The 48,442-nt window shown below is 70.3% G+C and carries 42 protein-coding genes, 1 rRNA gene, 2 pseudogenes and 1 riboswitch; of the genes and pseudogenes, 32 read left to right on the top strand and 13 right to left on the bottom strand.

Going from position 1 to position 48,442, the window contains the following annotated elements; all coding sequences use genetic code 11:
- The 11 genes from rrf to ACZ5VD_RS42330 all read left to right on the top strand — a co-directional run.
- Window positions 1-95: ribosomal RNA gene (rrf, locus tag ACZ5VD_RS42380) — 5S ribosomal RNA — on the top strand; the annotation flags it as partial.
- A 109-nt stretch (window positions 96-204) separates the two neighbouring features.
- The gene (locus ACZ5VD_RS42375) at window positions 205-813 is read left to right on the top strand and encodes a CDP-alcohol phosphatidyltransferase family protein (RefSeq protein ID WP_468549990.1); all 609 of its coding nucleotides are present in this window, start codon (window positions 205-207) and stop codon (window positions 811-813) included.
- A 115-nt stretch (window positions 814-928) separates the two neighbouring features.
- Window positions 929-3,424 (top strand): sugar phosphate nucleotidyltransferase, encoded by a 2,496-nt coding sequence (locus ACZ5VD_RS42370; RefSeq protein ID WP_468549989.1) that lies wholly within the window; start codon window positions 929-931, stop codon window positions 3,422-3,424.
- A gap of 98 nt (window positions 3,425-3,522) precedes the next feature.
- Window positions 3,523-4,428 (top strand): DUF881 domain-containing protein, encoded by a 906-nt coding sequence (locus ACZ5VD_RS42365; protein ID WP_468549988.1) that lies wholly within the window; start codon window positions 3,523-3,525, stop codon window positions 4,426-4,428.
- Window positions 4,425-4,757 carry a small basic family protein gene (locus ACZ5VD_RS42360; protein WP_003988855.1) on the top strand — a complete coding sequence of 111 codons (333 nt, stop codon included), beginning with the start codon at window positions 4,425-4,427 and terminating at the stop codon, window positions 4,755-4,757. The genes ACZ5VD_RS42365 and ACZ5VD_RS42360 overlap by 4 nt, the downstream gene beginning before the upstream one ends.
- A 5-nt stretch (window positions 4,758-4,762) precedes the next feature.
- Window positions 4,763-5,599 (top strand): DUF881 domain-containing protein, encoded by an 837-nt coding sequence (locus tag ACZ5VD_RS42355; protein WP_468549987.1) that lies wholly within the window; start codon window positions 4,763-4,765, stop codon window positions 5,597-5,599.
- Between the two features lie 61 nt (window positions 5,600-5,660).
- Window positions 5,661-6,566 (top strand): FHA domain-containing protein, encoded by a 906-nt coding sequence (locus ACZ5VD_RS42350; RefSeq protein WP_468549986.1) that lies wholly within the window; start codon window positions 5,661-5,663, stop codon window positions 6,564-6,566.
- A 43-nt stretch (window positions 6,567-6,609) separates the two neighbouring features.
- Window positions 6,610-7,347, top strand: a complete 738-nt coding sequence (gene ftsR, locus ACZ5VD_RS42345; protein ID WP_468685804.1) for a transcriptional regulator FtsR — start codon at window positions 6,610-6,612, stop codon at window positions 7,345-7,347.
- Window positions 7,348-7,432: 85 nt separating this feature from the next.
- Entirely contained in the window at window positions 7,433-7,906 is a 474-nt protein-coding gene (locus tag ACZ5VD_RS42340) for a bifunctional nuclease family protein (protein ID WP_004002801.1), read from the top strand.
- A gap of 260 nt (window positions 7,907-8,166) precedes the next feature.
- Complete coding sequence (locus tag ACZ5VD_RS42335; RefSeq protein WP_468685803.1) at window positions 8,167-8,811, top strand: MerR family transcriptional regulator; 645 nt, start codon at window positions 8,167-8,169, stop codon at window positions 8,809-8,811.
- A gap of 58 nt (window positions 8,812-8,869) precedes the next feature.
- The gene (locus ACZ5VD_RS42330) at window positions 8,870-10,285 is read left to right on the top strand and encodes a DNA polymerase IV (protein WP_468685801.1); all 1,416 of its coding nucleotides are present in this window, start codon (window positions 8,870-8,872) and stop codon (window positions 10,283-10,285) included.
- Between the two features lie 64 nt (window positions 10,286-10,349).
- Here the strand turns inward: ACZ5VD_RS42330 and ACZ5VD_RS42325 are convergent, their stop codons facing one another.
- Window positions 10,350-10,721, bottom strand: a complete 372-nt coding sequence (locus ACZ5VD_RS42325; RefSeq protein ID WP_468549982.1) for a PRC-barrel domain-containing protein — start codon at window positions 10,719-10,721, stop codon at window positions 10,350-10,352.
- Between the two features lie 113 nt (window positions 10,722-10,834).
- Window positions 10,835-10,932, top strand: a riboswitch (glycine riboswitch).
- A gap of 176 nt (window positions 10,933-11,108) precedes the next feature.
- On the opposite strand from ACZ5VD_RS42325, the gene gcvP reads away from it, so the two are divergent.
- Window positions 11,109-13,994 carry an aminomethyl-transferring glycine dehydrogenase gene (gcvP, locus tag ACZ5VD_RS42320; protein WP_468549981.1) on the top strand — a complete coding sequence of 962 codons (2,886 nt, stop codon included), beginning with the start codon at window positions 11,109-11,111 and terminating at the stop codon, window positions 13,992-13,994.
- 84 nt (window positions 13,995-14,078) lie between these two features.
- Here gcvP and ACZ5VD_RS42315 read toward each other — a convergent pair whose 3' ends face one another.
- The 5 genes from ACZ5VD_RS42315 to ACZ5VD_RS42295 all read right to left on the bottom strand — a co-directional run bounded on the left by ACZ5VD_RS42315 (window position 14,079) and on the right by ACZ5VD_RS42295 (window position 17,870).
- Complete coding sequence (locus ACZ5VD_RS42315; protein WP_468685800.1) at window positions 14,079-14,498, bottom strand: TOBE domain-containing protein; 420 nt, start codon at window positions 14,496-14,498, stop codon at window positions 14,079-14,081.
- A gap of 59 nt (window positions 14,499-14,557) precedes the next feature.
- Window positions 14,558-15,631: an ABC transporter ATP-binding protein gene (locus ACZ5VD_RS42310; RefSeq protein WP_468549979.1), complete on the bottom strand. Its 1,074-nt coding sequence runs from the start codon at window positions 15,629-15,631 to the stop codon at window positions 14,558-14,560.
- Window positions 15,628-16,488, bottom strand: a complete 861-nt coding sequence (modB, locus tag ACZ5VD_RS42305) for a molybdate ABC transporter permease subunit (protein ID WP_468549978.1) — start codon at window positions 16,486-16,488, stop codon at window positions 15,628-15,630. Before modB ends, ACZ5VD_RS42310 begins: the two co-directional genes overlap by 4 nt.
- Entirely contained in the window at window positions 16,485-17,300 is an 816-nt protein-coding gene (gene modA / locus ACZ5VD_RS42300) for a molybdate ABC transporter substrate-binding protein (protein WP_468549977.1), read from the bottom strand. The genes modB and modA overlap by 4 nt, the downstream gene beginning before the upstream one ends.
- A 174-nt stretch (window positions 17,301-17,474) precedes the next feature.
- Window positions 17,475-17,870 (bottom strand): TOBE domain-containing protein, encoded by a 396-nt coding sequence (locus ACZ5VD_RS42295; protein WP_468549976.1) that lies wholly within the window; start codon window positions 17,868-17,870, stop codon window positions 17,475-17,477.
- 122 nt (window positions 17,871-17,992) lie between these two features.
- On the opposite strand from ACZ5VD_RS42295, the gene ACZ5VD_RS42290 reads away from it, so the two are divergent.
- A complete protein-coding gene (locus tag ACZ5VD_RS42290) occupies window positions 17,993-18,586 on the top strand; it encodes a DUF1707 SHOCT-like domain-containing protein (RefSeq protein ID WP_468549975.1) in 594 nt (197 codons plus the stop codon).
- Between the two features lie 36 nt (window positions 18,587-18,622).
- Here ACZ5VD_RS42290 and ACZ5VD_RS42285 read toward each other — a convergent pair whose 3' ends face one another.
- Window positions 18,623-20,575, bottom strand: a complete 1,953-nt coding sequence (locus tag ACZ5VD_RS42285) for an APC family permease (RefSeq protein WP_468685798.1) — start codon at window positions 20,573-20,575, stop codon at window positions 18,623-18,625.
- 456 nt (window positions 20,576-21,031) lie between these two features.
- On the opposite strand from ACZ5VD_RS42285, the gene ACZ5VD_RS42280 reads away from it, so the two are divergent.
- From ACZ5VD_RS42280 to ACZ5VD_RS42215, 14 genes and pseudogenes are all read left to right on the top strand, one after another.
- Window positions 21,032-22,873 (top strand): APC family permease, encoded by a 1,842-nt coding sequence (locus ACZ5VD_RS42280; protein ID WP_468685796.1) that lies wholly within the window; start codon window positions 21,032-21,034, stop codon window positions 22,871-22,873.
- Window positions 22,874-22,986: 113 nt separating this feature from the next.
- Entirely contained in the window at window positions 22,987-23,193 is a 207-nt protein-coding gene (locus ACZ5VD_RS42275; RefSeq protein ID WP_468685794.1) for a hypothetical protein, read from the top strand.
- Window positions 23,190-23,279, top strand: coding sequence for a K(+)-transporting ATPase subunit F (gene kdpF / locus ACZ5VD_RS42270; protein WP_009326374.1), 90 nt, complete (start codon window positions 23,190-23,192; stop codon window positions 23,277-23,279). The genes ACZ5VD_RS42275 and kdpF overlap by 4 nt, the downstream gene beginning before the upstream one ends.
- A gap of 7 nt (window positions 23,280-23,286) precedes the next feature.
- Window positions 23,287-24,966 (top strand): potassium-transporting ATPase subunit KdpA, encoded by a 1,680-nt coding sequence (gene kdpA, locus ACZ5VD_RS42265; RefSeq protein ID WP_468549971.1) that lies wholly within the window; start codon window positions 23,287-23,289, stop codon window positions 24,964-24,966.
- Window positions 24,967-25,055: 89 nt separating this feature from the next.
- Window positions 25,056-27,158 carry a potassium-transporting ATPase subunit KdpB gene (kdpB, locus tag ACZ5VD_RS42260; RefSeq protein WP_468685793.1) on the top strand — a complete coding sequence of 701 codons (2,103 nt, stop codon included), beginning with the start codon at window positions 25,056-25,058 and terminating at the stop codon, window positions 27,156-27,158.
- A gap of 6 nt (window positions 27,159-27,164) precedes the next feature.
- Window positions 27,165-27,833, top strand: a complete 669-nt coding sequence (locus ACZ5VD_RS42255) for a potassium-transporting ATPase subunit C (RefSeq protein ID WP_468685791.1) — start codon at window positions 27,165-27,167, stop codon at window positions 27,831-27,833.
- 2 nt (window positions 27,834-27,835) lie between these two features.
- Window positions 27,836-27,997: pseudogene (locus ACZ5VD_RS42250) on the top strand (DNA-binding response regulator); the annotation flags it as partial.
- Window positions 27,998-28,052: 55 nt separating this feature from the next.
- Window positions 28,053-28,379, top strand: a pseudogene (locus tag ACZ5VD_RS42245) (sensor histidine kinase); the annotation flags it as partial.
- Between the two features lie 72 nt (window positions 28,380-28,451).
- The gene (locus tag ACZ5VD_RS42240) at window positions 28,452-29,135 is read left to right on the top strand and encodes a family 43 glycosylhydrolase (RefSeq protein ID WP_468685789.1); all 684 of its coding nucleotides are present in this window, start codon (window positions 28,452-28,454) and stop codon (window positions 29,133-29,135) included.
- Between the two features lie 90 nt (window positions 29,136-29,225).
- Window positions 29,226-29,588, top strand: a complete 363-nt coding sequence (locus tag ACZ5VD_RS42235) for a hypothetical protein (protein WP_468685788.1) — start codon at window positions 29,226-29,228, stop codon at window positions 29,586-29,588.
- 542 nt (window positions 29,589-30,130) lie between these two features.
- On the top strand, window positions 30,131-31,423 hold the full coding sequence (locus tag ACZ5VD_RS42230; protein ID WP_468685787.1) for an extracellular solute-binding protein: 1,293 nt from the start codon (window positions 30,131-30,133) through the stop codon (window positions 31,421-31,423).
- A gap of 6 nt (window positions 31,424-31,429) precedes the next feature.
- Window positions 31,430-32,428 (top strand): carbohydrate ABC transporter permease, encoded by a 999-nt coding sequence (locus ACZ5VD_RS42225; RefSeq protein ID WP_468549965.1) that lies wholly within the window; start codon window positions 31,430-31,432, stop codon window positions 32,426-32,428.
- A 122-nt stretch (window positions 32,429-32,550) separates the two neighbouring features.
- Entirely contained in the window at window positions 32,551-33,315 is a 765-nt protein-coding gene (locus ACZ5VD_RS42220; RefSeq protein WP_468550009.1) for a carbohydrate ABC transporter permease, read from the top strand.
- Between the two features lie 55 nt (window positions 33,316-33,370).
- A complete protein-coding gene (locus ACZ5VD_RS42215; RefSeq protein ID WP_468549964.1) occupies window positions 33,371-34,438 on the top strand; it encodes an endo-1,4-beta-xylanase in 1,068 nt (355 codons plus the stop codon).
- Between the two features lie 64 nt (window positions 34,439-34,502).
- Here ACZ5VD_RS42215 and ACZ5VD_RS42210 read toward each other — a convergent pair whose 3' ends face one another.
- From ACZ5VD_RS42210 to ACZ5VD_RS42200, 3 genes are all read right to left on the bottom strand, one after another.
- Window positions 34,503-35,585: a LacI family DNA-binding transcriptional regulator gene (locus ACZ5VD_RS42210; RefSeq protein WP_468549963.1), complete on the bottom strand. Its 1,083-nt coding sequence runs from the start codon at window positions 35,583-35,585 to the stop codon at window positions 34,503-34,505.
- Between the two features lie 245 nt (window positions 35,586-35,830).
- Window positions 35,831-36,037 carry a DUF5999 family protein gene (locus tag ACZ5VD_RS42205; protein ID WP_468549957.1) on the bottom strand — a complete coding sequence of 69 codons (207 nt, stop codon included), beginning with the start codon at window positions 36,035-36,037 and terminating at the stop codon, window positions 35,831-35,833.
- Window positions 36,038-36,452: 415 nt separating this feature from the next.
- The gene (locus tag ACZ5VD_RS42200; protein WP_468685786.1) at window positions 36,453-37,037 is read right to left on the bottom strand and encodes a hypothetical protein; all 585 of its coding nucleotides are present in this window, start codon (window positions 37,035-37,037) and stop codon (window positions 36,453-36,455) included.
- Window positions 37,038-37,589: 552 nt separating this feature from the next.
- Between ACZ5VD_RS42200 and ACZ5VD_RS42195 the strand changes: the two genes are divergently transcribed.
- Window positions 37,590-39,107, top strand: a complete 1,518-nt coding sequence (locus ACZ5VD_RS42195) for a glutamate-cysteine ligase family protein (protein WP_468685785.1) — start codon at window positions 37,590-37,592, stop codon at window positions 39,105-39,107.
- Between the two features lie 15 nt (window positions 39,108-39,122).
- On the opposite strand, the gene ACZ5VD_RS42190 is transcribed toward ACZ5VD_RS42195, so the two are convergent.
- Entirely contained in the window at window positions 39,123-40,889 is a 1,767-nt protein-coding gene (locus tag ACZ5VD_RS42190; RefSeq protein ID WP_468685783.1) for a substrate-binding and VWA domain-containing protein, read from the bottom strand.
- 116 nt (window positions 40,890-41,005) lie between these two features.
- On the opposite strand from ACZ5VD_RS42190, the gene ACZ5VD_RS42185 reads away from it, so the two are divergent.
- On the top strand, window positions 41,006-41,806 hold the full coding sequence (locus ACZ5VD_RS42185) for a CPBP family intramembrane glutamic endopeptidase (protein ID WP_468549953.1): 801 nt from the start codon (window positions 41,006-41,008) through the stop codon (window positions 41,804-41,806).
- 91 nt (window positions 41,807-41,897) lie between these two features.
- Here the strand turns inward: ACZ5VD_RS42185 and ACZ5VD_RS42180 are convergent, their stop codons facing one another.
- Window positions 41,898-42,710 (bottom strand): PhzF family phenazine biosynthesis protein, encoded by an 813-nt coding sequence (locus ACZ5VD_RS42180; protein ID WP_468685782.1) that lies wholly within the window; start codon window positions 42,708-42,710, stop codon window positions 41,898-41,900.
- Window positions 42,711-42,796: 86 nt separating this feature from the next.
- A complete protein-coding gene (locus ACZ5VD_RS42175) occupies window positions 42,797-43,576 on the bottom strand; it encodes an SDR family NAD(P)-dependent oxidoreductase (RefSeq protein WP_468549951.1) in 780 nt (259 codons plus the stop codon).
- Between the two features lie 225 nt (window positions 43,577-43,801).
- Here ACZ5VD_RS42175 and ACZ5VD_RS42170 point away from each other — a divergent pair, with 225 nt between their 5' ends.
- The 3 genes from ACZ5VD_RS42170 to ACZ5VD_RS42160 are packed head-to-tail and all read left to right on the top strand — an operon-like array spanning window position 43,802 to window position 48,104.
- Window positions 43,802-46,060 carry an MMPL family transporter gene (locus ACZ5VD_RS42170; RefSeq protein ID WP_468685780.1) on the top strand — a complete coding sequence of 753 codons (2,259 nt, stop codon included), beginning with the start codon at window positions 43,802-43,804 and terminating at the stop codon, window positions 46,058-46,060.
- Window positions 46,057-47,415, top strand: coding sequence for a sensor histidine kinase (locus tag ACZ5VD_RS42165; RefSeq protein ID WP_468685778.1), 1,359 nt, complete (start codon window positions 46,057-46,059; stop codon window positions 47,413-47,415). The genes ACZ5VD_RS42170 and ACZ5VD_RS42165 overlap by 4 nt, the downstream gene beginning before the upstream one ends.
- Entirely contained in the window at window positions 47,412-48,104 is a 693-nt protein-coding gene (locus ACZ5VD_RS42160; RefSeq protein WP_468549948.1) for a response regulator transcription factor, read from the top strand. The genes ACZ5VD_RS42165 and ACZ5VD_RS42160 overlap by 4 nt, the downstream gene beginning before the upstream one ends.
- Window positions 48,105-48,442: the final 338 nt, after the last annotated feature.

Here is a 48,442-nt window from a genome sequence, read left to right as displayed (position 1 = left end):
AAACGCCCGGTTACATTCCGAACCCGGAAGCTAAGCCTTACAGCGCCGATGGTACTGCAGGGGGGACCCTGTGGGAGAGTAGGACGCCGCCGAACTCCTTTTAGAGCTCTGGCTCTTGGGCACGCAGCCCAAGAGCCAGAGCTTTTTTGCGTTGAGGTAGGGTCAGGGAGCATCGTTGGCTCGTTTTGCACAGGAGGCTCTCGGGTGGAGGTCCAGGAGACCCGCGTCCAGACGGAACGGGTCCTCACCATCCCCAACATCCTCAGCATGGCGCGGCTCGCCGGAGTCCCGCTCTTCCTGTGGCTGATCCTCAGGCCTGAGTTCGGTGGCCCCGAGAGTGACGGGTGGGCGCTGCTGGTACTGCTCCTGAGCGGAATCAGCGACTACCTGGACGGCAAGCTCGCACGGCGTTGGAACCAGATCAGCAGCCTCGGCCGGCTCCTGGACCCGGCGGCCGACCGCCTCTACATTCTTTCGACATTGCTCGGCCTCACCTGGCGCGAGATTCTGCCGATCTGGTTGACCGCTGCACTTCTGGCGCGCGAGCTGGTTCTGCTGGTGATGGTGGGCATCCTCAGACGCCACGGCTATCCGCCCCCCCAGGTGAACTTCCTGGGCAAGGCCGCGACCTTCAACCTGATGTACGCCTTCCCCCTGCTGCTGCTCAGTGACGGAAGTGGATGGATCGCGTCACTCGCTGCTATTTTCGGATGGGCGTTCGCAGGATGGGGTACAACGCTGTATTGGTGGGCAGGAGTCCTCTATGTGGTACAAGTCCGCCGCCTGGTTCGTGCGGACCCCAAGGCCGACTGAACTCGCCGATTGCAGCGGTCGTATCGGCCCGATGGCCCGCGGAGAAGAAGTGCGGGACAATCTGGACGGGTGAAGTCGGCTAGACCGTCGTCTCTTAGAGGAGGACGCTTCCGACATGAAGGCCGTCGTGATGGCCGGAGGCGAAGGCACACGCCTTCGTCCCATGACCTCAAGCATGCCCAAGCCGCTCCTGCCGGTGGCCAACCGGCCGATCATGGAGCACGTTCTGAGGCTGCTCAAAAGGCATGGGCTCAACGAGACCGTCGTTACTGTCCAGTTCTTGGCCTCGCTGGTCAAGAACTACTTCGGTGACGGTGAGGAGCTCGGTATGGAGCTCACCTATGCCAATGAGGAGAAGCCACTCGGTACTGCCGGAAGCGTCAAGAACGCCGAGGAAGCGTTGAAGGACGACGCTTTCCTCGTCATCTCCGGTGATGCCCTGACCGATTTCGATCTCACTGAGCTCATCAATTTCCACAAAGAAAAGGGTGCGTTGGTCACCGTCTGTCTGACGCGTGTACCCAACCCCCTGGAGTTCGGCATCACGATCGTCGACGAGGAGGGCAAGGTCGAGCGCTTCCTCGAGAAGCCGACCTGGGGCCAGGTCTTCTCGGACACCGTGAACACGGGTATCTACGTGATGGAGCCCGAGGTCTTCGACTACGTCGAGGCCGACGTCCCCGTCGACTGGTCCGGTGATGTCTTCCCTCAGTTGATGAAGGAAGGCAAGCCGGTCTACGGCTATATCGCGGAGGGCTACTGGGAGGACGTCGGCACCCACGAGAGCTATGTGAAGGCGCAGGCCGACGTCCTGGAGGGCAAGGTCGACGTCGAGCTGGACGGCTTCGAGATCTCCCCGGGAGTGTGGGTCGCGGAAGGTGCCGAGGTACATCCCGACGCCGTTCTTCGGGGTCCTCTCTACATCGGCGACTACGCCAAGGTCGAGGCCGGAGCCGAAATCCGGGAACACTCGGTCATCGGCTCCAACGTCGTCGTCAAGACCGGGGCCTTTCTCCACAAGGCCGTCGTGCACGACAACGTGTACATCGGACAGCACAGCAATCTGCGGGGATGCGTCGTCGGAAAGAACACCGACATCATGCGCGCGGCTCGCATCGAGGACGGCGCCGTCATCGGGGACGAGTGCCTGATCGGTGAAGAGTCGATCGTGCAGGGCAATGTGCGGGTCTACCCGTTCAAGACCATCGAGGCCGGCGCGTTCGTCAACACCTCGGTCATCTGGGAGTCCAGGGGGCAGGCACACCTCTTCGGCGCCCGAGGCGTGTCCGGGATCCTCAACGTGGAGATCACGCCCGAACTGGCCGTGCGTATCGCCGGCGCCTACGCGACCACGCTCAAGAAGGGCTCGACCGTCACCACGGCCCGTGACCACTCACGCGGTGCCCGTGCGCTCAAGCGGGCGGTCATCTCCGCGCTGCAGGCCAGCGCCATCGACGTACGTGACCTGGAGAACGTACCGCTGCCTGTGGCGCGGCAGCAGACCGCGCGGGGCAGCGCCGGCGGGATCATGATCCGGACCACGCCCGGGGTCCCGGATTCGGTGGACATCATGTTCTTCGACGGGCAGGGTGCGGACCTCTCACAGGGGAGCCAGCGCAAGTTGGACCGCGTGTTCGCGCGCCAGGAGTACCGGCGGGCGTTCCCGGGCGAGATCGGGGACCTGCACTTCCCCGCCAGTGTCTTCGACTCGTACACCGGGTCGCTGCTGCGGAACATCGACGTCACGGGGATCTCCGGGTCCGAGCTCAAGGTCGTCGTCGACGCGTCGAACGGCAGTGCCGGGCTGGTGCTGCCCAGTCTGCTCGGCAAGCTCGGTGTGGACGCTCTGACCATCAACCCGGGGCTCGACGAGTCCAGGCCCACCGAGTCGGCGGACACGCGGCGGTCGGGACTGGTGCGGCTGGGCGAGATCGTGGCGTCCGCGCGGGCCGCGTTCGGGGTGCGGTTCGACCCCGTCGGCGAGCGGCTGTCGCTGGTCGACGAGAAGGGGCGGATCGTCGAGGACGATCGCGCGCTGCTCGTCATGCTCGACCTGGTGGCCGCCGAGCGGCGCAGTGGCCGGGTGGCGCTGCCGGTGACCACGACGAGGATCGCCGAGCAGGTGGCGGCGTACCACGGGACACAGGTGGAGTGGACGACCACTTCTCCCGACGACCTGACCCGGGTCGGTCGCGACGAGACGACGATCTTCGGCGGGGACGGCAAGGGAGGGTTCATCATCCCCGAGTTCAGCAGTGTCTTCGACGGAACGGCGGCCTTCGTACGGCTGATCGGACTGGTGGCGCGGACGCAGCTGACACTCAGCCAGATCGACGCGCGGATTCCGCGGGCGCACGTCCTCAAGCGGGATCTGGCGACCCCCTGGGCCGTCAAGGGACTTGTGATGCGACGAGTCGTCGAAGCGGCCGGAGACCGCTTCGTGGACACCACGGACGGCGTGCGGGTCGTCGAGACCGACGGGCGCTGGGTGATGGTGCTGCCCGACCCGGCTGAGGCGGTCACCCACCTGTGGGCCGAAGGACCGGACGACACCTCCGCACAGGCCCTGCTCGACGAGTGGTCGGCCGTCGTGGACAGCGCCGGGCGCTGAAACCCACTGCACGCGCGCGTGCCGGACAGGTGTCCCCAAGGGGGCCTGTCCGGCACGCCGGTGGGGCCATTCGGAGCTGACGGTCGCGACGTGCGACGATGTGCGGCATGCCGCAGCAGCCCCCCGTTCGGAGCACACCCACGCGCCCTTCGCGCCCGGACGCCTCCATGTCGCTGCTCACCAACGTCATGGACCACAGCCTCGACGACGGGTACGCGGAGGCCGCCGCCCGCAGGAAGGCCGCGGGCGACGGAGGACTGCCCAGGACGCTGCGCGCGAAGCTGGGGCTGGCAGCCGGCCTGGTGCTCGCGGCGCTCATCGTCACCGTCGGAGCGGCCCAGGCCCGGGTCGCCGCCCCCGTCGTCGCCAAGGAGCGCGAGGAGCTGATCGACCGCATCGATCAGGAGACGGACACCGCCGACGAACTCGAGGACTCCGTCGACGAACTGCGCGACGACGTCGGCGCGCGCCAACGTGCCGCCCTCAAGGACAGCGGTGGCAGTTCCCAGGCGGAACTCGTGGGCATCCTGTCGGGCGCCGTGGAAGTGCACGGTCCCGGTGTGAAGCTGGTCGTGGACGACGCCAAGGAAGCCACCACCGGTGGTGACGGCAACCCGCGGGAGACCTCCGGGTTCTCCGACACCGGGCGCGTGCGGGACCGGGACATGCAGCGGGTGGTCAACGGGCTGTGGGAGTCGGGTGCCGAGGCCGTGTCGATCAACGGGCAGCGGCTGACGGCACTGTCGGCGATCAGGGCCGCGGGGGACGCCATACTGGTCGACAACAAGCCGCTCGTGCCGCCGTATACGGTGCTCGCCGTGGGGGATGGCAAGCGGCTGAGCACCAGGTTCCAGGACAGCGCGGACGGCCTGTACCTGCATGCCCTGCAGGAGAACTACGGCATCCGGACCGCCATTTCGGTGGAGGACGACCTCCGGCTGCCCGCAGCACCGAGTGTGATCGTACGTACAGCACAGCCGAGAACTGAGAAGGGCACATCGTGATCGCCGTACTGGGCCTCGTCGTGGGAGTCGTGGCCGGCCTGTTGGTCCGGCCCGAGGTTCCGGCGGTCGTCGAGCCTTATCTGCCGATCGCCGTGGTGGCGGCGCTCGACGCCGTCTTCGGAGGTCTGCGGGCCATGCTCGACGGCATCTTCGACGACAAGGTCTTCGTCGTGTCGTTCCTGTCGAACGTGGTCGTGGCCGCACTGATCGTGTTCCTGGGCGACAAGTTGGGCGTCGGTGCCCAGCTGTCCACCGGCGTCGTCGTCGTGCTCGGCATCCGGATCTTCTCCAATGCCGCTGCGATCCGCCGACACGTGTTCCGGGCGTGAGGCGGATGAGCGACCAGAACGAGACAGGCGAGAACAGGCTGCGCAAGGAGCTGCCGCCGGAGGCAGCGACCGCCGGCGCTCCGGAGCCGACGGCGGACGCCTCCGAGGAGCCGCCGCAGCGCCTGGGCCGGCAGCGGCTGGCGAACGGGCTGTGGCCGCCGCGGGTCACCCGGGCCCAACTCATCGTCGCGGTGCTGCTGTTCGGGCTGGGTTTCGGTCTGGCTGTTCAGGTGGCGTCGAACAGTGACGGTGACAGCGCGCTGCGGGGCGCCCGTCAGGAGGATCTGGTGCGCATCCTGGATGAACTGGATGACCGTACTCAGCGTCTTGAAGACGAGAAGCAGGGCCTTGAGAAGCAGCGGGACGAGCTGGAGAACAGCTCTGACCAGGCCGAGGAGGCCCGCAAGCAGACGGTCGAGAAGGAGAAGCAGCTCGGCATCCTGGCGGGCACGGTGGCCGCACAGGGGCCGGGTATCACGATGACCATCGACGACACGAAGGGCACGGTCAAGGCGGACATGCTCCTGGACGCGATCCAGGAGCTGCGCGCGGCCGGTGCGGAGGCGATCCAGGTGAACGGCGTGCGCGTGGTCGCGGGCACCTATCTGACCGACTCCGACAAGAGCGTGAGCGTCGACGGGAACAAGATCAACGCTCCCTATCGTTTCAAGGTCATCGGTAAGCCGCAGGACCTCGAACCGGCGCTCAACATCCCAGGAGGCGTGGTGCAGACTCTGGAGAAGGAGCAGGCCACCGTGAGCGTCGAGCGGTCGGACAAGATCGTCGTGGACGCCTTGCGAGCGGCGAAGCGGCCTGACTACGCTCGGTCGTCCTCCCAGTGAACCGGGGGTGCATGGGGGGCGTCCGGCCAGGGCAAGAGGTTGCGGGGGGTCGGCGCACCGATTGGGTGGTGCGTGGTGGAAACTGTCTGGTGGATACGGACGTTGTGAGGATGTCCGGGTCGACCGGTGTGTTCAATCAGGGTTCGTCCTGCCCCACGGGCGGGTCTGTTTCGGTCAAGGGGAATCGCCCGTGAAGTTGTTTGCGAAGTTGTTCGGCAAGAGCGCGCGAGAGGGCAGCGACAACGCGACCGCCCGCCATCGCGCACAGCCTGACGCAGAAGGCCAGCGCCCGCTGTTCCGGGATCAGGTCGGCGGTCCCGGCGAGGACGTTCCGGGAGGTCAGGGCGCGCCGTCAGTTGACCCTGCCCAGTCCGGAGGCATAGGTTTCGGGCAACCGTCAACCTCAAGTACGGGTGGAGGGTTTTCCCCTATGTCGGCCCTGGTGTGTACGAGGTGCGGTAACCGCAACGCGGAGAACAGCCGCTTCTGTTCGAACTGTGGTGCTCCGCTGCGGGCCGGCGCCGCCCCAGAGCGCCCGTCCGAGACGACGTCCACGATCTCCATCTCCGGGCTTGAGGCCTACGACGCCGAGGTCACGGGTCAGACGCAGATGCCCATGCTCTCTCCGGAGGCACAGGCGGCGGTCGACGCGCTGCCGCTGGGCTCGGCGCTCCTGGTGGTGCGTCGCGGACCGAACTCGGGCAGCCGCTTCCTCCTGGACGGCGACCTGACCACGGCCGGGCGTCACCCGCAGAGCGACATCTTCCTGGACGACGTCACGGTCTCCCGTCGGCACGTGGAGTTCCGTCGCGGTCAGGACGGTTCGTTCACGGTGGCCGACGTGGGCAGTCTGAACGGTACGTACGTCAACCGTGAGCGCATCGACCAGGTGGCTCTGAACAACGGTGACGAGGTGCAGATCGGCAAGTACCGGCTGGTCTTCTACGCGAGCCAGCGAGGCTACTGACCCTCCCCCAGACTCCATCCGGGGGAACCCCCAGGGAAGGTCCATGCTTCAAACACCGAGCGGCGGTGCCGGGAACGGTAACGCCGCCACGGACAGTGGGCTGATGAGTATCGGCACGGTGCTGAACGCGCTGCGCGACGAGTTCCCCGAAGTCACCATCTCCAAGATCCGCTTCCTGGAGTCGGAGGGGCTCATCGAGCCGCAGCGGACCCCCTCGGGGTACCGCAAGTTCAGCGCCCACGACGTCGAGCGCCTCGGTCACGTCCTGAGGATGCAGCGGGACCACTATCTGCCGCTCAAGGTGATCCGTGAGCACCTGGACGCCATGGAGCGCGGTGAGGCACTGCCGTTGCCGGCGGTGGGCCGCCAGCGGGACGGTGAGGGCGTCGTTGAGATCGCCGAGGCGCCCACGGCCGCCAGGATCGGGCGGGACGAGCTGATGGCCGCCGCCGAGATCGGCGAGCAGGAACTACAGGAGTGGGAGTCGTACGGGCTGATCACTCCGCTGCCCGACGGGGCGTACGACGCGGAGGCGGCCACCGTGGCCTCGCTCGTGGCCGAGCTGGGGCAGTTCGGGATCGAGCCGCGCCATCTGCGGGTGATGAAGGCGGCGGCCGACCGTGAGGCCGGACTGGTGGACCAGGTGGTGGCTCCGCTGCGGCGCCATCGCAACCCGCAGACCAGGGCACACGCCGAAGCGCGTACGAAGGAACTGGCCGGGCTCACGATGAAGCTGCACGCGGCACTCGTGCAGACCGCGCTGGGCGTGCGGCTGCCGTGACGTCGGCCCTTCGGCGCAGGCCGGATCGGCCGCCCGTTCTCTGCCCGACTACCCAAACGTCCCGGGCACGGCCTAGGGTTGCTGTGTGAACGAGCTCGATGTCGTAGGTGTCCGGGTCGAAATGCCCTCCAACCAACCGATCGTGCTCCTGCGTGAAGTGGGAGGCGACCGCTACCTCCCCATCTGGATCGGGCCTGGGGAGGCTACGGCGATCGCTTTCGCGCAGCAGGGCATGGCACCCGCTCGACCGCTGACCCACGACCTGTTCAAGGACGTGCTGGAGGCTGTCGGCCAGGAGCTCACCGAAGTGCGCATCACGGACCTGCGTGAGGGCGTCTTCTACGCGGAGCTGGTCTTCGCCAGCGGGGTCGAGGTGAGTGCCCGCCCCTCCGACGCGATAGCACTGGCCCTGCGGACCGGAACGCCCATCTACGGCAGTGACGGTGTGCTGGACGACGCCGGCATCGCGATCCCGGACGAGCAGGAGGACGAGGTGGAGAAGTTCCGCGAGTTCCTCGACCAGATCTCGCCCGAGGACTTCGGCACCAGCAGCCAGTGAGACATCCACGAGCCCGGCGGGCGGACAGCCCCGCCGGGCTCGTCCATGTCCGGTGACGTCTCAAATGCCGGCATTTGCCAGCGGCGCGTGAGAGAGTCCTGCAAGCCACTACGAGCGCATTCGGCTAGCCTTTCCCCGCGGTTGGGTGCGGGAAACCACTCGTAGGGTGATTATCACCCGGCGTGCCGAGTGTGGCGATCGTTGACGCGCCCCTGGTGACTGCCTACCGTCGAGAAGGCAGGTCAAGGACGGAGGTCGGCGTGAGAAGCAGGGGCGACGGTACGGCTGGGGGTGCCCCCGGACGCAGTCTCGGGGCGAGCGGCCCGTACCCGCTTCACAGCAACGCGGTCGATCACGCTCCGCAGCGACCGGCGGCCGTGCCGAGCAGTGGAGGGGCGACGTCCATGGCGTCCGAACAGATCGGCTACCGCGGTCCCACGGCCTGCGCGGCCGCCGGTATCACCTACCGGCAACTGGACTACTGGGCCCGCACCGGCCTCGTGGAGCCGAGCGTGCGGCCGGCCCACGGGTCGGGGACGCAGCGGCTGTACAGCTTCCGGGACGTCGTCGTCCTGAAGATCGTGAAGCGCTTTCTGGATACCGGTGTGTCGCTGCAGAACATCCGCACCACCGTGCAGCACCTCAGGGAACGCGGTTTCTGCGACCTGGAGCGCATGACGCTGATGAGCGACGGTGCCACGGTCTACGAGTGCACCTCGCCGGACGAGGTCCACGCACTGCTCCAGGGCGGTCAGGGGATCTTCGGGATCGCCGTGGGTGTGGTCTGGCGGGACGTGGAGAGCGCGCTCTCCCAGCTGCACGGGGAGCGGATCGACACCGGGGAGACCCTTGTCGGGCACAACCCCGCGGACGAACTGGCGCGGCGGCGCAACCGGGCGGTCTGAGCGCCGGCCCGGCTCTTCGGAGACGGCATTGTCAGTGGCGTAGGGCAGCATCGGGGATGTGAGAAGCGCGCCCACGATCCTGCATCTCGACATGGATGCCTTCTTCGCCGCGGCGGAGCAGGCGTCCAAGCCGAGCCTGCGCGGGAAGGCCGTGGTCGTGGGTGGGCTCGGGCCGCGGGGTGTGGTGGCCACGTCGTCCTACGAGGCACGGGTTTTCGGGGTGCATTCGGCGATGCCCATGGCGCAGGCGCGCCGGCTCGCTCCGAACGCGGCGTACCTCGTGCCGCGCTTCGCGTTCTACCGGGCCATCAGCGAGCAGGTGATGGGGCTCCTGCGGGCGCTGTCGCCGCTGGTGGAGCCGTTGAGCCTGGACGAGGCGTTCGTGGACCTGGAGGCCGGGGAAGCGGCCTGGGACGGTGAGTCGGCGCGGCTGGCCGGGATCAGGCTGCGGGCCGACATACGGGCCTTCACCGGGCTCACGGGGTCGGTGGGGCTGGCCGCCTCCAAGATGCTCGCGAAGATCGCCTCGGAGCAGGCCAAGCCCGACGGACTGGTGCTGATCGAGCCCGGGACCGAGCGGGCGCTGCTGGGGCCGATGTCGGTGCGGACGCTGCCGGGGGTCGGGCCGGCCACGGGTGACCATCTGCGGCGGGGCGGCATCCACACCATCGACGAGATCGCCGAGGCGGGCGAGGACGAGCTCGTGAGGCTGCTCGGCAAAGCGCACGGTCATGCGCTGTACGCCATGGCGCTGGCGCACGACGAGCGGCCCGTGGTGGCCGAGCGGGAGACGAAGTCGGTGTCCGTGGAGGACACGTACGACGTCGACATCCATGACCGGCTCAGGGTGGGGATGGAGGTGCAGCGGCTCGCCGACCGGTGTGTGCGGCGGCTGCGTGACGCGGGGCTGTCCGGGCGGACCATCGTGCTCAAGGTGCGGAGGTACGACTTCTCCACGCTGACCCGGTCCGAGACGCTGCGGGGGCCCACGGACGACCCGGGGGTGGTGCGGGAGGCCGCGGCACGGCTGCTGGACTCCGTGGACACGACGGGCGGCGTGCGGCTGCTGGGAGTGGGGGTGAGCGGGCTGGCCGACTACACACAGGAGGACCTGTTCGCGCAGGCGGCGGGGGAAGCCGAAGCGGGGGAGCGCAGGGAAGCGGGGGCGGTGGAGGATGCCGTCGACGCGGCTGTCGTGGAGCCTGTGGCGCCGGTCGAGCGGCGGTGGGTGTCGGGGCACGATGTGCGGCATGCCACGTACGGGCACGGCTGGGTGCAGGGAAGCGGGCTGGGACGGGTCACCGTGCGGTTCGAGACGCCCGACTCGGAGCCCGGGCGGGTGCGGACGTTGCGCATCGACGATCCGGAGTTGGAGGTGGCGGAGCCGTTGCCGCTGGTGGCGCGAAGACCGGGCGAGGGTGGGGACGGTGACGGGGGGTCTTCGGTGGATGGAGGGAGAGCGCGGGCGGGGTGAGTCGCGCGTCGGTGCCGTGGGGCAGGTGAGGCGGAGGGACTCGGGGCTGCGGGGTCGGTGGGGATCAGGCTTCCTCTGTGCCTGCCAGCCTGCCGAAGTCGTGGTCCGGGAAGGGGGGAGGGGCACTGATGTCGAGGCCGTAGTGGTGGTAGAGCTGGAGTTCCTGGTCGGGGGAGAGGTGGCGGCCCACTCCGAAGTCGGGGGCGTCCTTGATCAGGGCGCGGTCGAAGGGGATGCGGAGGGTGCCCTCGATCAGTTCGCTGGGCTCCAGGGGGACGAAGGCGTCTCTGGAGAAGAGGCCGGTGCGTATGGCCGCCCACTCCGGAACGCCGGTCGCGTCGTCGAGGTAGACCTCGTCGATGGTGCCGATCTTGGTGCCGGTGCGGTCGAACGCCTTGCGGCCGATCAGGTTGCGCGGATCGATGTCGGTCTGCACGGGCCCTCCACTTGCTCGCAACTCATCCGTAAACACTACAAAAGAGCAGATTCAGGGAGGCGGCCACTTGAGGGATCGGGCGTTGACCTCGCTGGTAGGCTGGCAGCGGCTGCTGACCCCGTGCGGGAGAGTCCTCCGGACACCATCCGGAAGGCGCCGAAGGAGCAAATCCTCCCCGGAATCTCTCAGGCCCACGTACCGCACGGACGAGGTCACTCTGGAAAGCAGGGCGGGTGTCGACGGCTTCCGCTCTCACCGACGGTGAAAGCCGGGCACCCTCGGGCGGCCCGGTGAAACTCTCAGGTTGAGATGACAGAGGGGGAGGCCGTCGGGGTACCCGTGCCGGGGTTCCCCTCGAAGGTCGCGTCAGACCAGGAGGCCTCCGCAATGACTGCCCACCGCATTCCGCTCGCCGAGCTCGAACAGGGCATCCCCTTCGAGCAGCGCCACATCGGGCCCGACCAGGAGGCGCGGGCCAAGATGCTCGCGCAGGTCGGATACGGCTCGCTCGACGAACTCACCGCCGCCGCGGTCCCGGATGTGATCAAGAACGCCGACGCGCTGGAGCTGCCGGGCGCCCGCACCGAGGCCGAGGTGCTGGCCGAGCTGCGGTCGCTGGCCGACCGCAACCAGGTGCTCGACTCGATGATCGGGCTCGGGTACTACGGGACCTTCACGCCGCCCGTGATCCTGCGCAACGTGATGGAGAACCCGGCCTGGTACACGGCCTACACGCCGTACCAGCCCGAGATCTCCCAGGGGCGGCTCGAAGCCCTGCTGAACTTCCAGACGATGGTCGCCGACCTCACCGGGCTGCCGACCTCCGGTGCCTCGCTGCTCGACGAGGGCACCGCGGCCGCCGAGGCGCTGGCGCTGTCCCGGCGTATGGGCAAGAACAAGAAGGGTCTCTTCCTCGTCGACGCGGACACGCTGCCGCAGACCGTCGCCGTGATCCGGACCCGCGCCGAGCCGACCGGCGTGGAGGTCGTCGTCGCCGACCTCGGCGAGGGCATTCCGGCCGGGCTCGCCGGGCGGGAGATCAACGGGGTGCTGATCCAGTACCCGGGCGCCTCCGGGGCCGTACGCGACATCAAGCCGCTCATCGACCAGGCCCACGAACTCGGCGCGCTCGTGACCGTCGCCGCCGATCTGCTCGCGCTCACGCTGCTGAAGTCCCCGGGCGAACTCGGTGCGGACATCGCGGTCGGGACGACGCAGCGGTTCGGGGTGCCGATGGGCTTCGGCGGGCCGCACGCCGGATACATGGCCGTGCGCGAGAAGTTCGCGCGCAGCCTGCCCGGGCGGCTCGTGGGGGTGTCCGTGGACGCCGACGGGAACAAGGCCTACCGGCTCGCCCTGCAGACCCGTGAGCAGCACATCCGCCGGGAGAAGGCGACCAGCAACATCTGCACCGCGCAGGTGCTGCTGGCCGTCATGGCCGGCATGTACGCCGTCTACCACGGGCCCGACGGGCTCAGGGGCATCGCGCGGCGCACCCACCGGTACGCCACGATCCTGGCCGCGGGACTGACCGCCGGTGGGATCGAGGTCGTGCACGGTTCCTACTTCGACACGCTGACCGTGCGGGTGCCCGCGAAGGCCGCCGAGATCGTCGCCGCCGCGCGCGCGAACGGCGTCAATCTGCGGCTCGTGGACGCCGACCAGGTGTCCATCGCCTGCGACGAGACCACCCTGAGGGCCCAACTGGGCGCCGTGTGGGACGCGTTCGGGGTCGAGGGGGACGTCGAGGCGCTCGACGCCGCCACGGAGGAGACACTGCCGGGCGCGCTGCTGCGGTCCGACGAGTATCTGGCGCACCCGGTGTTCCACCAGTACCGGTCCGAGACCGCGATGCTGCGCTACCTGCGGCGGCTGGCCGACCGGGACTACGCGCTCGACCGCGGCATGATCCCGCTGGGCTCCTGCACGATGAAGCTCAACGCGACCACCGAGATGGAGCCGGTCACCTGGCCCGAGTTCGGGCAGCTGCACCCCTTCGCCCCCGCCGAGCAGGCGCAGGGCTACCTCACGCTCATCCGCGAGCTGGAGGAACGTCTCGCCGAGGTCACCGGCTACGACAACGTGTCGCTGCAGCCCAACGCCGGGTCGCAGGGCGAGCTGGCCGGGCTGCTCGCCGTACGCGGATACCACCGTGCGGGCGGTGACGAGCAGCGGACCGTGTGTCTGATCCCGTCGTCCGCGCACGGCACGAACGCCGCCAGCGCCGTGATGGCGGGCATGAAGGTCGTCGTCGTGAAGACCGCCGAGGACGGCGAGATCGACGTCGAGGACCTGCGGGCGAAGATCGAGCAGCACCGGAACGAACTGGCGGTGCTGATGATCACGTACCCGTCGACGCACGGTGTGTTCGAGGAGCACGTCGCCGACATCTGCGCCCAGGTGCACGAGGCGGGCGGGCAGGTGTACGTCGACGGGGCCAACCTCAACGCGCTGGTGGGGCTGGCCAAGCCGGGGCACTTCGGCGGCGACGTCTCGCACCTGAACCTGCACAAGACGTTCTGCATCCCCCATGGGGGCGGCGGTCCGGGCGTCGGGCCGGTCGGTGTGCGTGCGCACCTGGCGCCGTATCTGCCGAACCACCCGCTGCAGCCCGCGGCCGGCCCGGAGACGGGTGTCGGTCCGATCTCGGCCGCGCCCTGGGGTTCCGCCGGGATCCTGCCGATCTCCTGGGCGTACGTCCGGCTCATGGGCGGTGAGGGGCTGAAGCGGGCCACGCAGGTGGCGGTGCTCTCCGCGAACTACATCGCCAAGCGGCTGGAGCCGCACTTCCCCGTGCTCTACACCGGTCCGGGCGGGCTGGTCGCGCACGAGTGCATCATCGATCTGCGGCCGCTGACCAAGGCGACCGGTGTGAGCGTCGACGATGTCGCCAAGCGGCTCATCGACCACGGGTTCCACGCGCCGACGATGTCCTTCCCGGTGGCCGGCACGTTGATGATCGAGCCGACCGAGTCCGAGGACCTGACGGAGATCGACCGGTTCTGCGAGGCGATGATCGCCATTCGTGCGGAGATCGAGAAGGTCGGCTCGGGTGAGTGGTCCGCGGACGACAACCCGCTGCGGAACGCGCCGCACACCGCCGGGGCGCTGGGCGGGGAGTGGGAGCACGCCTACACGCGCGAGGAGGCCGTCTTCCCGGCCGGTGTGTCGGTGGCGGACAAGTACTGGCCGCCGGTGCGCCGCATCGACCAGGCCTTCGGCGACCGCAACCTCGTCTGCTCCTGCCCGCCGCTGGATGCCTACGAGGACTGACACACGTCGTAGCGCCTGTTGAAGGGCTGTGTTCGTAGCGAGTGACGAGGGGCTCCGTCCGGCTGGGCGGAGCCCCTCGGTGCGTCATGGGGTCGCGAGGGAGACCTCGGTCGACTTGATCAGGGCTACGACCGAGGTGCCGGGTGCCAGGGCGAGGTCCGTGACGGCGTCTCGAGTGATCACCGCGGTCAGGTCGCCGCCCTCGACGGCTACCTTGACGCAGGCCATGGCGCTGCCGGTCGCGACCGAGCGGACGGTGCCCGGCAGTTGGTTGCGGATGGAGACGCCCGCGACCGGGGCGGTGGCGAGGGAGACCTCGGTCGACTTCACCAGGGCGCGTACGGCGGTCCCCGCGGCGAGGCCGAGTTCCTCGACGGCCTCCAGGGTGATCGCCGCGGTGAGGTTCCGGCCGCCGGTGAGGCGGACCTTGACGGTGGCCATGACCTCGCCCGGGGCGAGGGTGGTGACGGTGCCGGGGAGCTGGTTGCGGATGCTCAGGCTCATGGGAAGGCCTCGTGGGGGTGGTGGGGGAATCGGGTCCTCACCGTAGCCCTCGACGAGCGTTATGCCGGGTATGCGTGGGTCTGCGTCGCCTTGACCGTGGCCCACACCGGTGCGCCGGGACGCAGGTCGAGTTCGGCGGCGGCGACGGTGGTGAGGTCTGCGGCGAGGGGGAGTTCGCCGGTGAGGGCGGCGCGGATCTGGTCGCCGTGGGTCTCCAGGCCGGCCACTTCGCCACGCCAGAGGTTGCGGGCGCTGGAGCCGGTGGGGCGGTCGCTGTGGAGGGTCACCGCGCTCGGCGGGAAGGCCACGAAGACCGGTCCGGTGAGGTCCTCGGTGGTGGTGATGTCCGGGCCGGTGTCGAGGTGGACGGTGTGGCCGTCGGCCCGTCCCTTGTAGAGGTTGAGGCCGACCAGCTGTGCGATGTAGTCCGTGCGGGGGTGCCGGGCGATGTCGGCGGGGGTGCCTTCTTGGACGACGTGGCCGTCTTCGATGACGACGAGGCGGTCGGCCAGCACCATGGCGTCGAGTGGGTCGTGGGTGACGAGGACGGCGACGGCCTCGAACTCGGCGAGATGGCGGCGGAGTTGGGCGCGGACTTCCAGCCGGGTGCGGGCGTCCAGGGCTGCCAGGGGTTCGTCGAGGAGCAGCAGACGGGGGTGGGTGGCCAGGGCGCGGGCCAGGGCGACGCGTTGGGCCTGACCACCGGAGAGGCGGCGGGGCTTGGATCCGGAGTGCTCGGCGAGGCCCATGCGGTCCAGCCACTCGGTGGCCTCGGCCCGGGCTTCCGCCTTGGTCGCGCCGTGGCAGCGCGGGCCGAAGGCCACGTTGTCGAGGGCGGTGAGGTGGGGGAAGAGGAGGTAGTCCTGGAAGACGACGCCGACCGGGCGGGACTCGGGGGGTGTGCGAGCCAACTCGCTGCCGTCCAGGCGTAGATGACCGCCGCTCAGGGGGGCGAGGCCGGCCAGGGCGCGCAGGGCGGTGGTCTTGCCCGCGCCGTTCGGGCCGAGCAGGGCGAGGACCTCACCGGGGGTGGCGGTGAGGGTGATGTCGAGGCGGAAGGGGGCGCGGTCGACGATGAGGTGGGTGTCGAGACCGTTGGTGGGGGCGGGGGGTGTGGGGGGGTTGGTGGTCATGTTGTTGTCATCCAGCGGTCGCGTAGGCCGGCCAGGACTGCGATGGAGACTGCCAGGAGTACGAGGCTGAGGGCGATGGCCGCGGCCGGGTCGCTCTGCAGGGCCAGGTAGACCGCCAGGGGCATGGTCTGGGTGCGGCCCGGGAAGTTGCCCGCGAAGGTGATCGTGGCGCCGAACTCGCCGAGGGCACGGGCCCAGGCCAGTACGGACCCGGCCGCGATGCCCGGCATGATCAGCGGCAGGGTGACCCGGCGGAACGCGGTGAAGCGGGAGGCGCCGAGGGTGGTGGCCGCCTCCTCGTAGCGGGGGTCGGCGGCGCGCAGGGTGCCCTCGACGCTGATGACGAGGAAAGGCATCGCCACGAAGGTCTCGGCGAGGACCACACCGGTCGTGGTGAACGGGAGCGTGATCCCGAACCAGGAGTCCAGGTACTGCCCGACGACGCCGTTGCGGCCGAGGGCGAGCAGCAGGGCCACGCCGCCGACCACCGGGGGCAGGACCAGGGGCAGGGTCACCAGGGCGCGGACCAGACCGCGGCCGGGGAAGTCGGTGCGGGCCAGCAGCCAGGCCAGCGGGACGCCGATGACCAGGCTCAGCGCGGTCGCCGCCGTGGCGCACAGCAGGGACAGGCGGAGGGCCTCCCAGACCGCGGGGCTGGTCAGCTGATCCGGGAGGTCGCGCCAGGGAGCCCGTACGAGAAGGGCGATCAGCGGCAGGAGCAGGAACGCCAGGCCCACCAGGGCGGGGAGCAGGAGAGGCAGGGGTACTCCGCCGCCCCTGCCGAACCTCCGGACACGCCGGCGCCGCGGACCGCCCTCCAGGGCGGTCGCGGTGCCGGCCTTGTCGGGTTCGGTCACGGCTTGAGGAACCCGGCCTCGTTCAGGACCTTCTGGCCCTCGGCGGACTGCACCAGCGCGATGAAGGCCTTGGCGGTGCCGGGGTTGGGGGCGTCCTTGAGGAGGGTGATCGGGTAGTCGTTGACGGCCGCGGCCGACTCGGGGAAGTCCACGCCCTCCACCTTGTCACCGGCCGCCTTCACATCGGTCTTGTAGACGACGGCCGCGTCGGCCTCCTTGAGCTCGACCTTGGTCAGGGCGCTCTTGACGTCCTGTTCGTAGGAGACCGGCGTGAGCTTGAGGCCGGCGGCCTCCAGGGCCTTCTGGGCGGCGGCACCGCACGGCACCGTCCTGTCGCACAGGACCACCTTGAGGCCCGACCTGGTGAGGTCCTTGAGGGAGGCGACCTTGTGAGGGTTGCCCGGCAGGGTGGCGATCTCCAGCTGGTTGCGGACGAAGGTGGCGGGCTTGCCGGCCGCGTCCTTCGCGTCCGTCACGATCGCCATGGTCTTGGGGCTCGCGGCGGCGAAGACGTCGGCCGGGGCGCCGCCCGTGATGCTCGCGGCGAGGCTGTCGCTGCCGCCGAAGCTGAAGGTGACCTTGGTGCCCGGGTGGGCCTTCTCGAACGCCTTGCCCAGGGCCGTGAAGCTCTCCTGGAGGGAGGCCGCGGCGAAGACGGTCACCGTGCCGGTCGGCTTCGACGACGAGGAGCCCGACCCGGCGGAGTCGGAGTCCGAACCGGACGAGGAGCACGCGCTCAGTGCCAGCAGCGCGGCGGTCCCCACGCCGAGCGCCTGCGTGGTCCGCCGGGTCCGGCGCACGGAACGGGTCATCACGGGTCCACTCCCTGGGTCTGTCTGGAGAAGAGCCCGTCGGACCCTTCGATACGCCGATCATACTTCCGCATGTGCGAGGGGTAAGTCAGCCGTCGCATCGCATGAGCGGGGTAGATCGCGAGTGGGGTGCGCATGTGCGTTCGTACGGGGTTTTCCTTGGGTGGGGTGGATTCAGACGCGGTCGATGTGTACGTTCGTCGACTTCACCCGGGCCGTCGCCTCCATGCCGACCTCCAGGCCGAGTTCCTCGACGGCTTCGCGGGTCAGCAGGGAGACCAGCCGGTGCGGGCCCGCCTGGATCTCGACCTGGGCGGCGACGTCGCCCAGCTTGATCGCGGTGACGATGCCGGGGAAGGCGTTGCGGACGGAGGTGTACGTCGGGTCCTCGTCGGTGCTCGTGGCCTTCGCCAGCTCCACCGAGAACGCCGCCAGGTCCCGGCCGTCGACGAGTCGCCGCCCGTTGTCGTCGCGATGGGTCGTCACCCGGCCGGCGTCCGCCCAGCGGCGCGCGGTGTCGGGGCTCACGCCGAGCAGTCTCGCTGCCTGGCCGATCGTGTAGGACTGCATGCGGGTCACGATAGGCCGCGAACGGCGGGTCGTGGATGCGGGGTTGGCTACCGGGTGTGACGCGATATAGCGTTAGTCTTCGGCGTGGTGACGGTGACGGTGTCGTGGATCGGGGTGAGGGGATGTCGGACGAGCGCGCGCTCGCGGATACTGCGTCGGCGCCCGGGCTGAGGGCGTCGCACGAGGACCGGGACCGGGTGGTGGACGTACTGCGCATCGCCGCGGGGGACGGCCGGCTGACCGCCGAGGAGTTGGACGAGCGCCTGGAGGTCGCGCTGTCCGCGCGCACGATGGGTGAGCTGGCGGTTCTGACCGTGGACCTGCCGGCGACCGGCGCGCGAGGCGCGGTCGAGGCCAAGGATGTCGTCCGCATCGAGCAGGAGGGTGCCTCCGCCCTGCGCGACGGGACCTGGGTGGTGCCTCGGCGGATGGAGATCAACTCCGCGTGGGGCGATGTGACGCTCGACTTCACCGAGGCCGTGATCACCCACGACACCCTGCGCATCGACCTCGGTATGCGGGGCGGTGCGCTCCGGCTCGTGACCCGGCCCGGGATCGTCGTGGACACCGACTCGCTGGTGAAGCACTACGGCCAGGTCAAGGCGCGGCGGGCCGGATCCACTGACGCTGCCGTGGTGCTGCGCGTGGAAGTGGCCGGAGAGCTGCACTTCGGGCAGGTCGTGGTGCGTCCGCCACGGAGGCTGTTCGGCAGGTAGATCGCGTCCGGGGCGGCGGCGGCCGTGCGCGAGGGTTCAGCCCGTGTGGACACGCGGTCGGCGTGATCGGTCCGGTTCCGCCTCGCGCAGGACCTCCCGGGTGACCGGGGCGACCTCGCCCTGGCCGAAGAGGAAGAAGCGCAGGAAGTTGGCGAAGGGGCTGCCCTCGGTCCACTCGAAGTAGATGTGCGGGGTGCGGCCGGTCGTGTCGCGGACGTGCAGGAGCAGGGCGGCCAGGGCGTTGGGGATGGAGGACGACTCCAGGGTCAGGACGCGGTAGCGGTGGTGGAGCACTTCACCGCGTACGGTCAGACCCGCCTCGAACTCGGAGGGGTCGAGGACCGTGACCTCGACGAAGACGAAGTCCTCCCCGGGGATGTCGTTGTCCTCCCGGATCTGCTCGATCTTGTCGCGGTACTCCGCCTTGTCGCGCTGGTCGGGCTCGTTGGCGATGAACCGGATCTTGCGGGTGGCCATGTCCCGGATGAAACGTTCCGCCATGGGGTCGAGCGTCACGCTGGTCACGCGCAGTTCGAAGGCGCGGGCCAGCCGGGAGAGCAGGGAGACCAGAATGATGCCGGCGATGAAGCAGGCGCCGATCTTCACGCCGTCGGGGCGCTCGATGACGTTCGCGACGGTGACGTAGAGGAAGACGGCCGAGATCACCGCGAAGCCGATGGTCCAGTTCCGCTGGCCGGCCTTGCGGGCGGCGATGGTCACGGCGATGGCCGCGGAGCTGATCAGGACCAGGACGCCGGTGGCGTAGGCGCCGCCCTGGGCGTCGACGTCGGCGTCGAAGATCCAGGTGACCAGGAAGCCGATCAGGGTGAAGACGATGACCATGGGGCGGACGGCTCGCGCCCAGTGCGGGGCCATGCCGTAGCGGGGCAGGTAGCGGGGCATCAGGTTCAGCAGGCCGGCCATCGCGGAGGCGCCGGCGAACCAGAGGATGGCGATGGTCGAGACGTCGTAGACCGTGCCGAAGGCGTTGCCCAGGTACTCGTGCGCGAGGAAGGCGAGGGCGCGGCCGTTCGCCTGGCCGCCCGACTCGAACTCCTTCTCCGGGATCAGCAGCGTGGTGATGAAGCTGGTGGCGATCAGGAAGACGCTCATGATGAGAGCGGCCGTCGTCAGGAGCTTCTTCGTGTCGCGGATGCGGCCCGCCGGGTGCTCGTCGGTGTCGTCCGGATCGCCCTGGACGTGCGGCATGACCGCTACGCCGGTCTCGAAGCCGGAGAGGCCGAGGGCCAGCTTGGGGAAGACCAGGAGAGCCACGCCGATCATGGCGAAGGCGTTGCCGTGCTCGGCGGTCAGGGCCGTGGACCAGTCGGTGATCACGTGTTCGGCGGTGATGACGTGCCACAGCCCGACGGCCACGACGACGACGTTCAGGGCGAGGTAGAGGCCGACCAGCACGGTCGCGACGCCGATCGCCTCCAGGAAGCCCTTGAGGAACACCGCGCCGAGCAGCGCCACGAGGATCAGCGTGATCAGCAGTTGCTTGTCGTGCAGGGTGCTGGTCAGGTGCGGGTTCTCGACCAGGTGGGTGGAGGCGTCCGCGGCGGACAGCGTGATGGTGATCAGGAAGTCGGTCGCGGCGAAGCCCAGCAGGGTCAGGACGAACAGCTTGCCCTTCCAGAAGGACAGCAGCCGTTCCAGCATCGCGATCGAGCCCTCGCCCCGGGGGCTCTCCTCGGCCACCCGGCGGTAGACGGGCAGGGCGCCCGCCAGCGTGACGATCACCAGCACGATGGTCGCAACGGGTGACAGCAGGCCCGCCGCGAGGGCGGCGATGCCTGGCTGATATCCGAGGGTGGAGAAATAGTCGACGCCGGTCAGGCACATGACCCGCCACCAGCGCTGGCCCTTGTGCGCGGGCTCCGGTGCGGCGTGCGGGCCCTGGTGGCCGCTGTCCTTGCCCATGTCGGACAGGCCCTCCAGCATCCAGGAGCGCAGGCGACCGGGCGCGGGGTGTTCGGTGACGGCCATCGCGAGGGCTCCTGAGGTGCGGTGCAGCGTGCGGATCCGGCCATCATGCGGACGGCGGAATCAGCGTAAGCGGAGAGTGACGTCTGGGCCTGTGGATGGCGGGGGGAGGGGCGTCAAGCTTCCGTTAAGACTGGTCGGCGGGGCCGTCCGCACCCGAGGTCTCCCTCGGGGCCGCGCCGGTGGAGCTCGTCCCCGACCGACCTGAGCCGCGTGGAAGCGGGCGGGCCGAGGCCGAACCCGCGTCCCACTGTCCCGGAGGAGATCCCCCGGCGGTGAGTGCCTCCGGTGTCCGTCGGCCGGAGCACCTCGCTGTCAAGGCGGCGTCAAGGTCGGGCGGTCGCGCGCGAAGAACGCGCAAGGGCCCGTGGGCGGCGTCGCGACGCGGACAGAACCTGGGTGCACCGCGCGCGGTGTCCCGCGCCCGGCATCGAGCACCGCACGAAGGAGCACGCATCCATGTCCGTTCTGACCGCCGAATCGGACGCCGTTCCCGCAGGTGAGGAACCGCCGGACACCGGCGAGCGGCACCGCCTCACCGCCGTCACCGGTCTCGCCGCGCTGTCGCTGGACGCCATGGCGTCGGTGGCGTACGGGCCCGAGGCGATCGTGCTCGTCCTGGCCGCCGCCGGCGCCCACGGCCTCGGCTTCACCCTGCCGGTCACGCTGGCCATCGCGGGGCTGCTGGCGGTGCTGGTCGCCTCGTACCGGCAGGTGATCGCGGCCTTCCCGGACGGCGGCGGTTCGTACGCCGTCGCCAGGACGCACCTGGGTGCCCGCCCCGGTCTGGTCGCCGCGGCCTCCCTCGTCCTGGACTACGTCCTCAACGTCGCCGTGGCCGTCACCGCCGGTGTGGCCGCACTCACCTCCGCGTTCCCGGGACTGTACGGCGACCGGCTGTGGCTGTGCCTGGCGGTGCTCGTGCTGATCACCGGGGTGAACCTGCGCGGCATCGTCGAGTCGGCGAAGGCGTTCATCGTGCCGACCGTCGTCTTCGTCGGGTCGATCCTCGTGCTGATCGTGGTCGGCCTCTTTCGGTCCGGGCCGGTGAGCACGGCCACCGCGGCGGGGCACGCCTCCGTCCTGTCGGAGAACGCCACCGCCGTGGGCGCCCTGCTCCTGCTGAAGGCCTTCGCCTCCGGGTGCAGTGCCCTCACCGGCGTCGAGGCCCTCGCCAACGCCGTCCCGTCCTTCCGCGTCCCGCGCGTCGAGCGTGCCCAGCGTGCGGAGGTCGCCCTCGGCGCGGTGCTCGGCGTGATGCTGATCGGTCTGTCCGTGCTGATCTCCCGTTTCCACCTTCAGCCGGTCGAGGGCGTCACCGTCCTCGCCCAGCTCGCGGACGCGTCCCTCGGCCACAACTGGGCTTTCTACGTCATCCAGTTCGCGACGATGATCCTGCTGGCCCTGTCCGCGAACACCTCGTTCGGCGGCCTCCCGGTGCTGCTGAAGCTGCTGGCCCGCGACAACTACCTGCCGCACGTCTTCGCGCTCAAGGCGGACCGCCAGGTCCACCGGCACGGCGTACTGGCGCTCGCCCTGGTCTCCGCCGCGCTGCTGGTGTTCTCCGGCGGTGACACCAACACCCTCGTGCCGCTCTTCGCCATCGGCGTGTTCGTCGGCTTCACCCTCGCCCAGGTGGGCATGGTCCGGCACTGGCGGCTGGAGCGCGGGCCGGGTCGGCACGGCAAGGCGCTGCTCAACGGCTTCGGCGGCGCCCTCACCGGCGTCGCGGCCGTGGTCGTGACGGCGACCAAGTTCGAGGAGGGCGCCTGGCTGGTCGTGATCGCCCTGCCGCTGCTGGTGACGGCCTTCGAGGCCGTGCACCGCGCCTACGCCCGGATCGGCGAGCGGCTGGGCCTGGGCCGGATCCCCGAGGCCCCGCACCGGGACCGGTCGGTCGTGATCGTGCCGGTGTCCTCGCTGTCCCGGCTGACCTCCGAGGCCCTCACCGCGGCTGCCTCCCTCGGCGACGAGGTGCGCGCGGTCACCGTGTGCCACCCCGACCCGGAGGACCGGGCCCAACTGCACGCCCTGGAGCGGGGCTGGGCCGAGTGGGACCCCGGAGTGCCCCTGGTCCGGCTGAGCTGCGAGCGGCGCTCCCTGGGCCCCGCCGTCGTCGCGTACGTCGCTCTGGTGACCGTGACGGAGCCGGCCACCCGGGTCACCGTGCTGATCCCGGAGACGGAACCGGAGCGGCTCTGGCAGCGGCTGCTGCAGAACCAGCGCGGCGCCGTCGTCGCGCACGCCGTGCGACGGGAGACCGACGCCGTGATCTGCCGGCTGCGGTTCCGGCTGTTCTGACCGCTCCTCCGGCGCACCGCCGCCTCCGGTGAACCGTTGCCCCAGGCGGACCGCTGCCCCGGGCCGAGCGGCGGTCCAGGCATGCGGGGCAGAGCGGTCGTAGCGGTCGGCGTATGAGTCCCGTCAAGGGCGTGTCCGTCGCCGTAAGGGACCCGTCAACGAACGTCGAAACCGGACTCGAAGGCGGTTTCCTCGAACCGTCCCGTTCCATCCGCACCTCATTCCAGGAGCTCACGATGGCCGATCTGGCCTTCGTCGTCACCACGATCGCGGTCTTCGCGCTGGTGGCCCTTGTCGCCAAAGGGGTGACGAAGCTGTGACCGCCGAGAACGTCGTCGGCCTCGTCGTGGCCGTCGCCCTGCTGGGCTATCTCGTCCTCGCCCTGATCTTCCCGGAGAGGTTCTGAGACAGACATGGGTCCCGTACTCGCCGGCATCCTCCAGCTGCTCGCCCTGACGGCGGCGCTGGCGCTCGCCTACATCCCCCTGGGCACCTACATGGCCAGGGTCTACTCCTCCGACAAGCACTGGCGCGTCGAGAAGTGGATCTACAAGGGGATCGGTGCCGACCCGGACACGGAGATGCGCTGGCCCGCGTACCTGCGCGGTGTGCTCGCCTTCTCCGCGGCCGGGGTTCTCTTCCTCTACGCGTTGCAGCGGCTGCAGGGTGTGCTGCCCGGGTCGCTCGGCTTCTCCTCGATCGACCCGGACCAGGCGTTCAACACCGCCGTGTCCTTCGTGACCAACACCAACTGGCAGTCGTACTACGGCGAGCAGGCCATGGGCCACGTCGTGCAGACCGGTGGTCTGGCGGTGCAGAACTTCGTCTCGGCGGCCGTCGGCATCGCCGTCGCCGTGGCGCTGGTGCGTGGCTTCGCACGCTCCCGGACCGGTGAGCTGGGCAACTTCTGGGCCGACCTGGTACGCGGTGTCGTACGCATCCTGGTGCCGTTCTCGCTGATCGCGGCGATCGTGCTCGTTGCGTGCGGCGTCATCCAGAACTTCTCCGGGATCCACGAGGTCGGCCAATTCCTGAACGGGCACGGCGTGGGCGGCTCGCAGCAGTGGAACGGGGGCGCGGTCGCCTCCCAGGAGGCCATCAAGGAACTGGGCACGAACGGTGGCGGTTACTTCAACGCCAACTCCGCCCACCCCTTCGAGAACCCGACCCCGTTCACGAACCTCTTCGAGATCTTCCTCCTCCTGGTGATCCCGTTCGCGCTGACCCGGACCTTCGGCCTCATGGTCGGCTCGGTCAAGCAGGGCTACGCCATCCTCGCGACGATGGCCACGATCTGGTTCGGCTTCGTCGCCCTGATGATGTGGACGGAATTCGCCCACCACGGCCCCGCGTTCGACATCGCCGGCGGTGCGATGGAGGGCAAGGAGACCCGTATCGGTGTCGGCGCCTCGTCGATCTTCGCGGTGTCGACCACGCTGACCTCGACGGGCGCGGTGGACTCCTTCCACTCCTCGTTCACCGGTCTCGGCGGCGGCATCACGATCCTGGGCATGCAGCTGGGTGAGATCGCGCCCGGCGGTACCGGCTCCGGCCTCTACGGCATGCTGATCATGGCGGTCATCGCGGTGTTCATCGCCGGACTGATGGTCGGCCGTACGCCCGAGTACCTGGGCAAGAAGATCGGCATCCGGGAAATCAAGCTCGCGGCCTGCTACCTCCTCGTCACCCCGGCCCTGGTGCTCGTCCTCACCGCCGCGGCGATGGCCCTGCCCACGCCGGGCAACTCGATGACCAACAGCGGGGCGCACGGGTTCTCCGAGATCCTGTACGCCTATTCGTCGGCCGCCAACAACAACGGCTCGGCCTTCGCCGGGCTGAACGCGGACACCCAGTGGTTCAACACCACCCTGGGACTCGCGATGGCCCTCGGCCGTTTCCTCCCGATGGTGTTCGTGCTGGCGTTGGCCGGCTCGCTCGCGGAGCAGAAGCCGGTGCCGGCGACCGCGGGCACCCTGCGCACCGAAAAGCCGCTGTTCACCGGGTTGTTGGTGGGCGCGATTCTCATCATTACCGGTCTGACCTACTTCCCGGCGCTCGCGCTGGGGCCGCTGGCCGAGGGGCTGGCGTCATGACCCTCCGTGCAGAGACGACTCGCGCGGAGACCACGCGTACAGAGACCCCCCGTACAGACACCACGCGTACAGAGAAGCAAGAGGACTCGATGTCCACAGTCACTCCGACCCGGGCGCCGCACGGCGATGTACCGACCGGCCACCAGACCGAAGGGCGCGTCGGCGCGGGCCTCTTCGACCCGAAGCAGCTGCTCAGGTCGCTGCCGGACGCGGTCCGCAAGCTCGATCCGCGGGTGATGGTCAAGTCGCCCGTGATGTTCGTGGTGTTGGTCGGTTCCGTCCTGACCACGGTGTTCTCCTTCAAGGATCCGGGCGACTGGTTCGGCTGGACGATCAGCGCCTGGCTGTGGCTGACGGTGATCTTTGCGAACCTCGCCGAGGCCGTCGCCGAGGGCCGCGGCAAGGCCCAGGCGGACACCCTGCGCAAGGCCAAGACCGACACGGTCGCCCGGCGGCTCGCCAAGGGCCGCGAGTTGGTGGAGGAGGTGCCCGGCACCGAGCTGCGGATCGGTGACCTGGTCGTCTGCGAGGCGGGCGAGATCATCCCCGGCGACGGCGACGTCGTCGAGGGTGTGGCCAGCGTCGACGAGTCGGCGATCACCGGCGAGTCGGCCCCGGTCATCCGCGAGTCCGGCGGCGACCGCTCGGCCGTCACCGGCGGGACGAAGGTGCTGTCCGACCGGATCGTCGTCAAGATCACGACGAAGCCGGGCGAGACCTTCATCGACCGCATGATCGCCCTGGTCGAGGGCGCGGCCCGGCAGAAGACCCCGAACGAGATCGCGCTGAACATCCTGCTCGCGTCGCTGACGATCGTCTTCCTGCTGGCCGTCGCCACGCTGCCGCCGTTCGCGGACTACGCGGGCACGCACCTCACCATGGTGGTGCTGGTGGCCCTGTTGGTCTGTCTGATCCCGACGACGATCGGCGCCCTGCTCTCCGCGATCGGCATCGCGGGTATGGACCGCCTGGTCCAGCGCAACGTGCTCGCCATGTCGGGGCGTGCCGTCGAGGCCGCCGGTGACGTCTCGACCCTGCTGCTGGACAAGACCGGCACCATCACGCTCGGCAACCGGCAGGCGTCCGAGTGCGTGCCGGTGAGCGGTACCACGGAGGCCGAACTGGCCGACGCCGCCCAGCTGTCGTCGCTCGCCGACGAGACCCCGGAGGGTCGCTCGATCGTCGTCCTGGCGAAGGAGAAGTACGGACTGCGCGAGCGGCACCAGGGTGAGTTGTCCGGCGCCGAGTGGATCGTCTTCACCGCCCAGACCCGGATGTCGGGTGTGGACGTCGACGGGCGCAGGATCCGCAAGGGCGCGGCCGGTTCGGTCGTCGCCTGGGTGCGGGAGCGGGGTGGCGAGGTGTCCGAGGACGCCGGCGTGCTCACCGACCGCATCTCCGAGGGGGGCGGCACGCCGCTGCTCGTGGCCGTCGAAGACATCGACGGGGCACGGGTGTTGGGCGTCATCCACCTCAAGGACGTCGTCAAGGAGGGTATGCGCGAGCGGTTCGACGAGCTGCGCCGCATGGGGATCAAGACCGTCATGATCACGGGTGACAACCCGCTGACGGCCAGGGCGATAGCCGAGGAGGCGGGCGTCGACGACTTCCTCGCGGAGGCCACGCCCGAGGACAAGATGGCGCTGATCAAGCGGGAGCAGGCGGGCGGCAAGCTGGTCGCGATGACCGGTGACGGCACCAACGACGCCCCGGCCCTCGCGCAGGCGGACGTCGGCGTGGCGATGAACACCGGCACGTCGGCCGCGAAGGAGGCCGGCAACATGGTCGACCTCGACTCCAACCCGACGAAGCTCATCGAGATCGTCGAGATCGGAAAGCAACTCCTCATCACTCGGGGCGCGTTGACGACGTTCTCCATCGCCAACGACGTCGCGAAGTACTTCGCGATCATCCCGGCCCTGTTCGCGGCGGTCTACCCGGGCCTGGACAAGCTCAACGTCATGCACCTGGCCTCGCCCGACTCCGCGATCCTCTCCGCGGTCGTCTTCAACGCACTGATCATCATCGCGTTGGTGCCGCTCGCCCTGCGGGGGGTGCGGTACCGGCCGGTCAGCGCCGACCGGTTGCTCCGCCGCAACCTCGGGATCTACGGCCTCGGCGGGCTGATCGCCCCCTTCGTCGGCATCAAGATCATCGACCTGCTCGTCTCCCTCATCCCCGGAATCGGCTGATCGGCTATGAACAACTCGGTTTTGAAGACGGCCCGGTTGCTCTGGGCCGGCCTGCGCGCGCTCCTCGTGCTCACCGTGGTGACGGGCATCCTGTATCCGCTGGCCGTCACCGGCGTCGCCCAGGGTCTGTTCCACGACAAGGCGAACGGCTCCGAGATCGGCGCGGACGGCAAGGTCGTCGGCTCGTCCCTGATCGGGCAGTCCTACAACCTGCCGCTGAAGAAGGGCCAGGAGACTCCGGTCCCCGACCTCAAGTGGTTCCAGGGGCGCCCGCAGAACGGCCTCGGCACCAACACCGTCAACACCCGGTACAAGCTGATCCTGTCCGGCGCCACGAACCGTTCCGGTGACAACGCCGACCTGATCCAGTGGGTCAAGGACGCCAAGGCCGCCGTCATCAAGGACAACTCGGTGGGCGGCTACACGGTCAAGCCCACCGACGTGCCCGCCGATGCGGTCACGTCCTCCGGCTCCGGCCTGGACCCGGACATCTCCCCGCAGTACGCGGACATCCAGGTCCACCGGATCGCGGCGGAGAACGGCCTGACCGTCGCCCAGGTCCAGAAACTGGTCGACGACCACACCGAAGGCCGCACCCTCGGCTTCATCGGCGAGCCCCGGGTGAACGTCCTCGCACTCAACATCGCCCTCAAGGAACTCGTGGCGAAGAGCTGACGGTGCCGATCCTCGTGTTGCCCGCCCGGCAGGCCTCCGACGAGAAGATCGCCGCGCTGGACGCGGGGGCTGATACCTACGTCATCACCGAGCCGTTCAGCATGGACGAACTCATGGCCCGGCTGCGGGCCGTCGTCCGCCGCCCCGAGGGCCCACCCCTCGCGCGCGGTGCGTCATGAGCTGCGTACTCCGCTGGCCGGCGGAGGTGCCGTCCTGGATGTCGACCGAGGTCCGGGCGTTCCCGAGGAGGCCGGGGAACGTATCTTCGAGCCCTTCCAGCGCTACGGCGACGCCCCGCGCGGCGCCGGAGTCGGCCTGGGCCTCGCGGTGGCGCGCGGCTTCGCCGAGGCCATGGGCGGCACCCCGCACGCCGAGGACACCCCCGGCGGCGGCCCCACCATGGTCGACGGTTGGGAGTCGGCCGCGTCGTCGTCCACAGTCCGTGGGAGATCGCCCGGCCGGTGGGCGGGCCGGGTGCAGGCCCGCCCACCGGCTTGCCCGATGCCTTGTTCCGCCCTGGGGCGCCCCTACCGTGCCGCTCCGTAATGTTCGCTGATCGGACCGAATGTTTCGATCGATCCGCGGAGGGTTGAGGCGTATGCGGAGCTACGACAACCGGTGATCGGCGGCTTCCATCCCGCCCCCGGTGTGTGCCGGGTCGGGGAGGACCACTACCTCGTGTGCTCCGGCTGCGAGTGCGTTCCCGGCGTCCCGCTCGACCATCATCGAGACCTCGTGCACTGGCACCAGATCGGCAACGGCCTCGACCGGTCAGGGCAGTTGGAGCTGCCGGACGACACGGTGGCCTCCGGCGGGATCCACGCCCCGATGGTCCGTCACCACGACGGCCGCTTCCCCGTGACCACGCCCCATGCCTCCGGGCGAGGCACCTTCCTCGTCACGAGCGACCGCTCCGAGGGGACCTGGTCCGACCCGGTGCGGATCGACCTGCCGGGCATCGACCCCGACCCGGCCTGGGGCGACGAAGGGAAGTGCTGGTGTGCTGTCGCCGGGGTCCGGATCGCGCACGTCGACGCCACGGCCGGCCGGGTGCTGGAAGGACCTCTTCCGGTGTGGTCCGGCACGGGTCTGCGAGACCCTGCGCCGCCGGATCTGTACCGGATCGGCGACGGGTCGTATCCGCTGCTCGCCGAGGGCGGCACCGCGTACGGCCACCGCGTGTCGATCGCCCACCTCCGCGACCCGTGCGGCCCTTACGAACCCGCCCTGGCCCACCCGTTCCTCTCCCGCAGTGGCACCGGCCGGCCCATCCGGTGCACCGGCCACGTCGACTTGGCGTAGTGCGCCGACGGCAGTGGGTGGAGAAGGCTGCTGGGCACGCGCCCCGGCGACTCCTTCCCGTCCTTCCACGTCCTCGGCCGGGAGACGTTCTTGGCCCCGGTGGAGTGGGTGGACGGCCGGCCCCGCGTCGGCCCGGTGGGCGAACGGCACCTCGCACCGGCGGCCCACCGCATCGTCGAACTCCCGCTGGAGCAGGGCGACTTCGATGCCGCCCACCTGGCTCCGTACCGGATGCCCCCACCCAGCAGGCCGGAGGGGAGCTGGTCGCCGGGCCCGCTGCCGGGGTGGCTGACGCTGCGGGCCACCGGGGACAGTTGCGACCGGCCCGGCCACACCCTCGTCCGACCCCGTCGGCGGCATCCGCGGCGCGGGGCGAGGGGCCGCCTGGACGCCGGAACCGTCCGCGCGGGCCCGTCCGTTCGCCTGAGCGAAGCCCACCACTACGACGTCTGAGTCGCCGGGGGAGAGGTGGGCGTCCTGGCCCGGACCGGTTCGCTGCGGCGGTGTCCGGCCCGCCGCCCCGTGCCCGCGGGGCCGCTGAGGCCGGGGCGTCGAGGTCTGTTCGGCGTCCCCGGTGCCGCCGACCGCCACCGGCTCACGCGACCGGGCCCCACGCTCCACGCACCAGGCCCGGTGGCCCCGACGCGATCGTCTTCTCGGTCGAGTGCGGCGAGCCGGTCGCCGCACTCGACAGCTGCCTTCTCTCCGTGCAGGTCGTCGGCGGTTTCACCGGCCGGCTGATCGGGATGTACGTCCTCACCGAGGGCGGCACGTCCTTCGACCGGTTCGCGTACCTGCCGTCGGACTGCCGAAGTACCGCCTTTCCGGAACAAGTTGGCGGCCTGCCTTCCCAACATTCCCCGCGTACAAGGGGTTGCCACCGTTTGGGAGCTGTCTCTAGGGTGCGGCAACAACGAACCTTTCTGGATTCACTCCGAAACTTTCGGTCCAGCGGACAGGCGTGGACGCGCCGTCCCGTACCCAAGGAGCGCAACATGGGCGACCCGGCACTGTCCCGCCGCGGCTTCCTCGCGGCGTCCGCCGCGGCCGGTCTGAGCATGACGGCACTCAGCGGCTGCGGCGGAGACTCGGACGGAGGGTCGTCAGGGACGACCACGATCGAGTGGTGGAACATCTCCACGACCCAGCCCACGAAGGGCGTCTGGGCAGGCCTCGCGCGCAAGTTCGAAGCCGCCAACCCCAAGGTGAAGATAAAGATCGTCCAGTTGGAGAACGACGCCTACAAGTCGAAGATGACCGCGCTGACCGCCTCCGGGAAGCTCCCGGACATCTTCCACACCTGGGGCGGCGGCGTCCTGCGGCAACAGGTCGACGCCGGGCTGGTGGAGGACCTCACGGACCGCGCCAAACCGTGGGGCGACGAGCTGCTGTCGGTCGCGAGGGAGCCGTACCTGCTCGACGAGAAGGTCTACGGCATCCCGTTCGACATCGGGATGATCGGCTTCTGGTACAACAAGGCGCTGTTCAAGCAGGCCGGCGTCAGCACGCCCCCCACCACCTGGAGCGGCTTCCTCGACGCCGTGCGCAAGCTGAAGACCGCCGGTATCACCCCGCTCGCCCTCGCGGGCAAGGAGAAGTGGCCCGGCATGTACTACTGGGCCTACCTCGCGATGCGCACCGCGGGCGCCGACGCGCTGGGGAAGGCCAACGACGACAAGGACTTCACCGGCGCCGAGTTCGTCCAGGCCGGAGAGCACCTCAAGGAACTCGTCGACCTCCAGCCCTTCCAGAAGGGTTTCCTCGGCGCCGCCTACTCCAGCCCCACCGGCCAGGCCGCCGCGGTCGGCAACGGCAAGGTCGCCATGGAACTCATGGGCCAGTGGGCGCCGGTCGTCGAGGCGGACGCCGGCAAGGGCCTCGGGGACGACCTCGGCTTCTTCCCGTTCCCCGCGGTCGAGGGCGGCAAGGGCTCTCTCACCGAGGTGTTCGGCGGGGGCGGCGGACACGCACTGCGCCAGGGCGCCCCGCAGGCCGCCGTCGACTTCCTGAAGTTCTTCGCCTCCGAGGCCACCGACCTGGAACTCGTCAAGAAGACCGGCGCCCTGCCCGTGGTCCCCGGGGCCGAGAGCGCCATCGCCGACCCCAACATCAAGGCCGTACAGGCACAGTTGAAGGCCGCCACCGGCTTCCAGCTCTACCTCGACCAGGCGTACGCGCCCGCCGTCGGCCAGGAGGTCAACGACAGCGTCGCCGCGCTCATCGCCGGTTCCAAGTCCCCCGAGCAGGTCACCGAGTCGATCACGAAGACCGCGAAGGAAGAGCAGTAGACGGCGATGACCTCCACGTTCCTTCCGGACAAACGGACCGGCTCCGACATCGACCTCCCGCCCCCGGCCGCGGACAGCGGCCGGGGGCGGGCCCGGCGTCGCGCGATCGACTGGCTGACCGCGGTCGGCTTCCAGCTGCCCGCCCTGGTGCTGTTCGGCGTGCTGGTGCTGCTGCCGATCCTCTTCGCGCTGTACGCGGCCTTCTTCCGCTGGGGCGGCTTCGGCATGCCCTCCGACTACATCGGCGTCGACAACTTCACCCGGCTCTTCGACGACCCCGTCTTCCTCGGCGACCTGTGGCGCTGCCTCGTCCTGGTGCTGCTGTCCCTCGCCATCCAGCTGCCGTTCGCGCTCGCGATGGCCGTCCTGCTCAACCAGAAGGTGCGCGGCCGGGCCGTCTACCGGATGCTCTTCTTCGCGCCCTACGTGCTGTCCGAGGCCATCACCGGCGTGCTGTTCAGCATGATCTTCGCCCCGGACGAGGGCCTCGCCGACCAGGTCCTGGGCAGTGTGGGTCTGGACGGGCTCGGCGGCACCTGGTTCGCCGACCCCTCCACCGTCATGGCGACCCTCTTCCTCGTCATGACCTGGAAGTACTTCGGCTTCCACATGATGCTCTACCTGGCCGGACTCCAGTCCATCCCCGCCGAGTTGACCGAGGCGGCGCTCATCGACGGCGCCAGCGCCTGGCAGCGGTTCCGCAACGTCACCCTGCCGCTGCTCGCGCCGACCCTGCGGATCAGTGTCTTCCTGTGCGTCATCGGCTCCATCCAGCTCTTCGACCTGGTGTGGGTCACCACCGCGGGCGGCCCCGACCACCACTCGGAGACCATGGCCGTGACCATGTTCCAGTACGGCTTCAAGCGCTACCAGGTCGGCTACGCCAGCGCGATCAGCGTGGTCATGTTCGGTATCAGCCTCGTCTTCGCCCTCGCCTACCAGCGGTTCGTGCTCCGCCGGGACCTCGAAGGGGCCACCACGACCATGCGAGGGGGCGGCAAATGACGACCACCCGGGAAACGACGACCACCACGGCACCCGCGACCGTCCCCCGACCCACGGCCAAGCGGACGACCCGCAGGAAGTCGCTGCCGGTGCACGCGGTGCTCATCGTCGTCGGTGCACTCATGGCCGTACCGCTGCTCTACGCCGTGATCTCCGGCTTCAAGGCCACCGACGAACTCTCCCGCAACCCGATCGGGCTGCCCGACTCGTGGGAGACCTCCCACTACACCGACATCCTCGGCTCGGGCTCGTTCTGGCAACTGCTCGGCAGCAGCACGGTGATCGCGATCGGGACGACCGTCCTCGTGGTGGCGGTCTCCGCGCTCGCCGCCTTCTCCTTCGCCCGGTTCGCGTTCCGCGGCCGGGAGGTGCTGTTCACCCTGTTCACGATGGGGCTGATGTTCCCCTTCGCGGTGGCGGCCCTGCCGCTGTTCCTGCTGCTGCGCTCCATGGGCCTGCTGGACAACCCGCTCGGTGTGATCCTTCCGCAGGCCGCGTTCGGACTGCCGATGACGATCATCATCCTGCGCGGCTTCTTCCGGCAGATCCCGGGGGAGCTGGAGGAGGCGGCCACACTCGACGGCTGCGGTCCGCTCGGGTTCTTCTGGCGGGTGCTGCTGCCCATGGCACGGCCCGCGCTGGGCACGGTGTCGGTCCTCGCCGTCGTCACCAGCTGGAACAACTTCTTCCTGCCGCTGCTGGTGTTCACCGACTCCACCTGGTGGACCATCCCGATCGGCGTCCAGCAGTTCCAGGGCCAGTACTCCGCGGACACCGCCCGGGTCTTCGCCTACCTGGTGCTGGCCATGGTCCCCGCCCTCGCCTTCTACGCGGTCGCCGAGCGCCAGCTCGTCGGCGGCCTCACCGCCGGTGCCACGAAGGGATGACCGCACCGGCGGACGTACGGCTCACCCACACCCCCCGAACGTGAGGAGTCGCACCATGCGCACCAGCCGCACGACGATCCGCTCCCGGACCCGGCTCAGACTCGCCGGTGCCCTCGCCGTCCTCCTGGTCGGCGCCGGGATCGCCACCGGACCACCCGCCCAGGCCGGGGGCAAGCCGCAGACCCTGGCCGACCTCGCCCAGCGCCACGGCCGGTACTTCGGCAGCGCCACCGACAACCCCGAGCTGGTCGACGAGCCGTACAAGGCCGTCCTCGGCAGCGAGTTCGACATGATCACGCCCGGCAACGGCATGAAGTGGTACGCCACCGAGCCCCAGCAGGGCGTCTTCGACTGGTCCCAAGGCGACGAGATCGTGAACCTCGCGCGCGCCCACCACCAGAAGGTGCGCGGGCACACCCTGGTCTGGCACAGCCAGTTGCCCGGCTGGCTCACCGACCGCGCGTGGACGGCACCCGAGCTGAGGGCCGTACTGAAGAAGCACATCCAGGCGGAGGTGCGGCACTACCGCGGCAAGATCTACGCGTGGGACGTCGTCAACGAGGCGTTCAACGAGGACGGCACCTACCGCGAGACCGTCTTCTACAACACGCTCGGCCCCGGCTACATCGCCGACGCGCTGCGCTGGGCCCACCAGGCCGACCCGAAGGCCAAGCTCTATCTGAACGACTACAACGTCGAGACCGTCGGCCCGAAGAGCGACGCCTACTACCGGCTCGCCAAGGACCTCCAGGCGCAGGGCGTGCCGATCGACGGCTTCGGCCTCCAGGCCCACCTGGCCCTCCAGTACGGCTATCCGACGACGCTGGAGGAGAACCTCCGCCGCTTCGCCCGGCTCGGCCTGGACACCGCCCTCACCGAGGTGGACGTCCGCATGTACCTGCCCGCGGACGAGGCGAAGCTGGCCCAACAGGCCGACTGGTACCGGGACATGACCGAGGCCTGCCTCGCGGTACGCCGGTGCGTCGGCATCACCCTGTGGGACTACACGGACAAGTACTCGTGGATCCCGGCGTTCTTCGAGGGACAGGGCGCCGCGCTCCCGTGGGACGAGCAACTGGCGCCGAAGCCCGCCTACTTCGCGATCCGGAAGGCGCTGAGGTAGGGCGCCGGCACAAGGACACGTTCCCGGGCGCCCGATAGGGGAGGGGCGCCCGGGAACGTCTGTGTCAGCCCGCCGTCACCGGCCCCGCACCCGCCGTACCCCTCGGCGTGAGGGGTGCCGTGCTCGCCCGCACCACCAGCTCCGTGCCCAGCTCGACCCGTGGCGAGTCCGGCTGTTCGTCGCGGGCCAGGCGCAGGACCGTACGGACGGCCAGCTTGCCCATGTCGGCGAGGGGCTGACGGATCGTGGTGAGCGGCGGGGCGGACCAGCGGACTTCCGGAAGGTCGTCGAAACCGACCACGCTCATGTCCTCCGGGACACGCAGACCGCGCCGGCGCAGTGCCTCGATCGCGCCCAGCGCCATCTGGTCGCTGGCCGCGAACACGGCGGTCGGCGGTTCGGGCAGGCCGAGGAGGGTGTCGGCGCCGGCGAAGCCGGACTCGGGGTGGAAGTCGCCGGGGACGACGAGGGAGTCGTCCACGGCGAGCCCCGCGCCCTCCAGGGCCGCGCGGTAGCCGTCGAAGCGGGCCCGGGAGCAGAGCAGCCGGGGCGGGCCCGCGATCAGGCCGATCCTGCGGTGGCCCAGCGACAGCAGGTGCTCGGTGGCGGCCATGCCGCCCGCCCAGTTGGCGGCGCCGACCGTGGGGACGTCGAGGGCGGGGGAGCCGGCCGGGTCGACGACCACCAGCGGGACGCCGAGAATGCGCAACTCGTCGTGCAGGATCGGCTCCAGCACCGAGGTGACGAGGATGACGCCGTCGGAGGCGCGGGCCCGCAGATTGCGCATCCACTCCCGGGCGTCCCCCGTGCGTCCGTGGATCGCCGACACCACGGTGCCCACCCCGGCCGCGTGGGCGACCTCCTCCACGCCCCGGATGATCTCCACGGCCCAGGGGCTGTCGAGGTCGTTGAAGACCAGGTCGAGCAGGGCGGCGCGGGTGCCGGGGGAGGCCGGGCGCTTGCGGTAGCCGTGCCGTTGCAGCAGCTCCTCGACCCGGGCCCGGGTCTGCGGCGAGACGTCCGAGCGGCCGTTGACGACCCGCGACACGGTCGGCACCGAGACCCCGGCCTGCCGGGCGATCTCCGTGATCGTGACCTTGCCACCGCCCTCGGGCGCCGTCCCGGCGTCGGCCTCGCGTGCTGCCACTTCCCCACCTCCGTACCGACTGCCCTGCGCAACGTCGAAACTTCCAGAAGTCTTCCGGAAAAGGGGCGACCGTGGGAAGGGGTCCCGGCGGTGAGTACCGGGTCAGGACACCGCACCGACCGGAACTCGCACGCGGTGCTACACGGAGTGACCGGCTCCGGACATGCGTCGGGGCCGGTGCGCAGTCGGCCTGCGAGCCGGCCCCTCGGATACTCCGGGCGGTGCGGGGTGCCGTCCGGTGGTGCTCAGGCCGCGGTCATCACCTGAGCGGTGCCCAGCGGGCGGTGCGGGTCGATGACCCGTCCGTCCGGCAGGAGCTCACCGGTGTCCTCGAAGAGCAGAACGCCGTTGCACAGCAGGCTCCAGCCCTGTTCCGGGTGGTGCGCCACGAGGCGGGCGGAGTCCCGGTCGGCGGATTCGGCTGTCGGACACGGTGACTGGTGCTGGCACATGGATGGGATCTTTCGCTGTGTCGAGACGGGTGGGATGTCTGTGGTCTCTGTCGCGCGGCTTGAAGCGTCGTTCATGGCCGGCCCCCGTTGTGATAAGTCGGTCGAACCCAGTGTTGCCCCACGGGTGTCATTCCGCAGGGATTTGGCGTCACTGCTTCTCACAGGTTGAGGACGCATCACCCGCGCGGACGGTTCATTCCAACTGCACTGTCACTTCGGATGGTTCGGGGTGGCCGGATAGGGCTAGTCCGGACGGGGAGGAGACCATCTCCGGCTCGTCCGAGCGCTTTATGGCTCGTACGAGCGAAAGGGCGGACGGAAATCCCCGGATGATCCCGACGGTGCCGGAAACAGCGTCGTACCCCGCTACCCGGAATTCGGATACGGGGTACGAAGGCCGCCACGGCGGAGAACGTCAGGCGGAGGAACTCATCAGCGGTGCCGGAGTCACCCGATGGGTGAGTACCGGCAGCAGCTCGGCCACCCGGTGCGGGCGGTGTGCGGCGATGCCGGGCGGCGCCGGGGCCAGCGGCACGAGGAGATCGGCGGCGGCGAGGGGGCCGGTGGTGCCGTCCGCGGCGCCGTCGCCGTGCAGCCAGAGCGTGAGCATGTAGAGGCGGGGGATCGAGAGCAGGCGCGGCTGATAGGCGTGGGTCATCGTCTCGGCCTGCCGCAGCGCGCTCTCGGTCGAGGCGATGTACGGCCCCTCGAAGAACCGGGAGAAGGCCCAGCCGTCGGGCGTCAGCATGGTCTCCGCCGCGGCCACCGCGCGGTCGCCGGCACGGATCAGGAAACGCCAGCCGGACAGCCGGGTGGCCGGGACGCCCGAGGCGTCGACGCCGTCCAGGACGTGTACCGGCAGGGGGGCTTCCGGTGTGGTGGGGCCTTTGGCGTGCAGCAGGGAGGGGGTTCGGGCCTCGCGGACCGCGGTCGGGGAACCGAGTGCGGTCAAGACGGAACGCAGTGCGGGCGCGGGAGCCGGGGGGACATGCAGCGGCATGGTGGGTCGCCTCTCATTCGACAGGCACGGTGGCGCGAGGGCGGGCTGGGCGGACGGCGCTGTCAGCTCACGTGGTCAGAGAGGCGGGGGCCGTGGTCCGGTAACCAGGAAGCGCGCGAGGTCGCCGTACGTCACCTGACGGCATGACCGAGGGTCGTGGGCGCCAGCCTTCTGCCTTGTTCGCGGAGTTTATACGACACTTGTTCAGACGATGTTTCGTCTAGCCGCTTTCGGTGAGGAGAGCAAGGGCTCATCCGGTCGACGATTCGTGGGAATCATCCCGATTCCAGGTCGGCCGCGCCGTCATGACCTCGGAAAACAACCGAAGGGCGGACGGCCCATTCTCGTCGGCGTTTTTCACGAGTTTCTCAGGGCACTCGAATCCGCACAGTGCACCATGCCCGGTGAATGTGCCACCGGTCACATCCGACAGAGTAGCGGGCGCAGGGCCGGTCCGGGACGTTATCGATCGTCCCGGCTGGGCATCATCCCCCCTGACCCGGGACACCGGCGGCCGTTCCTCGGTCCGCCCACGCGAGGAGGGACGCTTCGATGGGGGAGAAGGTCGTGGCAGGTCAGTTCGACTTGTCCGATCGCCAGCGCTATCGCGAGAAGCTCCGCCGGAACCTGACGGGGCTGGAGCGACTCCTGGCCGAGAAGAGGTTCGACCGCCCACAGAACCTCATGGGGCTGGAGATCGAGCTGAATCTGACGGGCTCCGACGGCATGCCCAGAATGCTGAATGCGCAAGTGCTGGAGCGCATCGCAAGCCGAGACTTCCAAACAGAACTCGCCATGTTCAACCTGGAAGTCAACATAGCCCCACACCGATTGGGTGGGCGGGTATTCGACCGGCTCGACGAGGAACTCCGCACCTCGCTGGCATACGCGGACAGAAAAGCGGGTGAGCTCGACGCCGGAATCGTGATGATCGGCATTCTGCCGACCCTCGACCGGGACGACCTGGTCTCCTCCAACCTCTCCGACGTCGACCGCTACACCCTGCTCAACGACCAGATCGTGGCCGCCCGCGGCGAGGAGTTCGTGCTCGACATCGACGGCGTGGAGCGGCTGAGCTGCACCTCGAAGTCGATCGTGCCCGAAGCCGCCTGCACCTCGGTGCAACTGCACCTCCAGGTCACCCCGGGCCGCTTCGCCGACGTCTGGAACGCCGCACAGGCCGTCGCCGCCGCGCAGATCGCCGTCGGCGCCAACTCGCCCTTCCTGTTCGGGCGTGAGCTGTGGCGCGAGTCCCGGCCGCCGCTGTTCCAGCAGTCCACCGACACCCGCCCGCCCGAACTCCAGGCCCAGGGAGTGCGTCCGCGCACCTGGTTCGGAGAACGGTGGATCTCCTGCGCGTACGACCTCTTCGAGGAGAACCTGCGCTACTACCCGCCTCTGCTGCCCATCTGCGACGACGAGGATCCGTTGCGGGTCCTCGACGAGGGCGGCATCCCCAAGCTCTCCGAACTCGTCCTGCACAACGGCACCGTCTATCGCTGGAACCGCCCGGTCTACGGCATCGCCGACGGCGTCCCGCACCTGCGCGTCGAGAACCGGGTCCTGCCCGCCGGCCCCACCATCACCGACGTCATCGCCAACGCGGCCTTCTTCTACGGCGTCGTACGCGCCCTGGCCGAGGAGTCGCGGCCGGTGTGGAGCAGGCTGCCCTTCGAGGCCGCCGCCGCCAACTTCGACGCCGCGTGCCGGTACGGCATCGACGCCCGTCTCACCTGGCCCCGGCGCGGCCGGTACGGCGGCACCACCGAGGTCGACGCGGTCAGCCTCGTACGCGACGAACTGCTGCCGCTGGCCGCGGCCGGCCTCGACGCGTGGGGTGTCGAGCCCGCCGACCGGGACCGGTACCTCGGCGTCATCGAGGAACGCTGCCGACGCCGGGTCAACGGGGCGTCCTGGCAGGCCGCCACCTTCCACCGGGCCCTGGAGGCGGGCCTGTCGAGGGAGGCCGCGCTCGCCGCGACGACCCGGCGGTACCGCGAGCTGATGCATGAGGGCGAGCCGGTGCACACCTGGCCGGTGGGGCTGCCGGAGCCGGTGTCACTGGGGTGAGCGCGGCCGGGACCCTCAGCCGGTAGCCTCCACGCCCGCCGCGACGATCGCCTTCAGGATCACCGCGTGGATCTGGGAGGGGTCGCTGACCTCCTGGCCGGAGCCACCGGTGGCCTCGGCGATCTGCTGGGCCTCCGCACGGTCGGCGTCCGGGCCGACCGCGATCATGATGAGCGGGACCGGGCGTTCGGGGTTGGTGAGCCGCTCCAACTGCCCGACAAGGGCGGAGCGGGAGATGCTGCCGGGGTCCTGGTTCACGCCGTCGGTCATCACCACCAGCGCGTTGAACTTCCCCTTGACATAGGAGGAGGTGGCCGCCCGGTACGCGGCGAGGGTGGTGTCGTACAGCCCCGTGGCCCCGTTCGGGACCGGCGCCAGGTCGCCGAACGCCGCCGAGAGCCGGTCCCGTTGGGTGCCGGTGCCCGCCCGGTCGCCGAGCCGCGCGGTCGGCACGAGCACGCGGTAGTCCCTGCCGCCGTCCAGCTTCGTGGAGAAGACCCACAGCCCGATCTCGTCCTCGGGCGTGAACGTGGCGAGGGCCTGCAGCAGCGACGCCTTGGTGACGTCCATCCGTGACCGGTCGGTGCCCGGCACGGTCTCCGACATGGAGGAGGAGGCGTCCACCACCGTGGTCAGCCGCGCGCTCTGCACCGTGATGGTCCAGGTGCCCAGCGCCTCCTGGAGCGCGGCCTCGCCGGGCGGCTCGACGGCGGGCCCCGCGTACGGCTGGGGAGCACTGCCACCGGCGCCCGCGACCAGTTCCTTCGACACCTCGTCCGCCGAGGTCCGGAAGCCGTGCCGGGTCAGCAGCCGCACCTGGTCGGGCCGGCGCAGATAGGTCATGAACCGGATCGCGGCCCGGCTCTGATCGGTCGTCAGCCCCTGGTCGACCAGCGTGTAGGGGTAGTCGAGCCGCGGGGAGCCGTCCGCGGGATAGAAGAAGTCCAGGCCGCCGCCGCTGTCGGCGGACGCGTTGTACGCGAAGGCGGCCTGCTCGGTGAGGACCAGCGCCTGGTTGCGCTTCGGGTTGCCCTGCTCGGTGCCCGACGCGTCGCGCGGCAGCGTGTCCACGACCTGGCCGTCGCTGTCGGAGGCGCGCTGCGACAGTGCCTTCATCATCGCCGCGGCCTGTGTCTGCCCGCCCTCGGCCGCCCCCGCGCCGGTGCTCAGCCGGGTGAGCGCGAGCAGCCCGGCCGCACTGCGCGCGGGGTCGGCCGCGCCGAGCCTGAGCGAGTCGTCCCGCAGGGTGGCGCCGGCGAGTTCGAACCAGCCGTACGTCTTCTTCGGCCACCCCAGCGACTTCGCCGCCGCCGGCACCATCGCCACGCCCACCGGGGTGGAGGCGACCGTGCCCACGGGGGACACCTTCGAGGCTCCGCTGTCCACCTTGAGCCGCTGCACCCACAGGTCCGAGTCCGGGACCCACACCTGCGCATCGGTCTTCTCGCCGGCCAGCAGGGTGTCCGTGACCTTGTACGCGTCGCGCGCGGTCACCGAGACGGCGACGCAGCGGCCGTCGGAGACCAGGTCGTCGTCGCGGGCCCGCTTCGCCGCGGCGGTGAGGGCCGGCGCCAGGTCGGGGGAGGCGGCCAGTTTCAGCCGTACCGGGTCCTCCTGGCAGGACGAGCCGAAGGAGAGCAGCCCGCTGCGGACGGCGCCCGCCGCCCCGCCGGCGACGGTCAGGACGAGGGCCGTGGCCAGGGCGATCGTGCGGAGGCGCGCGCGTGGACGGGGGTCGCTGCCGCCCGCCCCATACTGATCGGGCAAGCTGTGACGTCCCATGACCCGGTGCCCCTCCCCGCCCCAACGGCCTGTCACGCACGATCTTCGTACGTTCATTCGAGACCCTAGCGGGGCGGCGGTAGGCGTGAGGCGGGAATACCCAACTGGAGGCAAGCGTGCAGGCGGAGGCGGGCTCGGTGGCCGATTCTTTTCCTGAGGAGCGGTCCTCGCGACGAATTCTCCGGGACGAGACCCTGCTCGTTCTGGGGCTTTCGCTCGGTGCGAGTGGTGTGTCCGCCCTGATCAGCTTTGTCGGATCGGTCACCAGGCCGGGGGGTCTCAAGGACCAGGCCGCGACCCTCAACGCATCGGCCGCGCCCGGCCGCCCCTGGCTCGACCTCGCCTGGCAGCTGTTCGGGATCACCACGGCGCTCGTCCCGGTCGCGCTCGTCGCGCACTTCCTGCTGCGGGAGGGGAAGGGGCTGCGCACCCTCGGCTTCGACCGCACCCGGCCCTGGCCGGACCTCGGTCGCGGCGCCGGGGTCGCGGCGGTCATCGGCAGCACCGGAATCGCCTTCTACCTGGCAGCGCGCGGCGTCGGCTTCAACCTCACGGTGGTGCCCGAGGCGCTCCCCGACGTCTGGTGGAAGTACCCGGTGCTCATCCTGTCCGCGATGCAGAACGCGATCCTCGAAGAGGTCATCGTGGTCGGCTATCTGCTGCGCCGCCTGGGCCAGTTGGGCTGGACACCCGCCGCCGCGCTGGTGGCCAGTTCCGTACTGCGCGGCTCGTACCACCTCTACCAGGGCATCGGCGGCTTCATCGGCAACATGGTGATGGGCGTGGTGTTCGTGTACCTCTACCGCCGGTGGGGCCGGGTGGGCCCCCTGGTGGTGGCGCATTCCCTGCTCGACATCGGGGCGTTCGTGGGCTACGCCCTGCTGGCGGGCAAGGTGGGGTGGCTGCCGACGGCGTGACGGCCGCACCAGGGGGCGTACGACGGTCTCGTAGGCCCCCTTCGTCCGACAGTCCAACTCCTGCGTCCGTCCGGGGTGTTCCCCGCGTCGGTCAGGGGACGAGCAGCTCGCCCTCGATGACCGTGACCGCGCGGCCGCTCAACAGCGTGCGGTCGCCGCGCAGTTCGGTGCGGACCCGGCCGGAGCGCGGAGAGGCCTGGAGGCCGGTGAGGTCGGGGCGGCCGAGGCGCTCGGACCAGTAGGGGGCCAGCGCGGTGTGGGCGCTGCCCGTGACCGGGTCCTCGTCGATGCCGATGCGCGGGAAGAAGCAGCGGGAGACGAAGTCGTAGCCGCGGGTGGGGTCCTCGGCGCGGGCGGTGGCGATGATGCCGCGCTCGGAGTGCGCGACAAGGGCCTTGTGGTCGGGGGCGAGGGCGTGCACCGACTTCTCGTCGGCGAGTTCGACGAGCAGGTCCCCGATGCCCGGGCCGGTGTCGACGGCGGCGAGCGGCTCGGCGCCGAGGGCCTCGGCGACCCCCTCCGGCAGCTCGACCGGAGTGAGCGGCGCGGTCGGGAAGTCCAGGGTGACCGAGCCGTCCTCACGGGGCGTCGCGATCAGCACCCCACTGCGGGTGGCGAACCGCACCGGGCCCTGGTGGGCGCCCGTGGTGTGCAGGACGTGTGCCGTGGCGAGCGTGGCGTGACCGCACAGGTCGACCTCGGCGGCGGGCGTGAACCAGCGCAGCGCCCAGTCGGCCTCACCGCCCTCCGGCAGCCGGTGGGCGAACGCCGTCTCGGCGTGGTTCACCTCCAGGGCGACGTTCTGCAGCCACTCGTCGTTCGGGAAGGCGTCGAGGAGCAGGACTCCGGCCGGGTTGCCGGTGAAGGGGCGGTCGGCGAAGGCGTCGACGATTCGGATACGCATGCCCCGACGCTAGAGGCTCGGCCGATCCCCTCACCAAGGCCAATCGCGCGGTGCTGGACCGATTTCGGGAACCGGCGGCGGTGGCCTCAGTGGACGGAGAAGCCGCCGTCGACGAAGATCGACTGCCCGGTGACGTAGGCGGAGCCGCGGCCGGCCAGGAACACGGCCGCTCCCGCGAAGTCCTCGGCCAGACCGTTGCGCCCGACCATGGTGCGCGCGGCGAGCGCCGCCACCTTCTGGGGGTCGGACGACAGCCGGGTGTTGAGCGGGGTCATGACGAAGCCGGGCACCAGGGTGTTGCAGGTGACGCCGTACGGCGACCAGGCCTCGGCCTGCGAACGGGCCAGCGACTCCAGCGCCCCCTTGGAGACGCCGTAGGCGCCGCTCTGGACGAACGCCCGGTGCGCCTGCTGGGAGGTGATGTGGATGATCCGCCCGAAGCCCCGCTCGGCCATGCCGGGCCCGAACCGGCGGCCCAGCAGATAGGGGGCCTCCAGGTTCAGCGCCATCGTGGTGTCCCAGACCTCCTCGCTCAGTTCGCCCATCGGCGGCCGCAGGTTGATCCCGGCACTGTTGACGAGGATGTCGGGCTCGCCGAACACCTCGACGAGCTGCTCCGCCGCCGCGTGGACGCCGTCGCGGGTGCCCAGGTCGGCGCTCACCCAGGCCGCCCGGCAGCCGTCCGCCGCCAACTCCGCGACGGTGGCGACCAGTTCCTCCTCCTTGCGCGCCACGACCACCACGCTCGCGCCGGCCCGCGCGAGAGCGCCGGTGATGGCCCGGCCGATGCCGGAGCTGCCGCCGGTCACCACGGCGACCCGGCCGTCCAGCGCGAACAGTTCGGAGAGGTAGGTGTGCGAGGTCATGCCCGCACCCTAGGACGGCGCCCGCGGGGCGACGGCGGCGGGTGACCTGTCGCAGCGAAGCCCGGCCTGGTGCGAGAGCACCAGGACACCCGAGCGGGCGGTCCGGATGCACCAGACGAAGACGGCGACGGCGGACGATGCCCGGCCGCGCGCCGGACGGAACTGTGGAAGGCGCGCGAATCCCGCGCATTCCCCACCCCTCGCACTGTCTGGAGTGATCAACAGGTGACGACATTTCTCTACCGGGTCGGACGGTGGGCCTTCCGGCGTCGCCGGCTCGTGAGCGCCGTGTGGCTGGCTGCCCTGGTACTGCTCGGGATCGCCGCCGCCGTGGCGCCGGAGGCGCAGGAGGAGGACCTGTCCATGCCCGGCACCGAGTCGCAGCAGGCGTTCGACCTGCTGGACGAGCGGTTCCCGCAGAGCAACTCCCAGGGTGCCGAGGCCCGTTTGGTGTTCCGGGCCCCGGACGGCCGGCGGGTGACGGCCGGCGAGAACAGGGCGGCCGTCCAGGACACGCTCCGCTCACTCGACGGGGGCGAACAGGTCGCGTCGACCACCGACCCCTACGCGACCGGCGCTGTCAGCGAGGACGGCACCATCGCCTACTCCACGATCACCTACACCGCGGACGCCGTCGACCTGACCGAGCCGACGAAGAACGCCCTGGAGGACGCCGCGAACCAGGCCCGGGACACGGGGCTCACCGTGGAGATCGGCGGCTCGGCCCTGGACGCGGAAGTGGAACCGGGCGGTACGACGGAGATCATCGGCGTGGTGGTGGCGGCGGTGGTGCTGGTCCTCACCCTCGGGTCGCTGGTCGCGGCCGGACTGTCGCTGACGAGCGCCTTCCTGGGCGTGGCCATCTCCTTCGGCCTGATCTCCGCACTGGCCGCCCCGCTGGGCCTGACGTCCACCGTCGCCATCCTGGCGCTGATGCTGGGGCTGGCGGTCGGCATCGACTACGCACTCTTCATCACCTCCCGCTTCCGCGACGAGCGCGCCCAGGGCCACGAGCCGGAGGAGGCCGCGGGCCGGGCGGTGGGCACGGCCGGATCGGCCGTCGTCTTCGCCGGCGCGACCGTCTTCATCGCCCTGGTCGGGCTGGGGGTCGTCGGAATCCCCGAACTCACCAGGATGGGCATGGGCGGGGCGGGCGCCGTGGCCCTCGCCGTACTCGTCGCACTGACCCTGCTCCCCGCGCTGTTCGGCTTCTTCGGCCGGCGGATCCTGTCCCGCGCCGCCCGCAAGGCCACCCGGCGGGGAAACGAGCGCCCGCACCCGGTGCCCGTCGCGGCTGGCCGGCCGGGGCTCGGCACCCGCTGGGCACGGTTCGTGCTGCGCCGGCCGGTGGCCGTACTGGTGACCGCCGTCCTCGGTCTCGGCGCCGTCGCCCTGCCGGCCCTGAGCCTCGAACTCGGGTTGCCCGGAGACGAGTCCAAGCCGGTGGAGACCACCCAGCGCCGCGCCTACGACCTGTTGTCGGAAGGCTTCGGCCCCGGCTTCAACGGTCCGCTGACCGTGGTCGTGGACACCGCCGCGTCCGCGGACGCGGACACCCGGGCCACCACGGACCTGGTCGTCAGGACCGTACGGGCGGTGGACGGGGTCGCGTCGGTCGGTGATCCGGTGCTCAGCCGGACCAAGGACACGGCCGTCCTCACCGCCGTCCCGCGGACCGCCCCGAACAGCGGCGAGACCAAGGACCTGGTGCACGCGATCCGGGACGCGGTCTCCGGCGTCGAGGCCGACACGGGCGCCGTCGTCGCGGTGACCGGCACCACCGCGCTGAACATCGACATCTCCGAAGCCATGTCCGACGCCCTCATCCCCTATCTGACCGTCGTCATCGGCCTGGCGGTGCTCCTGCTGACACTGGTCTTCCGCTCGGTCCTGGTTCCGGTCAAGGCCGCGCTGGGCTTCCTGCTGTCGGTGGGTGCCGCCTTCGGCGTCCTCGTCGCCGTCTTCCAGTGGGGCTGGGCGGCGGACCTGATCGGCATCGAGCAGACCGGACCGGTCATGTCGCTGATGCCGATTCTCGTCATCGGCATCGTGTTCGGCCTCGCCATGGACTACGAGGTCTTCCTCCTCACCCGGATGCGGGAGGCCTACGTCCACGGCGCGTCCCCCGGCGAGTCGATCGTCCACGGGTTCCGGCACAGCGGACGTGTGGTGGCCGCGGCGGCGATCATCATGATCAGCGTGTTCGCCGGATTCATCGGACTGAACAGCCCGACCATCCAGACGATGGGCGTCGGCCTGGCCTCCGCCGTCGCCTTCGACGCCTTCGTGGTCCGGATGGCGATCGCACCCGCGGTCCTGGCACTGCTCGGTCACCGGGCCTGGTGGCTGCCTCGTATCCTGAACCGCGTGCTGCCGAATGTGGATATCGAGGGTGAGGCACTGAGCCGGCAGGTCCCCGCCTCCGTGACCGGGCCGGACACGGAGGTGCCGCTGCTCCCCGTCGGCCGGCACGGTCGGCCATGACAGACCCGGACGGCGGCGGGCCGCGACCGCGCGGCAGGTGGTGGCGGGAGGGCGCGATCACGGCGACCGCGTTCGCGCTCTGTCTGCTCGGCGGCGTGGTGCGGGCCGACGACAAGCCGCTGTCTCCGCCGTCCGCCGCCGCCTGTCTCATCGCCGTGGTGTCCTGTGCCGTGCTGCCGGCGCGGCACAGGACACCGCTGGCCGCCATGGCGGCCACCACCGTGTGCGGCATGCTGGTCGCGCCGTCGGGTCTCCTGCTGAGCCCGCTCGTCGTGGCACCCGCCGTGATCACCGCCTACTCGCTCGCCGTGCGCAGGGAACGGCGCGTGGCGGCCACGGTGGTGCTCGCCTCCGCGGTGCTGCTGAGTGCCTCGACCCTCCCGTTCGGGACCAACTCGTGGCAGGACGCCAGCAGGATCGGAGCGGTGGCGGCGTTCCCGCTGGTGGCCGGCGTGCTCGGCCACTCGGCGCAGAACCGGCGGGCCTACCTGGCGGCCGTGGAGGAGCGGGCCCGGCAGGCCGAGCAGGACCGGGACAGCGAGGCGCGCCGGAGAGTGGCCGAGGAACGGGTGCGCATCGCCCGGGAACTGCACGACCTGGTGGCCCATCAGATCACCCTGGCCAACGCACAGGCGACGGTCGCCGCCCACCTCTTCGACGTCCGCCCGGAACAGACCCGCAAGAGCCTCAGGGAACTCGTCGAGACCACCGGCCACGCGCTCGACGAACTACGGGCCACGGTCGGTCTGTTGCGCCAGTCCGGGGACGCGCCCGCGCCCGCCGAGCCGGCACCGGGGCTGTCCCGGCTTCCCACGCTCCTCGAATCCTTCCGCCGCGCGGGTCTGGAGGTGTCGGTGCGTCAGGAGGGCACGGCCCGGCCGCTGCCGCCGGGGGTGGACCTCACCGTCTACCGCATCGTCCAGGAGGCCCTGACCAATGTGACCAAGCACGCCGGTACCGGCAGCGCCCGGGTGCGACTCGTCTGGAGCCGCGAGTGGGTGACCGTCACCGTCGCCGACGACGGAGGGGGCTCCCGTACGGGGCCCACCGCGTCCACCGGGCGCGGTGCGTCCACGGCTCGGGGTGCGTCCACGGGACCGAGCGAATCCACGCTGCCGGACCATCCGCCCGGTTACGGTCTGATCGGGATGCGCGAACGTGCCACCGCGGTCGGGGGACACCTCTCCGCGGGCAGGCGCCCGGAGGGCGGCTTCCTCGTCTCCGCCCAACTGCCCCTCCCGCCCGGCAAGGACACGACGCGGACGACGGACGGAGCGACCACCATCGAGGGGCGAATGGCCGACGGAGCGACGGACGACGGACGGACGGGCAAAGAGGCGGGGGATACGCCGTGACGCTCCGGGTGCTGCTCGCCGACGATCAGGCACTGCTGCGTGGCGCCTTCCGGCTGCTGCTCGACAGCGCCGACGACATCACCGTGGTCGGCGAGGCGGCCGACGGCAGGGAGGCGGTGAGACTCACCCGGGAACTGCGCCCGGACGTGGTGGTCATGGACATCCGTATGCCCGAGGTGGACGGTCTCACCGCCACGTCGCAGATCTGCGCGGACCCGGAACTGCGTGCCAGCCGCATCCTGATCCTCACCACGTACGAGACCGACGAGTACGTAGCCCAGGCCTTGCGCGCGGGCGCCGGCGGCTTCATCGGCAAGGGCATCGGGGCCGAGGACCTGCTGGACGCCGTGCGGACGATCGCCGACGGCGACACTCTTCTGTCCCCCGCGGCGACCCGCTCCCTGGTCGCCCGTTTCCTGGCCACACCGGACGACGCCCCGCCGCACCACCCCGAACAACTCGCCCTGCTCACCCCGCGCGAACGCGAGATGGTGGCCCTGGTCGCGACCGGTCTGTCCAACCAGGAGATCGCCGAGCGGATGTTCCTCAGCCCCTTCACCGTCCGCGCCCACGTGCAGCGCGCCATGACGAAGCTGGAGGCTCGCGACCGGGCCCAACTCGTCGTCATCGCCTACCGGACGGGGCTGGCCCACGCCGCCCCCGGCGGCGGCACCGACCGCGTGCCGTAGTCCGATGCCGGGACCTTTCGGCGGCTCCACGCGGCCGGCCGTGCCGGCTCCTCGACGGCCGCGTCCTGCCCTGGCCCGCCCTGTTCTGGTCGGTCTGGCCGAGGACGCTGCCGAGGACACCGCTTGCCCCGGTCCAGGCCGCCCTTGGTCAACGACCAGGCTGCGCGCGGCTGTCGTGTCCGGTCACGGGGCCGGGGCGAATGCGGGCAACGTGAGGGCCGAGTAGGCCGGTCGTGCCGTCGCGGGGGGGTGCCCCTATGGGTTTCGTCAAGCTGATGGGGCGGGCTGGGGTTCGTAGAAGGTGCCGTCGCGGAGCATGGCGAAGAGCACGTCGGCTC

The organism is Streptomyces sp. NPDC032822 (genome assembly GCF_055578825.1).
The sequence above is the reverse complement of the archived record's forward strand: the minus strand, read 5'-3'. Positions and strand labels throughout refer to the sequence as shown.

Bases quoted from the DNA above. Each gene is read 5' to 3' on its own strand.
- ACZ5VD_RS42370 (WP_468549989.1), top strand. From the start codon at position 929: ATGAAGGCCGTCGTGATGGCCGGAGGCGAAGGCACACGCCTTCGTCCC.
- ACZ5VD_RS42365 (WP_468549988.1), top strand. From the start codon at position 3,523: ATGTGCGGCATGCCGCAGCAGCCCCCCGTTCGGAGCACACCCACGCGC.
- ACZ5VD_RS42355 (WP_468549987.1), top strand. From the start codon at position 4,763: ATGAGCGACCAGAACGAGACAGGCGAGAACAGGCTGCGCAAGGAGCTG.
- ftsR (WP_468685804.1), top strand. From the start codon at position 6,610: ATGCTTCAAACACCGAGCGGCGGTGCCGGGAACGGTAACGCCGCCACG.
- gcvP (WP_468549981.1), top strand. From the start codon at position 11,109: ATGACTGCCCACCGCATTCCGCTCGCCGAGCTCGAACAGGGCATCCCC.
- ACZ5VD_RS42315 (WP_468685800.1), bottom strand. From the start codon at position 14,498: ATGAGCCTGAGCATCCGCAACCAGCTCCCCGGCACCGTCACCACCCTC.
- ACZ5VD_RS42310 (WP_468549979.1), bottom strand. From the start codon at position 15,631: ATGACCACCAACCCCCCCACACCCCCCGCCCCCACCAACGGTCTCGAC.
- modA (WP_468549977.1), bottom strand. From the start codon at position 17,300: ATGACCCGTTCCGTGCGCCGGACCCGGCGGACCACGCAGGCGCTCGGC.
- ACZ5VD_RS42295 (WP_468549976.1), bottom strand. From the start codon at position 17,870: ATGCAGTCCTACACGATCGGCCAGGCAGCGAGACTGCTCGGCGTGAGC.
- ACZ5VD_RS42290 (WP_468549975.1), top strand. From the start codon at position 17,993: ATGTCGGACGAGCGCGCGCTCGCGGATACTGCGTCGGCGCCCGGGCTG.
- ACZ5VD_RS42285 (WP_468685798.1), bottom strand. From the start codon at position 20,575: ATGGCCGTCACCGAACACCCCGCGCCCGGTCGCCTGCGCTCCTGGATG.
- ACZ5VD_RS42280 (WP_468685796.1), top strand. From the start codon at position 21,032: ATGTCCGTTCTGACCGCCGAATCGGACGCCGTTCCCGCAGGTGAGGAA.
- ACZ5VD_RS42275 (WP_468685794.1), top strand. From the start codon at position 22,987: ATGAGTCCCGTCAAGGGCGTGTCCGTCGCCGTAAGGGACCCGTCAACG.
- kdpA (WP_468549971.1), top strand. From the start codon at position 23,287: ATGGGTCCCGTACTCGCCGGCATCCTCCAGCTGCTCGCCCTGACGGCG.
- kdpB (WP_468685793.1), top strand. From the start codon at position 25,056: ATGTCCACAGTCACTCCGACCCGGGCGCCGCACGGCGATGTACCGACC.
- ACZ5VD_RS42255 (WP_468685791.1), top strand. From the start codon at position 27,165: ATGAACAACTCGGTTTTGAAGACGGCCCGGTTGCTCTGGGCCGGCCTG.
- ACZ5VD_RS42230 (WP_468685787.1), top strand. From the start codon at position 30,131: ATGGGCGACCCGGCACTGTCCCGCCGCGGCTTCCTCGCGGCGTCCGCC.
- ACZ5VD_RS42225 (WP_468549965.1), top strand. From the start codon at position 31,430: ATGACCTCCACGTTCCTTCCGGACAAACGGACCGGCTCCGACATCGAC.
- ACZ5VD_RS42220 (WP_468550009.1), top strand. From the start codon at position 32,551: ATGGCCGTACCGCTGCTCTACGCCGTGATCTCCGGCTTCAAGGCCACC.
- ACZ5VD_RS42215 (WP_468549964.1), top strand. From the start codon at position 33,371: ATGCGCACCAGCCGCACGACGATCCGCTCCCGGACCCGGCTCAGACTC.
- ACZ5VD_RS42205 (WP_468549957.1), bottom strand. From the start codon at position 36,037: ATGTGCCAGCACCAGTCACCGTGTCCGACAGCCGAATCCGCCGACCGG.
- ACZ5VD_RS42200 (WP_468685786.1), bottom strand. From the start codon at position 37,037: ATGCCGCTGCATGTCCCCCCGGCTCCCGCGCCCGCACTGCGTTCCGTC.
- ACZ5VD_RS42195 (WP_468685785.1), top strand. From the start codon at position 37,590: ATGGGGGAGAAGGTCGTGGCAGGTCAGTTCGACTTGTCCGATCGCCAG.
- ACZ5VD_RS42190 (WP_468685783.1), bottom strand. From the start codon at position 40,889: ATGGGACGTCACAGCTTGCCCGATCAGTATGGGGCGGGCGGCAGCGAC.
- ACZ5VD_RS42180 (WP_468685782.1), bottom strand. From the start codon at position 42,710: ATGCGTATCCGAATCGTCGACGCCTTCGCCGACCGCCCCTTCACCGGC.
- ACZ5VD_RS42175 (WP_468549951.1), bottom strand. From the start codon at position 43,576: ATGACCTCGCACACCTACCTCTCCGAACTGTTCGCGCTGGACGGCCGG.
- ACZ5VD_RS42165 (WP_468685778.1), top strand. From the start codon at position 46,057: ATGACAGACCCGGACGGCGGCGGGCCGCGACCGCGCGGCAGGTGGTGG.